Origin of the sequence: Neorhizobium lilium, assembly GCF_004053875.1 — a bacterium.
GTDB lineage: Bacteria > Pseudomonadota > Alphaproteobacteria > Rhizobiales > Rhizobiaceae > Neorhizobium > Neorhizobium lilii.
Genome location: NZ_SBIP01000002.1, coordinates 1 through 56,248, shown reverse-complemented (window position 1 = coordinate 56,248; position 56,248 = coordinate 1). Strand labels below are relative to the sequence as shown.

Sequence of the window (56,248 nt, the reverse complement as noted above, 5' to 3'; positions counted from 1 at the left end):
AATTGCGCAGCGCGTGGACGATAGCAAGGGTTCTAGATGGCTGTACTCCTCGATTTCCCCATCACGTCTGTGATGATCACTAATCCGTCTCTGGCACTCGTGTACAACAGCCGGCCGGGTCAGGAAGCTACGAATGGAATGCGCCGCTCCGTCGGCGTGTCAGGCGCTCAGTTTAAGTTGTCGTTTACGGTGCCGGTTTTCGATCAACGTACCGAGCGCACCGTACGAGGCTTCCTCTGGAATATGGAGGCTGATACGGCGCTCGTGCGGATTAGGATGCCCGATGTTTATGGGATCGATGGCCCTTTCGCGGCAGACACCAAGTCTTTCCGTGATGCAAACCGAACAGGCATCCCGTTTGCAACCGGTGCGATGTATGCCACCGGCGTCGGCCACGCTATCCCAACTCTGGAGACACAATTCCTCGCCCCGGCTGAGAACGCTTCCCGCGAAATCTACGTGACGTCTACGGACGAGATCCCCGGTGGATGCGCCATATCGATAGAAGAATTCTGTTACGGTGTCGCAGGGTCGTGGATCGAGGATGGGCAGCAGCGATTGCGGCTTTCGCCTGTTCTTCGGAAGCCCGCATCCGCAGGCGATACCATATCACTCGCTCCCGTCTTCGTGGGTTTCTGCGTGACGGACACTCCAGGTTATGAGGCTTTGACCGCTGGTCGATATGGTGAGCATACCCTTGAATTCATGGAAGACTTAACTCGCTTGGTTGAGAGTGCCGACTGATGTTCTCTCAGACGATCAAAGAGGCATCTCGAGGCAACCGGGTCCATTGCTCAGTGCTTGCAGAGATGCAGTTCATCTCCGGAACTGAATACGTCCACAACGAGGGCGGGATACTGCGGACCCGGGGCTTTGCCGGATCGATCGAAGCTATCGACTGGAAAGGAATGCAGGGCCTAGCGTCCATCTCCAACTTGGGTGCCTCAAAACTTGGAAGCTCAAGGCAAGTGACCTGCACGCTGAACATGGAAGATGTTCTGATCAAGGAATGGTTCTTCGAAAGTCAGCAGCGCGAAATCAGAGGGAGGCGTTTCCGCTTCTGGGGCCAATTTTACGACGCCGACCTAATGCCTCTTGACCCTCGCTTTCACATCTACACGGGCGTCGGTGACCGGCTACGGATGACGAAATCGGGACCTAGCTCGCGTCAAATAATCCTGCTGCTCGAAGATCTTTTCGTCCGTCGGCGTAGGTCGGCCAATTCAATGATCACGAATAGCGATCAGCAGCAGCGAGACCCTGGCTCGACCGGGTTCATCTACGTGCAAAAAATGGTCGATCAAACCTTGAACCTGTTCGATGCGCGAAACTGACCTGCTTGACGGATATCTCGCCGCAGAACGCGAAAAGCCGTTCGCGTGGGGTGTTGGAAATGGAGACTGCCTATTGTTTGTCGCCGGCTGGGGATTGGTCCTCAATGGGGTGGATTTCGCCGCCCATCTTAGAGGAACGTATTCAGATGAGGCGGGGGCGAGGGCGGCAATCGAAACTGAAGGTGGGGCAATATCCTACTTTGACAAAGTAGCAGGCCAACGGCGTCAGGGCGGCAGCTTCTTTAGGGGCGATATCGGTCTGGTCAGCTTTAACGGCTGGCACTTAGGCATGATCTGCACGGGCTCTCTCTGGGTGGCGAAGACGGGCGAGGGTGGACTTCGCTACCTCCGGCGCCCGGCGGATATCGCATGGGCGCCTAATCCGGCGCGTCTAGGAGCATTCTATTGAGGCCGGAAATCACCGAAAACAGGCTTGGCAGCCGAAGGTACAAAATGCCGCAACTAGTGGCAGGCGCCTTCATTGCCCTGCTCCAGACAGCAGGGCTAGGTTATGCGGCCATCGGGGCTCTCGGCATTGCTGGCGTTAACGCATTGGCTCTCGGCGTGGGATATGCCGTTACAGCGGCCGGGGCATATTTCTTGTCTGCGGCGGGGCAAAAAAAGCCGTCGGCCCCTCAGCCGTCTGACGTTCAGACAAACATCCGGCAAGAGATTACGGCACGTCGGCGGATCTATCACCGTTACTTGACGGGGTCTGTGATTGTGTTCGGGTTTCGGCGCGGCGAAAAAAGCTACCTTCTCCACTACATCTGTGAAGGGCCTATCCACGGCTACGTCTCGTTCCGTCTCGATAAGAAGCCGATTACCGTGGACGCAAATGGTTTCGTTACCGAAGCGCAGTACCAAGTCGGTGGCCGGCCAAGAGTCCAGATCCTGACCACGCTCGGCACTATGGCTGACGAGCCTTTTGCCGAAATCCTGGACGCCTTCCCAGAACTAGATACGCCTCTGACGCCATTCAGGCAGCGCGGATGCGCTATGGTACTCCAAATTGTGGAGCAGGTGCCGCAGGAAGATCTCCAGGACATATATCCGAACAACATGCCTGGGATCCAATGCGTCATCGACGGATGGGAAAATGTTTACGACCCGCGGTCCGGTAGTTTTGCGTATTCGGGTAACGCTGGCTGCTGTCTGATTACGGAGATCATGGACGTCTACGGCCTCACACCAGGAAGCGTCGATGATGTCAACTTCGACAGCTTCGCCGCGTTTGCGGATCACTGTGACGAAGACATCCCTTTAAAAGCCGGGGGCACGGAAAATCGGTATCGTTGCGCTGGCCCGGTCAGCTTAGATGGGGAGAACGAAGATCGCATCAAGTCGATAGCGACGATATGCAACGCCGATGTCTATATGGACTCCCAGGGCAGAATTGCTGTTCGCCAGAAAATGCGATCGACCCCTTCCATTGCCCTACGGGCGAAGAACGGTGACCATCTCAGCCTTCAGCTTGAAGGCGGACGAACGCTCCAGAAGTTCTTCAATACGGCCAAAGTCAGCTACGTCGAGCCGGCGCTTAACTACAAAGCCAATGAGGTCCGCTGGCGCGATGAATCTCTTTATGAGGATGATGGCGCCGAGTTCTCGATACCGGTTGGGGCAACACTATGCCCTTCCGCAACGCAAGCCCAGCGTATTGGAAAGCTCGCCGTATTCGAGAGCAACCCAGACTTTGTCGGATCGGTTACATCAGGTCCCCAAGCCCTCGACTTGATGCAAGATTACGTCTTCACGCTGGACCTTAGTCCTGAAGACTCGTTTGAGAGAGTGGCTGCCGCGACAGACGTCATCGAATATGATGGCGAGGCTATGAGCGTCACGGCTCCTTTCATGATCTTTCGTAATGGGGCAGCAGACTGGATCGCCGCGGTTGACGAGCAAGATCAGGTCATCGTGCCCCTCGATCTCCCGTCCAATGTGGACGACGTCGTCCTCGCGGTCACAGCTGTAGTCGATATCCAGCAGAACTCGGCACCAGTTTTAAGGTTCGGATGGGGTCCAACGGGCGCAGCGACACTACCCGACAGCTATTCGCAGCAGCTACAGGTGTCGCCTGCGGATGCGGATGAGTGGTTGGACGCCAATGTCAATCAGTTACAGAAGACCGCCACTTTTGGCCCTGTTGCTGATGGCGGGGCGTATGACTGGCGGATCAGAAACATCGCCAGCGGCAAGACATTTGACTGGCAGAACTCTACCAGCCCCATAACGGTGATTGTTGATCCAATCGCACCAGTGGCGCTTGGGTCGTTCGTGTTGGTTTCGTCTGGCCCACGCCTCGGTCACGCCATATTCGCATTGTCCACGCCAAACGATAGCCATCAGTATGAGGTCAGGATTTACCGCAAAGTACGGGGTGCGACCCTCAATCCAAGCGCCGATCCCCAGATTGTCGCTCTTAAAGGGGTGAGTTCCCTGTCGTCGTATTCCCATACGGATGGTGATGCCACCCGCACAAATCTTGTCCCTAACGGAGACTTTGCCTCATCGGCGTCGTGGCTCACATTTGGTGCTGGCTGGTCTATTTCGGGCGGTAAGGCGACTCACTCTGCTGGAGCTGCGGCCAACATCTACCAGACAGGTGTTTCGCTTCCGGCTGGCGCCATCCGCTATGCCTTTACGCTGTCAGGGGTAACGGCCGGGTCCGCTCAGCTTTACAGCATGACGCCGCTCCAAAGTAGCGGGTTCAAGACTGCGAACGGACAATATCTGGGTACGCTGACCCTGACCGCGACGGGCACTGAAACTGGCATCCAAGCACAGAGCGCCTTCGCCGGCTCTGTCGATGACGTGATCCTTTACCAGCAAACGTCTGCCTGCGCGCCACAAGGGGCTTGGGACTATTACGCCGTCCCGTTCAATCGATCCGGCATAGCTGGGCCAGCATCAGGACCGATCGCAGTTACGATCATCTGATCAAACTGAACTCACGCAAATACGAGCTTTCAATGTGCACCTCGCGAAATCTTTCGGGGCGCGCTGTTGCATGGAGAAATTTAAAATGGGGCTTCTAAGGGATCTTGGCCGTCATGCGTGGCGCAAGTGGAAGGTGGATGGCGTATCTGCGTCCGGAGCGCACCCACCTACCGCTGAAGAAATCTTTGCCTTCGTAGATGCTGTGGACCTGGGAGTTTCAGGGGCTGCAGCTGGCCTAGTGCGCTCGGCTACTCTCGCTGGGCTTCCTGCGGGGACACGTGTAGGCCAACCGGGTGAAGTGACGGGCGATAACGTCGATAAGGGAGCCTATACCTGGAACGGTAGTGCATGGGTAAAGGTAGGCGAGCTTATCGATCCGGAGACGGTGGTAGCCCTTAACGACCGGGTTGATTCGGTTGAAGATGAGCGGACCGCAACAGCGATTTCCGCTGACGGCGATTTGCAGTTGGGTCTCCGGGACGAGGCCGGCAACACCTTCGCCGGCTGGCGCAAGTCCGATGGTCGCCCGGTGGCCGCAACCGCCGCCGGTCTTAAGCCATATCCCTCTCCACAGCTCTTAGACCCTCTCTCTGGACGCGGCTATAACACCTACGGTGCGCTGGGGCAGGCATTGCCGGGATCAACCGGCAACCCGGTCAACGCTGCGCTCAAGGATAGCACGGCTATCTTCGTGCTTGTCCTGATGGGGCAGTCCCTCATGGAGGGGATGAATAATGCCGCCGCCGGAACCGATCTGCCGTTCAGCACGACAAACGACCGCCCCAGCAACGTCCTGATGCTCAACACCGGTCGATACGTGACGGATGGTCAACGCGGCACATCGTTTGTCCCACTGGTCGAATCTGATAGCGGCTTTGGTCCTCGCGAAACCATGTCCTATTCCATGGCCCGCCATCTTCTGGAGTTCACGCTTTTCGCGACGGGCGTGCAGCCGACGATCTTGGTCATCAATGCCGCAAAGGGTGGCCGTTCGTTGCGCCAGCTTAAGCGCGGATCGAGCTATTGGGCGAACATGCTGCAGGGGCTGCGCGATGCCCAGGCGATTGCAGAAAAGCAGGGCAGGCGCCTGATCGCGGTCCCTGTCTGGTCGCAGGGCCAAGCCGAATACAATGAGGGCGGCAGCGTAGCCGAGACCGAGCATTGGCTGCGCACGATGCTGCGTGGCTTCCGCGAAGACGTCCACGCCATCACTCTGCAGCGTGAATTTCCACCAATGTTTCTGGATGTGTTTTCCAACTCGATCGCGCCCAACGATATCGGGTCTTCGGCTTGGCCTCAGGCTTACAAGTCGTTTCTTGAGGGGCAACCGACCTTCGCCCCCGCCGCTATCGCTGCAGGAAACCTCTGGAACGACCCGAATTTTTGTGTCGTCGGCACGGATTATCAGTTCAGTCGGTCCGGTCTCAACAACACCTTCACTGGCATCCACCTCGACAGCCATGGATACTTTCTCAAGGGTCAGATGTTCGCTCGAGCAATCTACGCCGAGCTATTTGGCCCTGGCTGGATGCCAACCAGGATCATCAAGGCGGAATGGTATTCGACCACTCAGCTGGACGTCTGGTTTTCGCGCAACATCATCGTAGATACGGCCGGGCAGGTCACGCCGCCGGACTCCTCCGTGGTCGTCGGCAATTACCTTGGCCTGAAGTATTGGGATAGCAGCGGGTCGCCCCCGACCATCACCGGGCATGCGATGATCAACGACAAGCAACGGCTCGATGCAGCCTACATCTGGAATGTAGTTGGCAACACGGCTGCTCGTGATCAGCTTACCGCCATGGCTGTAACCGGTATGCGGCTGACCCTCTCCGGCGCCTCAACAGGCGTTCGAAAATCTCTAAACCTCGCCACCTACAAGGATGGGTTTTATCTCGAAAGCGCGCACACGACGCAATGCCCCGATGGCCCGGCCCACGGAGCTAGGTCTTGCATTCGAGCCGTTGAGCCTTCCGTGTCGCTTCCGACAGACCAATGGGGCGTCGGCGGCCATTTCGAATACGATTGGGCAATTCCTCAGATGATCAATCTGACCGGAGTACAGGCATGACGTTTTACATCAACACTCCAGGCGTCATCGCCTCCGCCGCCGGTTTGCCCAACGTCACTCTGAGTGACGCAGAACTGGCGATGGCAGCCATCCCAAGCCTCACGTCTTGGTACGAGGCGGAGTTGCAATACCTGCGCGGCGCGGACTTGGCCTCTCCGCTTTCGGCATGGGAGTGGATGCCAAAGGTCGGCTCCTATCCCCTCCGGCCCTTGCAAACGCAGAAGCCCGCCCTGGTGTCTGGGTCGCATGGGTTCGGTGCGCTGCAGTTCGGGTATGGCGTTGGCCTCGACAGCGCTTTCAACAACGGAAAGTTGGGCGCCGATCCGGCCGCTCTGCTAACCGGCGCGTCGGCGGGTACATGGATGGTCGTCACCCGCTCACCCGTCCAAGGCGGCGAGGCAGGCTCAGCGCCGGTGGGTGGCACATTGGTTTCGACCTATGGGCCCAATGGCTTTAACGCCCCGCATATCGGGGTCGATGCCGTCAACGTTGGCAATACTGGCAATCCTATTGCTTTCGGTGGGGGCTCATACACCGCCGCGGCCGTAGACGTCCGCAACGGCGCGTGGAACCTCCTGACCATGGTCCTCAATGCCACGGCCGGGACACTGACCCTGCGCCGCAATGGCGCGCAAGTTGCGCAGGCAACGGGCATAACTGCGCCATCGTCCGGCATTCCCGGCATCCGCTCGCTCGTCGTCGGCGCAGGCTACGATCTCGCTGGCTCCGCTGCTTTCTTGGCAGCGGTCGGCCAAATCTCCGCAGTTGCAACCTCCTCGACTGCTCTTGGTAGTGGAGATCTCGCCATCGCGGAAGGCTACCTCAAGGCACGTTACGGGATCGCGTAATGCCTTAGCTGTTGGACAACCCACCAAAGGACACCACTATGACCATGATGCGCACCAGCGCCGCGGGCCGCAAGGCTATTGCCGCACACGAAGGAAACAAGCTGACGGCCTACCTCGACTCTGTCGGCGTTCTGACGATCGGGGTAGGGCACACTACGGCGGCCGGCCCACCTGAGGTCAAGAAGGGCATGAAAATCACCGACGCGCAATCGGATGAGATCCTGACGCGAGATTTGGCGGCAGTCGAAGCCGACATCAACCGGCTTGTGAAGGTGCCAGTCAACCAAAGCCAGTTCGACGCACTGGTTTCGCTGGTTTTCAACATCGGCGGGACGGCTTTTCGGAAATCCACGCTGCTGAAAAAGCTGAATGCGGGCGATACCGCCGGCGCTGCCGAACAGTTTCTCGTCTTGAACAAGGGCACGGTCAACGGCAAGAAGGTCGCCATCAAGGGCCTCACCACGCGCCGTCAGAACGAGCGCAAGCAGTTTCTTTCCGGCGATACTCAGGCCGCGCAGGCTCCGGCCGCCGGGGTGACTCCCGCGACAGTGGTTGACCCAGCGGGCAGAACCGACGCCATCACGGTCAGGATCGTCCAGGAGACCCTTCGCGACAAGGGCTATACCGAAGTCGGGGTTCCAGACGGCAAGATTGGAAAGCTCACGAAGACGGCAATCCTTGCCGCCAAGAACGAAAACGATATCACGCCTATCAACGACGTGATCGATGATGCGTTTCTGATCGCCTTGCCGGGCATCCCAGCCCGTAACCTGCCTCGCGACGATGCAAAGCCGGCGACCGTGCGGCAGAATGCCCCGGAGGTCCGAACCAACTGGCTCATGAAGATCCTCGGAGGCCTTGGCCTCGGCACGGTGGGCGTCGGTGGCGTCGGTGACAAAGTGCTTGGTGCCATCACGCCTTGGAAAGACACGTTCTCGGATATTCCGGGGTGGGTTTGGATCGGCGCAGCGCTTCTCGTGTTCGGAGCAGTAGCCTTTGCTGGCTGGTATGGCGAGCGAAAGGGGATAGCGGCCTATCAAGAAGGGGCACGGCGCTGATGTTAGCCTCTCCCCGCATAATCGGTCTCTTCCTCATCCTGGCGGTCATCATGGCCGCCAGCGTCTGGATCTATCGCCAAGGAGGCGAGGGCGTCCGCAACTCAACCGAAAGGCAGAACAATGAAGCCGCAACTCGCGCTGATGAAGGCGCTCTTGATTATGATGCCTGTCGCGATGCTGGCCGGGTGTGGGTCTTTGGGTCCGGCAAATGTGGCGGGCCTGAAGCGCGTGGTCGGTACTGACCTGCTTGGCGCTCGTGGTCTGACGGATGCCGATCAGCGGAAGATAGACAAAACCGTCGTGCGACTCTGCGCCGGGAAAGTCTATTCGACCAAGGATTGCGCTCGGCATGACGAGATCGGATCTAGATAAGGAATGACGATGCCCAATCGCCCGCCGCTCAGCTCGGCTATACTCGAAAACCCAGCCGTCATCATTCAACGTCTTTCGACTGTTGAGGTCAATCTCTCCTCCCTCAATACCCACCTTGACGGCATGGCCCAACGGATGGACGCGCAGGCCAAAGCTCAGTCTGACAAGATCGACCAGATGTTCACGAGCTTCGACAAGAGGTTTTCTGAACAAATCGCGTCCACAAATGCGCAGCTCGCGGAGCGGGGGAAAACCCCATGGGGCTTACTTATATCGGCCATGGGGATCATGATCGTAATTATTCAAGGGCTGAGTTCGTTGCAGTTTGGGCCGGTAAGAGCAGACATTGACCGACTGAATGTGGCAATAACGAATCTGGCATCGAACACGACCTCATCCGGGGCTTTTGCCGAATTCAAATCTACCTATGAGAATAACCGGATCACATCACGGCAGGACAACGACAATCGCTTTGCTGCGATCGAGACCAAGTTCCAGAATCAAGTCCCGCGCGGCGAACACGAGCGTGTTTGGGCTTCATACGATCAGAGGTTCACCGATGTTCAAAGGCAGGTGGACGAGGTAAAGGCCGCTCAAGGCAGCGTCTATGGTGCGAGAGACGTGATCCTAGACCTTCGCGAGCGGCTTGACCGTATCGAGCGGCAAAAGCTAGGGCAGCCTTAAAGCACGCCCACCAGCTTCAGCACGTTTGCGACGAGGCTAACCCCTACCATGACCATCGCCACAACCATCAACCCGGCGAAAACCAATCCACCTATATGCCAGTCTCGCCTCATGGGGATTCTCTCGGTTCAGCGGCTGGGGTGGCATCCTTATTCATACCCTTCCCCTGTACAAATGCCATGATCGAGGCACGGCCAACCGCCCTTACCGATCATGATTCCTTGGACGCCGATCATGCCGCCTTTCTGGTGGATGAATTCGATGCAGTAATAGCGCTCAGATGCCGGCAGATCGCCGTCCATCGTATAGACGCTGGGCTTGAAACCATCCACGGTGAAACCGATCTCTGTGACCCGCGTCAAACCGTAGCGATGAAGGCGCTCCAAAAGCCCCGGTGAGATAACTTGGTCAGTGTCGTGCAGGCTATCGGGCAGGCGTTGCCCGACCATGTTGAAGCGGGGTTCGCCCTTGATGAGAACCTCTGAGTGAATCATTCGGACACCTCCGGCGCTGTACCTGGAAAAATGGATGCAATGACCGCGTCGGTAGATGTCGCCGTAGGCGGGCGCTCAGTGATGCCGAATAGCTTCGCCCTGAGGCGCAGGATGCGAATGTACTTGCTGTCGCTATCCATTTCCAAATCGTAGGCATGGTACCACGCCACCGGCTTTCGATGCCTGCCAAGGATCACCACCTCTTTGACCACACCGCCCCGAAAGGCGCGGCAATGTCGGCACAACTGCCCGCCATTGGTGTAGTGCTCCCGGCCCCAAAGATGCCGGCACGATGATTCCTTCTGGAATTGAGCGAAGGCATCGGCTTCTGCCTCCTCGATCGTCTTCCCTTCGCCGCGAATAAACCCACCGCCAGCCGTGATCTTCTTGTCAGGGAACGCCTCGAAGAAAGCGGTGGTATAGCAGTCCTTTCCGAGAACGAGACCATTGCCTCCCCACTGTACCAGGGTATCGCCCGGCCATTCGTGGCGGGGTGCGTATTCCGAGTCTTTCCAAGCGTGTTGCGAAGCTATCTTCATAGGGCAGCCTCCGCCACAGCGGACAGGGTGGCCTTAGCCAGACGCTTATTCCGCTCGGGGTCTAGGGCGTTATCGACGTCATCGCTGTTAGCGATCTCTGCCAATGCCTCCCGTAAGCGTCGGTCGTCCTGCTGGAGCACAATCACCTGTTCGGACTTCTGGTCGGCATACTCGCGATAGGTGTCCATGTCGCGGTTCGCCTTCGCCAGTTCCGCCTCAACGGCCGCTAGCTTCGCAGAGAGATAGACCATTGAGAACGGATCGTCGCCCGTAGTCTCAGCGCAAAGCTCTTCCTCATCGGAAAGGCGCTTGATGCCAGCACGGAGCATCTCGATTTCATCGGCAGCCTCGGGTCCTGTCCTATCATAGACTTGAACTTTGCCAGTCCCATCACAGCCGCCGCATTCCTTGCCATTGTCTTTGATGCCATCGCCATCGCATACAGTGCAGTCGCGCGTAGAGCGAAGTCGCTTGATCAGATCAGACATTAGGGATCTCCTTGAGGATACTGTTGCCGATGATGTCGGCGGCCATCTCCATCCCTTGAGCGCGCCCGTAATGCAGGGCTGAGTCAGGTGTGGCGCAGTTGCAAGGAACGGCATAGGCCGCCTCGTAGTCTTCCCGCAGCTTCTGCGCCTCAGCCTTCAGCGCTTGACCAATTCTCGCCAGAGAGCTGTCTACCAAGTGATCCTGAGGAGCCGTGGTCGTTGCCCCGGCGAAGTTGCGAAGGATGTCGGCGAGTTCTTCCGACGTGATCAGCAGGTGATCGGGGTAGTCGTCTGGCGACGTGCGATCATCCCATTCATTGACGGACTGGACGACACGCTCGATCTCGGCTTCAATCTTACTGGTCATCGCGCAAAGCTCCCGTGATCACGTAGACGTCGCCATTCATCATGTGCAACTCGCAAGGATCTCCTCGCTTTATGCGGGTGAAGATGGCCTCCAGATCGCCGCGAGACTGAGTGAGCGCCGTCTCCATAACTGCGATCTTGGTTTTCAGTTCGGCAATCATCAGAGCCTCGCGCTCGTATCGTTCGCCACGGTCTGGGTGGTGAATGTTGATGTGGTCAGCCATCGTATTCTCCCTTGAAATCAATTCTGTATGTATTATGATACAAGCAGCGTTGATAATTACAATAGGCAACAGCTAGGAAATACAAGTGGCTTGGACAGAATCGGTTCATGAGCTATCACTCCCGGCCATGGGGAATGAGCCGTGGCAAAACCGCCTGAAGAGGGCTGGGTATTCGCAGAAGGATTTTGCGGAACTTATTGGCATGTCGCAGAACGCGATCACCGCTCAGCTTAGCGGCAAGGTCGAGGGAAACCCGTCACGCTACATCAAGTTTATCATCATGGCTCTGGAAAAGCTCAGCACGGAGCAGAAGGAAGCGCTGGAGGCTGCGATCAAGGACGAGTCATAAGCCCACGCCCTTCGTCAGCCATATTTCCGCCCCTCGCGACCCGCCAAGCTCATCGCCCTAGCCCGGACCTTGTCGCTCATACCCGGCCAGTCTCCCGCGAGCATCCTCTCATAGCAATTTTCCACCGCCTTCGCTGCGGCTCTCGCAGTAGGCTCCATGCCGGTAGCGCCATGCAACGCCGGCCCCTTCTCGTATTCGGAAAGGCCAGAGCCCCACGTCCAGTAGCCCATATGATGCAAGCCGATATAGCCCATCAGCCATTTGCCATCAAAGCCGCTGAACTTGTCGTCTTCATCCGGCCACTTGCGCCGCCAGTTGTATTTCAGGGTGATCTTTTCTTCGGGCATACGGAATCGTCCCTCGTGTTTTAACGAGACCGTGCCGCACCGGTCTTTGGTGATCCTGTCCGCCTACAGGTGAGGGATAGATTCCGCAGATCGGGGATGGGGTCAAGAGGCGCCGTGAACAGTGGCAGAACGCATAATTGCACAACAAATTTCGTGTTGTGCAGCCCTTCCATTTCAGGTTTCGCCAAGATATTGAAAACGTTCAATGCGGACGTGGCGAAACTGGTAGACGCAAGGGACTTAAAATCCCTCGACTTCGGTCATACGGGTTCGATCCCCGTCGTCCGCACCAAATATCGCGGCCGCCGATCCATGCGGGCGATTTCAACGGAAGACGGATGTGACAACCAACGGCGTGAACCAGGCTAAGGAAGCGATGCGGGAGATCTTCCCTGAGACGCCGCTGCAGCTCAACGAGCATCTCAGCCGACGCTATGGCGCCGATATCTGGCTGAAGCGGGAGGATCTTTCTCCAGTCCGCTCCTACAAGATACGCGGCGCCTTCAACTTCTTCCGCAAGGTGACAGCAGCCGGTGCGACGGAAAAGACTTTCGTCTGCGCTTCCGCTGGCAATCATGCGCAGGGATTCGCCTTTGTGTGCCGGCACTTCCAGGTGCAGGGCGTGGTTTTCATGCCGGTCACCACGCCGCAGCAGAAGATCGACAAGACCCGAATGTTTGGCGGGCCTTTCATTACCATCCGGCTGGTCGGCGATATTTTCGACCAATGCTATGCCGCGGCGCGCGCCTATGTGGAGGAGATCGGCGGCCTCATGGTGCCGCCCTTCGATCACCTCGACATCATCGAAGGCCAGGCAACGGTCGCGGCTGAGATCATGGAGCAACTGCCGGAGGGCACGGTGCCGGATCTGGTCATCCTGCCCGTCGGCGGCGGTGGCCTTGCTTCCGGGATGACCGGCTACCTCAAGGACACCATGTCACGGGAGAAGTTTCTCTTCGCCGAACCCTCCGGCGCACCGAGCCTGCGCCGTAGCCTGGAAGCGGGGGCTCCTGTTACGCTGTCCAAGGTCGATAATTTCGTGGATGGCGCGGCGGTTGCCCGCATCGGGGAGCTGAACTTCCAGGCGCTGGGCGGCTTTCCCCCTGAGCAGGTTCAACTCGTTCCGGAAAACGCAATCTGTGTGACCATTAGCGAAATGCTCAATCTCGAAGGCGTCGTCCTGGAGCCGGCGGGCGCGCTGTCGCTCACTGTGCTCGATATGCTCGATCCGGAAAGGCTTGAGGGCAAGACCGTCGTCTGCGTCGTTTCTGGCGGAAACTTCGACTTCGAACGCCTGCCGGATGTGAAAGAGCGCGCCATGCGATATGCGGGGTTGAAGAAATACTTCATCCTTCGGCTTCCGCAGCGCCCCGGAGCCCTGCGGGACTTCCTCAACCTGCTTGGACCCAACGACGATATCGCACGCTTCGAATACCTCAAGAAATCGGCGCGCAACTTCGGCTCGATCCTGATCGGCATCGAAACAGGAAACCCGGAAAATTTCGCGGAACTGCTGCAGCGATTCGACAATGCGGGCCTGGGCTATGAGGACATCACCGAAAACGAGATCCTCGCCAACCTCATCATCTGATGCTTTGGTTGGAGCAAACAAGCCTGCTTTGCCTGAAGATTTTGACGGCACGGCTGCTTCCGGCGAGTGAGGGAATGTGCTAGGCAGACCGCATGGCCTCATTCCTTTCCAACCTCTTCTCCATGTTCTCCGGCGGCGACAAGACAGCGGCGGCACCTGTAGCCAAAGCAGAGCCGCAACTCTATGGCGATTGCCGGATTTTTGCCGAGCCGATGCGCGAAGGCAGCCAGTTCCGTCTGGCGGGCCGAATCGAAAAGGATGTGAGCGGAGCGGTTCTGACGCGGACGTTTGTCCGCGCCGACGTCTTCACGACCCATGACGACGCCGTGGAATTCACGATCCGCAAGGCACAGCAGATCATAGACCAGAACGGGCTTTCGCTCTTTTCCGATGGGGAGAAGATCCGAGCCGCATAAAGGCGTAGGCGGCGGCCCGCCACCGCCTGTCATGCCCGCAAACAATATCCGGCTCTTGCGCGTAAGAGGTGCCAGTGCAAATGGCGGCTCGTCCTGGCGATCACCTCTCCCGCTTCCGAGGCAAAGAGCTGAGCGCGCAAAGAACGACGGCCGCAATGTGGTTTACGGCCGTCATGGTAGGTCAGGTCTGATTGTCGATCGTTAGGCGGCCAGCGCCAACTGACCCGTACGTTCCTGGGCTGCGGCGATGGCCTTCTCGGCTGCGTCCGGACCGAAGGCCGTGCCTTCGACGTGAATGATTTCCACATCCTTCATGCCCAGGAAGCCAAGAACCGTCTTGAGATAGGGCGTGGCATGGTTCAGCGGGGCGGCGGGACCATCCGAGTAGACGCCGCCCGAGGCCAGTACGATATAGACCTTCTTGCCGGTCACGAGGCCGACGGGGCCATCGGCCGTGTAGCTGAATGTTACGCCGGCGCGGGCGATATTATCGATCCACGACTTCAGCGTCGAATAGATATTGAAATTGATGAGGCCGCTCGCCAAGACCACCGTATCGGCGGCAAGAAGTTCTGCAACCAGCTGGTCGGAACGCTGGGCGGCGGCAGCTTCTTCGGCGGAGCGGGCGTCTGCCGGCTTGCGGATGGCCGCGGTCGTCACGGTGTCCAGATGCGCGATCGGGTCCTGCCCGAGATCACGGTGGGTCACGCTGCTGCCGGGATTTTTGGCCACCAGCTTGTCCACGAATTCGCTCGCGATTTTGGTCGAAAGGGATTCTGTGCCCCGCGGGCTCGAAGTAACGAGAAGAATGGAAGACATGACCTTGTTCCTTCACAAAAAGATGTCGATGGGCAACTTAAAATTCTGCCCTTGGGCCGGAAACTAGGCGTGGACGCCCATCGAAAAAACCTTGATAATATCGAAAATCTCCATCGATAGATTGGATAAGCATAATGGAAGCCAATCCAACCCTCGACCAGCTCCAGGTCTTTCTCGCCGTTGCCGACAGCGGCAGTTTTTCGGCAGCTGCGCGGGCGCTGAACCGTGCTCAGTCGGTCGTCAGCTATACGATCGCCAATCTGGAGGCGCAGCTGGAAATCGCTCTGTTCGAACGCAGCGGTGCCAGGCAGCCGAGGTTGACGGAAGCCGGAGAGGCAATGCTGACCGACGCCCGGCGGATCGTCGCCGATCTTCAGGTCATGCGGGCAAGAGCCAAAAGCATAACTCAGGGTCTTGAAGCGGAAGTGTCCCTTGCGATCAGCGTCATGGTGCCGGCCGACGCGGTCGTAACGGTGTTGCGGGAATTCCGTAAGAAATTTCCGACCGTTGCCCTCAATCTCAATGTCGGCGAGCTTGGCAAGGTGATGGATCTGGTGGCGAACGGAAAGGCAGGCATCGGTCTCGGCGGCCCTTTGCCCAGACAGGACGATTCGCTGATCAACGAGCGCATCGGGCACTCCTTCATTCTGCCGGTTGCAACGCCGGATCATCCGCTGGCTCTTCTGGGCCGGCCGCTCACCTTGGCGGATGTGCGCGAAGAGGTACAACTGGTCGTGAGCGATTCTTCGGGCATAACCAAGGGCCGCGACTTCAACGTGCTGTCCTACAAGACCTGGAGGGTGAGCGACATGGCCACCAAATACCAGCTCGTCAAGGGCGGGCTCGGCTGGGGTGGCTTGCCTGGGTCGATGGTGAAGGATGATATTCTCAATGGCGAGCTGGTAGCCCTCAAGCTCGACGCCTACGAGCAGGGCGAATATCCGCTTTATGCCTTGCGCAGGGTCTCCAATCCGCCCGGGCCCGCAGGTCAGTGGCTGATCGACACTTTTCGCCAGATGCTGTCGCGCTGTCCAAGCCATTCCGCCATCACGGTGTTGCTGGGGCTTGCCGAGAAGGACGACCTGCGGGAGGCCGCGGAATGATTGCGCAAGGCGGGAATTGACGCGCTTGGCGCCTCTGCTTATAACAAGCCTCGGTCTGCAGTTCACCGAGGCGTTGCCGTCACGCAAGGGAAGCTAAACCTGCTTAAAGAGATCATCAGCACTTATCCCGTGCCGAAGTCGACAAAGATGAGGCAGGGCCGCCGGCTTCGTCACAGCCGGACAGTCCCCTCGATGCAGTTGGCGACCTCTCCACCGATCCAGATATCCTCGCCCTGCTGATATACGTGGACACGCCCGGCGCGTCCAAGCGCGGTGCCTTGGGCTGCGATGTAGGTCGAGGGCGCCATGCCGCTGCCTATCAACCATTGCGCCAGCCCGGCATTCAGGCTGCCCGTGACCGGATCCTCGAAACCGGCTGCTGTGAAGGCGCGGACTTCAAATTGGGCCTCCGTACCGTCTTCAGCCGCATCGAACGGCCCGACAATGCCGACCCGAAGCCCCTTGAGCACCGCGAAGTCGGGATTGACGGCCAAGACGTCCCGTCGGGAAGCGAGTAGCACGCCCATCCAGCCCGGGCCGTTATCGATCCAGTTTGTGGCAAGGATCGCGCTTGCCGGGGTTGCAAGACCCCGGGCGATCCGTTCGACGATCTCGGCCTCCACCGGACCATCCCGTTTTAGCGGCGGGGCGGCGAAGGAAAGCCGTTTGCCGTCACGGCGGATGCGGATAAGTCCCGCTTCGCATTCCTGGACGATTTCGTCTGGTGCAGATGCCTGCGACTGTGTGAGCCAGACATGGCAACTTCCGAGCGTTGGGTGGCCGGCGAACGGCAGTTCCTGTTTCGGCGTGAAGATCCGCACCCGGTAGTGAGCCTTGGGGTCGTGGGGCGCGAGCAGAAAGGTGGTCTCGCTGAGATTGGTCCAGTTGGCGAAGGCCTGCATTTGCGCCTCGCCGAGGACGTCGGCACCGGCGACCACGGCGAGTGGATTGCCCCGCATCGGCTTGCTGGAAAAGACATCGACCTGCTGGAAGGGGAATGTGGGCATGTATGGTCCCTGTTGCTCGCTGGAAGCGAGGAAGAAACGGCAGCCCGGGGGCTGCCGCGGCTAACACGTTCGTCGGATGCTAAAGCACCAGCCGGAACTTTGCGAACCCGTTCTCGCCCTCGCCGGCGTCCTCGATCTTCGCACCCTTGATCTCGCCCGCAAAATGGCGCGCCTTGGGGCCGGTTTCGAAGATGGCGCTGGTGCCCGGCAGCGGCTTGAACGACCAGTTGCCGTCGGCGGACGGGTTGATGGTGCCCTGGCTGACGATGTAGCGCACGATCACGTCACGATTGGTATCCGGTGCCACGAAGATCACCTTGTCGCCGGCGATCTCGGGGAATTTGCCGCCGCCGCCGGCCCGGTAGTTGTTCGTCACCACCACGAATTTTCGGACGGGGTCGATCGGCTTGCCCTCAAACTGGAGATCCACGATGCGATGCGCATTCGGGTTGAGAAGCTTGCCGTCCTTGTCGAAGCGTACCGGCTGCGACAGGTCGATCTGGTAGGTGACGCCATCGATGACGTCGTAATTGTAGGACGGGAAGCTGTCGTTCAGCAGCGCGGCATCCTTGGTCCCCGGCGTGATCTGGTTGAACATGCCGGCCGACATTTCGAGCCAGTTCTTCACCTGCTCGCCGGTGATCAGAACGGCCTGCACGGTGTTCGGATAGAGGTAGAGGTCGGACACGTTCTTGATGGCGATGTCGCCCGCTGGAACATCGGTGAAATAATCGGCACCGCCGCGCCCGCCGGCCTTAAAGGGCGCTGCCGCCGACAAGACGGGATAATCCTTGTAAGGACCTTCCTTCAACATGTCCTTGATGTACCAGCTTTGCGCGTTGGAGACGATCTGCACGGAGGGATCGTCCGCGACTAGGGCGAAATAGGAGTAGAGCGGCGCAGAGGTCTTGCCAACCGGACGGCGAACATAGGCAAGCGTCGCCTCGTGCTCCTGAGCGGTTGCGGCGATCACTTCCGGCTTGTCCTTCACGTCCGCGACCACCTTCCGGTTTTCGTCGCGATGATAGATCGGCCGGGCCTCCGAGGTCGAGTCAACGATCTTCCAGCTCGTGCCGTCCCGTTCCAGCAACAGGTCGATAAGGCCCATATGCGAGCCCCAGAAGCCCGCCATCACCGCGGGCTTGCCCATCAGCTTGCCCTTCTTGGCGTCGGCGCCGACAATGCCATCGAAGTCCTTCGGGCCGGGGAAAACAAGGTGCTGGTGACCGGTGAAGACCGCGTCGATGCCCTCGACACCGGCGAGATAGAGGGAAGCGTTTTCCATGCGGTCGCTGAACCCGCTGCTATCGATGCCGGAATGGGACAGTGCTATGACGATATCCGCACCTTCCTCCTTCATCGCCGGCACCCAGGCCTTTGCGGCATCCACGATGTCGCGGGTCTGCGCCTTTCCTTCGAGGTTCTTGGAATCCCAGGTCATGATCTGCGGCGGCACGAAGCCGATGAATCCCACCTTGACCGGATTTGTGGCGCCGGAGCCATCGCGAATCTGCTTTTCCACGATCACATAGGGCTTGAAGAAAAGTTCATCCCTCTTGGGATCCGATGCCAGCATGCCCTTGGTAAGGTTAGCACAAACATAAGGAAAGTTCGAGCCGGCCAGTACCTTGAACATGAAATCGAGCCCATAGTTGAACTCGTGATTGCCAAGTGTGCCGACATCGTAGCCGAGCACGTTCATAGCCTTGATGACCGGGTGCTTGTCGCCTTCCTTCATGCCGCGCTCATAGGCAATGTAGTCGCCGAGCGGATTTCCCTGCAAGAAGTCGCCATTGTCTATCAGCATGGAATTGCCGGCTTCGGCGCGGATCGAGTCGATGATCGTGGCTGTGCGGGCAAGGCCCAGCGTGTCGTTCGGCTTGTCGGCATAGTAATCGTAAGGGAGAACGTGGACGTGGATGTCCGTCGTTTCCATGATGCGCAGATGCGCCTGGTTGGCGGCGGCGCGCGCCGCGAAGGGATGCAGCATTACGAGAGCAGAGGAGGCAGCGGCTCCGCCGATCAGAGAGCGGCGGGTGATAGTGCAAAGGGCGGTCGGCAAGGACATGAAAGTCTCCTCTGATGTCAGTCGCCGCAAGTCTTAGAGTAAATCTCAAGGCTTGCACCACTTAATAACCGGGGATGACGGGTTATCGTGGCAGCGGCGACCCGCGCCAACTGACACTCTCTAGCGGGAGAGCCGATAATATCTCTCTGCAATTGCTGTCGTTTCAGCAATCAGCGCATGGATTTAAACGAGTCCTCATCCCAAGCGGCAAACTCATTAGACTAGTTTGCAAATCGGTTTGATGGTCCAAATTGCTCGCGTTTTTTTGAGGAAGCGATAGGAGTTGAGTCCTTCAAATTCTCGCTTTGCCGACCAAACCAAAGCGCATGTTAGGCGTGACAACCTGTTTGCCATTTAAGTTGATATTGGCTACCTGTGGCGGCCAATCGTATTCCATAAAGGCGTTTTTGGTGAGCGGATTTTTTCAAGATACAACCAGTCACGGCATCCGCCTGAACTACTCCCAGACCCCTCTGAGCGATATAAATATTGGTGACCTTCGCTCCAAGATACACGAGTTGAACCTGCTTTCCGAGCAGTTGGGATGCGTGGTGTTTGAGGGGCAAAAAAGCAACAAAACTGACCTTGTGATATTTGCCGGAAACTTAGAAAGATTTTCGATGCTTTCCGCGGCTCGCGACGTTTCCTCAAGAGTATTTTATTTTCAGGACACAGCCAGCTGGTGGTATGGCGGATCAAGCTTGCTTCCTGATATACGGGGGATCTCAGCGTTCCTGCTGGAGCATGTTCGCAATCGTAACTGTCTCATATTTGGCCAATCGTCGGGCGGTTATGCCGCTTTGGTAAGCGGCGCCCTAATTCCGCACGCAGATGTGCTGGCATGCTCTCCACAAACCTTTTCCGATTCTATGTTAAAGCGCCGGCTACATGTTGCCCCTTCGATAGGGGTTCAATACGCACCAGATTATTTGCTAGATATCGAAGCATTGTATGCAGCTTCCAACCGAACCGGGATCGCAGCCGCAATTTTCGCTGCGTCGGAGTTTCAAAATCCCTATAGGAGCCATCTATGGATGGACCACCTACATCTTGCGAAAACTCTAAGAGTCCCATCGATCGAGTCTTTCCTCGCGGATGCGGCCAACCATTCTATTGTTTTTCAGCGGGCGGGAGTGTTCTCCGAGTGTTTGAAAAAACTGTTATCAATAGGCGGGAAGCGTGCGGAGTTGAAGCTGGCTGCAATTCGGAAGCTCGTGAATGGAATGCGCATGGAAGACGTCTCTTCTGACTAAATCCTGTCGCGTTTTTAACCTAATGCTGATGAATAAGGGCCGTCGCAACTGGTCTGCGAGATGCAATTTTATACGTGGCTTGGGACGCTTCCAGAAAAATGAACTTTAGCGTTTATTATGATAGCGGAACTGAGGTCCATGGGTATTTTGTGCCTGATGGATTTTCCACCGTACCGAAATTTCATGTTCGAACGGACGGAAGCGACAGCGTCACTGAAATCGAAACATGGATATATATTGAAGGTGCTCGTGCGCAAGGAGCGCATCAGACCGGCAATGTCGGCTTCATCCTAAGCGATGATAACGTACCAGGTTTGAGTACGGCGCTTCGATTGGAGCTGTCTGATCCAGAAACCGGCCTGATCTTTTACCGTCGTGCTCAACCGGGAGAATTCATAGCGAAGAAAATTTTGAGGGTTGAGACGTCTTACGTGCCGTCTACCGAGTTGGACATCAGCCTGAAACCGTATTTTCAGTTCTATGAGCACAGAATAGAGCACTACGGTTTCGAAACCATTCGGCAAATGCTCGAAATAATCCATCAACCGTCTGTATATGTGTCGGGAAGAATACTTCTGAAGAATTTTCGTACATATATAGACTATAATATAAATATGAAATTCATATCGTTGCGAGATCCATTCTATGAACTGGCAATGAGGATTTTTATATTCAGTCGAATTAGGAAGCAAAAATTCGCTTTCGTTTCGCCTCGGGATATGACCTTATTTAATTCTGTTATAGAATTATTTGATGGGATCGCGATTCAGGATGAGAATCATCTTAGGAAAGCGATCCGCTCGGCGCCGAAGGATACGTTGGATCTTCTTTCCTCGCCTTTTACCCAGCAACTCGTAGCCAGTAGCCCTTCGGATCCGGTTGGCCTTGACGATGTGTCGCAGGCGCTCGACTCGTTGTCGCAATTCACCGTTTTTGATGCTGGTCGCGATGCCGCGACATATACCCAAAGTATTGCAGAAGCAATCGGTCTGCCTGCTGAAATCATTAAAATGAAGCCACAGTCGGAAGCATTGCACAAAATTGCCGATATTCTTAGAAAGATAAGTAGGGTCGAGCACTTATTGGAAGCTGATTTGATTTTATATCATTTTATCCAAAAATCAGAAGATAAAGCCCGCAGCCATCTATAGCGCGGTAATATTCTGCGTTACAGGCACCCGGGCTGACTTAAAGCTGCCAATGCTTTTCTTGGTGTGCAATGGCTTGTCCCGGTTGAAGCGTTAACGACCTGCCGCCGAGGAAGCGCTTGATGCTGCTAGCCTACCACGCCGCCGTCTTCATGGGCACAGATGTCGATCACCCCCGCAATCTCGCCAAGTCCGTCACTGTAGAGTGAAGGCGGCCCTTTTCCTTGCATCGCAGCATTGCATCCGGCATTGTCGGCCCCGTTGAATACGGCAGCAGATGCGATTTAAGGAATGTCGATGACCGAGATACCGGAGAGAATATCGCTGGCCGGCCGTCTTCGGAACAATTTCCTCACGGGGCTGATCATCTGCGCTCCGCTCGCCATCACCATCTGGCTCACCTTCACCTTCATCGACTGGGCCGATAGCTGGGTCACGCCTTACATTCCCCAGCGTTACGATCCGCAATATTATTTCAACATCACGATACCAGGCACAGGGCTTCTGATGGCTCTGGTGTTCATCACCATCATAGGCTTTCTCGGGAAGAACCTGATCGGCCGTTCCATCGTCAGCTTCGGTGAATCCGTTCTTCAGCGAATGCCGCTCATCCGCACCATCTATCGAAGCGTCAAACAGATCCTGGAGACGGTATTGAAGGAGCAGTCCACCTCCTTCAAGAAATGCGGGCTGATCGAATTCCCGAGCCCCGGCATGTGGGCACTGGTTTTTATTTCCGGCGATGCACAGGGCGAAGTCGCTGCCAAGCTGAACAGCGACGGCGAAGAAATGGTGGCTGTCTTCATGCCGCCGACGCCCGTGCCGACCGCTGGCTTCCTGATGTTCGTGCCAAAGAGCAAGATCGTCATGCTGGCCATGACGCCGGAGGAGGGCGCCAAGCTGCTGATTTCCGGCGGACTGATTGCGCCGCAATACAAGCCCGTTGCGCCTATCCCCGTACTGCCCCCGGCCTGACGTGATCCTGTCATGTCGATGTCATCTGTGCTGCGTAAGGAACCCTTAAGGGAGGCAGCGCTCCATCCAACTGCTGGACGACGACTTCTGCCTTAGGGATCAACAAGGGCTCATCTCATGACTTACGCATTTCGGGCTGCTCTGCTGGCTGCCACCATCTTCGGATCGTCCTTCGGGTCGAATTTTGCTTTCGCAGCCGAGACCAGTGCGACCGCGGCGGGTGTCACCGTTGTCAATAAGGGGCTGGTCGCGGTCGGCCGCATCCCCGCCAACCTGCGGGACAAATTCGGCGAAACCTTCGGCTCCGGTTCGGGCATGGCAATCGATCCGACCAGCTGGAAGAAGGATGGTAATGCCTATACCGGTTCGCTCTGGCTGCTACCCGACCGCGGCTACAATGTAGAAGGCACGACCGACTATAACGCCCGCATCAACCGCATAGACGTTACGCTGAACGCAGTTGCCGCCGGCGAAGCACTGCCGGCCGATAAGCAGCAGACCGGCCTTCAGGCCAAGCTTGCCGACACGATGTACCTCACCGACGACGCAGGCAATAACCTCACCGGGCTCGACCCTGAGCAGGTACGCCCGGCTGCCGGCAAGCTGCCGGTTCTGCCGCTCGCTGCGACGGGTAAGGTCTCGCTTGATCCGGAAGCCGTGGTACGTCTCGCAGACGGCTCGTTGCTGATCAGCGACGAATACGGCCCGTATATCTACCACTTCTCGAAGGACGGGAAGCTGGTCTCGGCCACGCAGCCGCCGAAGACGCTGCTGCCGATGCGCAAGGGCGAGATCAATTTCTCCTCCAACAATCCGGGCACCGGCGGCAAGACGCCTGACCCGAAGGACCCGGAAACAGGCCGCCAGAACAACCAGGGCCTGGAAGGCATGTCGATGACGCCGGACGGCAAGTTCGTCATCGCGGTTCTTCAGTCTGCGCCCCGACAGGACGGCGGCGATTCCGGCTCGACGCGCATGAACACCCGCGCGCTTGTCTATGACGCCTCCGACATCGATAACTTGAAGCTCGTGCATGAGTATGTCGTGACGCTGCCGACCTTCGACAACAAGGGCAAAACCGCGGTGGCAGCCCAGAGCGAAATCCTTGCCATGTCCGACAAGGCTTTCCTCGTGCTCGCCCGCGACAGCAATAACGGTCAGGGAATGAAGGGCGATACCTCCGTCTACCGGAAGATCAACCTTGTCGATCTTTCGGCAGCCACCGATATCGCCGGTTCCGCCTTCGATGCAGACAAGCCGATCGCGCCAAAGGGCAAGCTGGACGAAACGGTGAAGGCGGCGACGTTGACGCCAGTCATCGACCTCAACGACAATGCCCAGCTTGGCCGCTTCGGCCTTCACAACGGAGCGCCGAACGACAAGAACAACCTGTCGGAAAAGTGGGAAGCCATGTCGGTGGCCAGCGCGCTCGACCCCGCTGCGCCGGATGACTTCTTCTTGTTCGTGGCAAACGACAACGACTTCCTGACGCAGGATGGCTTCCAGGTGGGCGCTGCCTACAAGGCCGCCGACGGGGCCGATGTGGACACAATGTTCCAAGTCTTCCGCGTCACGCTGAGCGGTCTGTCGAAGTAATTTAAGAACCGATCGGCGGGTCGTTGGGGCTCGCCGATCATCCCGCCCGCAGGAAGCGGATCGCCTCGTCGCGTCGGTGAAGATAGAGCAGCACCCGGACGGCCTCGCCGCGTTTGCCGTTAAGCTCCGGATCGCGCTCCAGAAGATAGGCGGCATCCTTTCGAGCAATCTCCAGCAGATCCGCATGCGCTTCAAGGCTTGCGATCTTGAACCCTGGCGTGCCGGACTGGCGCGTGCCGAGCAGTTCCCCTTCTCCGCGAAGCTTCAGGTCTTCTTCCGCGATCAGGAAGCCGTCCTCGCTGTCGCGCAGGATCGATAGTCGCGCCCGGCCGGTCTCGCTAAGCGGTGCCTTGTAGAGGAGGATGCAGGTGGATACCTCTTCGCCGCGCCCGACGCGGCCCCGAAGCTGATGCAGCTGCGCCAGCCCAAAATTCTCAGCATGCTCGATGACCATGATAGTTGCATCCGGCACATCGACGCCAACCTCCACGACGGTGGTCGCGACAAGCAGCCGGACCTCGCCGCTTTTGAAGGCCGCCATGACGGCATCCTTTTCGGGGCCGGTCATGCGGCCATGGACGAGGCCGACGTTGGCTGTTCCGAGTTCGCGGGACAGGACTGCATGGCGCTCCTCGGCCGACATCAGCTCCGATTGGTCCGACTCCTCGACAAGCGGGCAGATCCAATAGGCTTTCTTGCCCTCCGCCAAGGCCGAACGCAAACGGCTGACGATATCGCCGATGCGCTCGAGCGGGATCGTCGCCGTCTGGATCGGCTTGCGTCCCGCCGGCTTCTCGGTAAGCTTCGACACATCCATGTCGCCGAAGGCGGCAAGCACGAGGGTGCGCGGAATGGGCGTTGCCGTCATCACCAGCATATGCGGCGATACGCCCTTGGCGGTCAGCCGCAGCCTTTGATGAACGCCGAACCGATGCTGCTCGTCCACAACGGCCAGCATTAGGTCCTTGTAGTTCACCGCATCCTGAAACAGCGCATGGGTGCCGATAATGATCTGCGCCTCGCCGCTGGCGATGCGGTCGGTCACGATCTCCCGTTCGCGGCCTTTGACGCGGCCTGTCAGGACCTCAACTGTGATCCCCGCCGCCGCTGCCATGCGGGAAATCGTCGCATAGTGCTGCCGCGCAAGGATTTCGGTCGGCGCCATCAGCACCGCCTGTCCACCGGCTTCGACGGCCGCTGCCATGGCAAGCAGCGCGACCAGCGTCTTGCCGGCGCCTACATCACCCTGGAGGAGACGCAGCATCCGGTCTTCTGCGGCCATGTCCTTGAGAATGTCCTCGACTGCAAGGGCCTGGCTTCCCGTGGGAGAAAAGGGCAGGGCAGCGAGGATCTTCTCCGCCAGATCGCCTTTGACCCGGATCGGCCGGCCCGGCACCTTGCGCACCCGCTGGCGCACCAGCGCAAGTGAGACGTGGCCCGCGAGAAATTCATCATAGGCAAGCCGGCGGCGGGCAGCAGCCTGAGGATCGAGATCCACCTCGTCACGAGGATCGTGAAGCAGCTGGAAAGCTTCCCGGACATCCGGAAAGCTCTGGCGTTCGGCAAGCGTCGCGTCGATCCATTCCGGCATGACGGGCAGGCGGCCGACCGCCCCTTCGATGGCCTTGCGCAGCATCTTGGGGGTAAGCCCCGCCGTCAGCGGATAGACAGGCTCCACCAGCGGCAGGTTTTCCGCCTCCGAGGCTTTGACGATGAAATCCGGATGCACCATGGAGGCGCGGCCGTTGAACCAGTCAATCTTGCCGCTGACCATCACCACTTCGTCCAGCGGCAGCAACTTTTCCAGCCAGCCCGCCTTGGCGCGGAAAAATGTCAGCGCCAACTCGCCCGTCTCGTCATGCAGGAAGACTCGGTAGGGCTGGTTGCTGCGGCCCGGCGGTGGCGGCTGGTGGCGATCGACCCGGCTTTCGACCGTAACAATGGCTCCCTGCGGGGCCAGCGCAATCCCCGGCCTGTTGCGTCGGTCGATCAATGAAACCGGCGCATGGAAGAGAAGGTCGATAACGCGGCAGTCGTCGCTGTCTTCCCGCCCGGTGACGCGGGCAATCAGCTCCGCAAGTTTGGGGCCGACACCCGGCAGCGAGGCAACAGGCGAAAACAGGGGATCGAGGAGGGCGGGGCGCATGGCGGGAAAATGCCCCGGATTTTGCCTGCTTGGCAAGGTGACGGGAGGGCTTTTCCGTCCTATATGAACCGCAAACAGGGAAACCGACATGACTGGACTGGCGCGTACTAGTGCGGATCTCGATCCACGCCGCAGACGAATCCTTTACCGTTGCTGGCATCGTGGCATCCGCGAGATGGATCTGGTGTTCGGCACCTTCGCCGAGGCTGAAATTGCCGGCTTGACGACCGAAGAGCTGGACGAGTTCGAAACCATCATGGACGCGGACGATCACGACCTGCATGCTTGGATCACCGGTGCAATGGTCTTGCCCGATACCCTGAATACCCCTCTTTTTGCACGCATTGCCGCCTATGTTCCGGATTTCGATCCGGTCACCAAAGCCTCGCTCGAAGCACGGCACGGAAACGCCTGATGATCCCCGGAATTGACGTCAAGAAGATTGCAGCGTCCGCAGCGCCGCTGACCATAGGCAACGTGCCTCCAGGCATGGAACCCCTGATCCTGGCCGATCTCGCAAAGGCGGGCCAAGCTGTCGCCTATGTCATCTCCGATGGTCAGCGCATGGCCGATCTGGAGCAGATGCTGTCCTTCGTCGCACCAGGCATTCCAGTATTGACCCTGCCGGCGTGGGACTGTCTTCCCTACGACCGTGTGTCTCCGAGCGCCGATGTCTCCGCACGGAGACTTGCAGCCCTGTCCGGGCTCATTGCCCATGCCAAGAAACCGCATGCGGCCATCGTGCTCGTCACCGTTAACGCCATGCTGCAGCGGATTGCGCCGGCCGAGGTCATCGAAAGCCTTGCCTTTTCGGCCCGCCCCGGCAGCCAGATCCGTATGGACGATATCGCCGCCCGGCTGGAGCGCAACGGCTTCGACCGGGTCTCGACTGTTCGCGAGGTCGGGGAATTTGCCGTCCGCGGCGGCATACTCGACGTCTTCGTGCCCGGCACGGAAGAGCCGGTGCGTCTCGACTTCTTCGGGGACACGCTGGAAACCATCCGCTCTTTCGATCCGGCAAGCCAGCGCACGACAGGGCAGGCGCGTTCACTCGATCTCAACCCGATGAGCGAGGTGACGCTGACCCCGGATACGATCAGCCGTTTCCGCACCAATTATCTTGCACTCTTCGGCGCGGCCACCCGTGACGATTCTCTCTACCAAGCAGTGTCCGAGGGTCGCCGCTATGCCGGCATGGAGCATTGGCTGCCGCTCTTCTACGAAGGCCTGGAGACGGCCTTCGACTACCTGAAGGGTTTTCGCATCGTCACGGACCAATCCGCCCGCGAGGCGGCGAACGAACGGTCGAAGCTCGTGCTCGATTATTACGATGCCCGGCGTGACAGCGGTCACCAGGGCAAGGGCGCTGCTGCCCAGTCCGCCCCCTACAAGCCCGTACCTCCGGGTCAGCTTTACCTCGATGGCGCAGCCTTTGCGTCGGCGCTCGATGACGCCAATGCACTGCGCCTGACCCCCTTCAACGAAGCGGATGCCGACCGGCGTCGGGTGGTGACGGTCGATGCCCGGCCAGGCCCGCGCTGGGCAAAGGCCCAGGCCCAGGCGGAAGCGGACAACAAGGATCGCGGCGAACGCGCCAATGTGTTCGATCTGGTGGTCAAGCACATCGCAGACAAGCGCGCCGAGGGCATCAAGGTCCTCGTCACCGGCTGGTCGGTCGGCTCGCTCGACCGGCTTCTCCAGGTCCTTGACGAGCATGGCCTGAAACGCATCAAGCAGATCGACAAGTTTTCCGATCTGGCCAAGCTGGAGAAGGGCGAGGCGGCGGCTGCCGTGCTCAGCATAGAGGCGGGCTTCGAGACCGACGGCATCGTCGTGATCGGCGAGCAGGACATTCTCGGCGACCGTATGGTCCGGCGCGGCAAACGCCGCAAACGGGGCGCCGATTTCCTGACCGAAGTTGCCGGTCTCGACGAGGGCTCTCTCGTCGTCCATGCCGAACATGGCATTGGCCGTTTCGTCGGTCTGGTGACGATCGAGGCGGCTGGCGCGCCGCGCGCCTGCATGGAGTTGCACTACGCCGATCAGGCAAAGCTCTTCCTGCCGGTGGAAAATATCGACCTGCTGTCGCGCTATGGCTCGGACGCGGCGGAGGCCCAGCTGGATAAGCTCGGTGGCGGCGCCTGGCAGGCCCGCAAGGCCAAGCTCAAAAAGCGCCTGCTGGATATGGCGGGCCACCTGATCAAAATTGCCGCAACACGTATGGTTCGCCATGCGCCAATACTGACCACGCCTGAGGGGCTTTACGACGAGTTTGCTGCTCGCTTCCCTTATGACGAGACGGAAGACCAGGGAAATGCCATCGAAGCGGTGCGGGACGATCTGGCCGCCGGTCGCCCCATGGACCGGCTTGTCTGTGGCGACGTCGGATTCGGCAAGACGGAGGTTGCGCTGCGGGCCGCCTTTTTCGCCGCCATGAACGGCGCCCAGGTGGCTGTCGTCGTGCCGACCACGCTGCTTGCGCGCCAGCACTACAAAACCTTCCGCGAGCGTTTCCGGGGATTGCCGATCACGGTGGCGCAGGCCTCGCGACTGGTGACGGCGAAGGAGCTGGCAGAGACCAAAAAGGGCCTCGCCGACGGCAAGGTCGATATCGTGGTGGGCACCCATGCGCTGCTCGGCGCCGGCATCAAGTTCGCCAACCTCAGCTTGCTCATCATCGACGAGGAGCAGCATTTCGGCGTCAAGCACAAGGAACGGCTGAAGGATCTGAAGAGCGACGTCCATGTGCTGACGCTGTCGGCAACGCCGATCCCACGGACCTTGCAGCTCGCCATGACCGGTGTTCGCGAACTCTCGCTGATCACCACGCCGCCGGTTGATCGCATGGCGGTTCGCACCTTCATCTCGCCGTTCGACGCCCTAGTCATCCGGGAAACGCTGATGCGCGAGCATTATCGTGGCGGGCAGAGCTTCTATGTCTGTCCCCGCCTTGCCGATCTGCCCGAGATTCAGGCCTTTCTGCAATCCGACGTTCCGGAACTCAGAGTGGCGGTCGCCCATGGCCAGATGGCGGCAAGCGAACTCGAAGATATCATGAACGCCTTCTACGACGGCAAATACGACGTGCTTCTATCGACCACGATCGTCGAATCCGGCCTGGACGTACCGACTGCGAATACGTTGATCGTCCACCGTGCCGACATGTTCGGTCTGGCGCAGCTTTATCAGCTGCGGGGTCGCGTCGGGCGCTCCAAGGTCCGCGCCTTTGCCCTGTTCACTCTGCCGGTCAACAAGACGTTGACCCAGATGGCCGAGCGTCGGCTCAAGGTGCTGCAGTCGCTCGACACGTTAGGGGCAGGCTTCCAGCTGGCAAGCCACGATCTCGATATTCGCGGCGCCGGCAACCTGCTCGGCGAGGAGCAATCCGGCCATATCAAGGAAGTGGGCTTCGAGCTCTACCAGCAGATGCTGGAGGAGGCGGTGGCCGAGGTGAAGGGCGACGATTCCGTCAGCGACAGCGGATGGTCGCCGCAGATCTCCGTCGGCATCACCGTGATTATCCCGGAAACCTACGTGCCCGACTTGCACCTGCGCATGGGCCTCTATCGCCGTCTTGGCGAACTACAGGAACTTTCGGAGATCGACGGCTTCGGTGCGGAAATGATGGACCGCTTTGGCCCCATGCCGGTCGAGGTTCAGAACCTGCTCAAGGTCGTCTACATCAAGTCGCTATGCCGCAAGGCGAATGTCGAGAAGCTGGATGCCGGTCCGAAGGGTGTCGTCATGACCTTCCGCGACAAGCAGTTCCCCAATCCGGCCGGGCTCGTCGGCTATATCGCAAAACAGGGCACGATGGCGAAGATCCGCCCGGACCACAGCGTCTTCCTGACGCGCGATCTGCCCACGCCGGAAAAGCGTCTGACCACCGCGGCACAGCTGATGAAGCAGTTCGCCGAAATTGCCGAGTCCGGGGCCTAGTCGCGAAGCGGAGTGGTGGCCGGCTGTTCATCAGGCGTAACCAGCGCAGCCCCTTGGGCATCGGGCAGGGCAGGCGGGAGCGAGACATTGCGAACCCGTTCCCGGACAAGGGTGAGTAGACCAGAGCCGCAGATCAGGACGATGCCGGCCACCATCGGCATATCGACCTTGTCGCCGAACACGAGATAGCCGAACAGCACGGCCCATATCATCTGGCTGTACTGTGTCGGGCCGATCAGGGCCGCAGGCGCGTAACCGGCGGCATACATGAGAAGGATTGCGGCAATTGCGGCAAGCAGGCCGTAGCCAGCGAGGAAAACCCACTGCTCCAGCGTCGGCAGTCTAAAATCCGGGATCATCAGCACGCCGCAGATGACGAGCACCCCGATGACGCCCGCACTGTACATCGAGATATTCTTCTCCGTCGGGCCGACCGCCCGGTAGCAGATGATGGAGATGGCGCCGCTCAATCCTCCAAAGACGGCACCGAGGTGGCCGATCGATAATTCGCGGAAGCCTGGCCTCAGGACGATCAGCGTACCCACGAAACCGATCGCGACGGCACCCCAGCGCCGGATGCCGACCTGCTCCTTCAGGAACAGCACCGACATGATGGTGACGAAGCACGGCAGCAGGAAGATCAGCACGAAGGCTTCCGCCATCGACAGGTGGGTGAAGGCGGTGACCGCGCCAATGCTGCCCATGCTGGCGGCAAAGAAGCGCAATAGCCAAAGCGGCCGGTTGGAAGTGCGCACCGCATCCAGCCAATGATCGCCAGGCTTCATCAGGAAGGGAAAGCCTGCAAGGCCGAAGACAGCGCCCAGGAACGCCGACTGATAGGGGCTGAGCGCGCCGTCGATCAGCTTCACGCTGGCGTCGCTCCACGAATAGGCAGCAAAGGCCGCAAAGGCGAGGAGTACGCCCTTCAGGCTCTGGTCACGCGACATCACGATGCTCCCCGCCGTCAGTTCATGCCCTTGCGAGCGTCCGTCTTCATCCTCGCAATATCGCGAAGTGCATTGGCGAAGACCTCCGCAGGCTGGGCGCCGCTGACCGCGTACTGGCCGTCAAGAATGAAGAAAGGCACGCCGCTGACGCCCATCTTCTGGGCCGCATCGATCTCCGACAGCACCGAGTCCGTGTCGGCATCGCTCTTCAGCAAGTTTTCGATGACCTTGCGGTCGAGGCCCGATTGCTCGGCAATATCGAGGAGGACCGCGTGGTCGCCGACATTGCGGCCCTGTTCGAAATTGGCCTTGAACAGCCCGGTTGCAATCTTGTCCTGGATCTCGCGGCCTTCCACCAAGGCCCAATGCAGCAGACGATGCGCATCGAGCGTATTGGGACCGATCTTGATGGCGTCGAAATCAAACGCAATCCCGACTTCGGCCCCACGTGCCTTCAGCGTCTCGTGCGCGCGTTCGACAGCCTCCTTGCCACCCAGCTTCTGCGCCAGGTGTGCGTGGTCATCCACACCTTCCGGCGGATGATCGGGGTTGAGACGATAGGGACGCCAATTGATATCGACGCCGATCTCGTCCTGCACTTCCGCCACAGCAAGCTCGAGCTGCGCCTTGCCGAGATAGCACCAGGGGCAGACGACGTCGGAGACGATATCGATGGTCACGCGCTCCATGGCAGCGTCCTTTTCTTCGAAGTGGGAAGGTGGCTCTATTGTGCCCGTTGATCCCACCAGGTGTTGAGTTGGTATCCGTAAAGAGGCAGCTTTTGCGGATAGCCGATATATTTCCAGCGCGCCACCCACTGGTCGGGAATGTGATAAAGCGGCACGATATAGTGGCCCGAGAGCAGCAGGCGGTCATAGGCCCGCACGCTTGCCTGGAAGTCCTCCTCGCTGCGGACGCTCAGTATGTTCTCGATCAGCCTGTCTATTGCCGGGTCTGCAGTTCCGGCAAAGTTGAAGCTGCCCGGCGCATCCCGTGACGCGGAGCCCCAACGCCCGACCTGCTCGATCCCCGGCGATAGCGAGGACGGATAGGATTTGACGATCATGTCGTAGTCGAAGCTGCTGGACCTTGCCTGGTACTGGGAATCATCGACGGTACGGATCGCCATCTCGACACCGATCATGCGCAGCGTTCGCTGGTAAGTGATCGCCAGCTTCTCCTGGTCGGACGTCTGGGTCATGACCTCGAATGTGAGAGGCCGTCCCCGGGCATCGGACATCCTGCCATTCTTGATCGTATAGCCGCCCTTTTTGAGAAGCTCGACGGCCTCCCGCAGCACTTTCCGGTCCGCGCCGGACGCATCCGTGCGGGGCAGGTGATAGGTGCCGTTAAGAATGGCGGGCTCTATGCGGTCCTTGAAATCCCCGAGGATCCCGAGCTCCCGCTCCTCTGCCGGCCGGCCCAGCGCCGTCAGCGGGGAATTCTGCCAGTAGCTCTGCGTGCGGGTATAGGCGTTTTCAAACAGGTTTCTGTTGGCCCATTCGAAGTCGAAGGCGAGCGACAAGCCGGCCCGCACGTCGACATCCGCAAAGATGGCGCGGCGGGTATTGAACACGAAGCCCAGCATGCCGCTCGGCAGCTGCGGCCGGAAGGTTTCCCTCGCAACGTCCCCATTGCGCACGGCGGGAAAGTCGTAGGCACGCGCCCAATGGGTCGGGCTGCCTTCGACATAGACATCGACCACGCCCTTCTTGAAGGCTTCGAACAGCGTATTCTCCTGAAGGAAATACTCGACGGAAATGCGGTCGTAATTGTCTGAGCCAACCTTCGACGGGATGTCCTTCGCCCAGTAATCCGGATTGCGCTCGTAGACGATCCGCTCGCCCGGCGAAATGGATTTGACCCTGTAAGGCCCGGAGCCGATCGGCGGCTTCAAGGTCGATTGGTCGAAGGTTGCAGGATCGATCGCATGCTTGGGCAGGATCGGTGTCGAAGATGCAATGATCAGCGGGTATTCGCGGTCGGCTTTTCCGTTGAAGGTGAAGCGGACGCTGTGCTCGCCGAGCTTTTCCATCTTGCTGACTGCGTCCAGGCGCTTGGAGAAAGGCGTGCGGCCCTTGTCGCGCAGAATCTCGAACGAGAAAATCACGTCATCTGGCGTCACCGGCTCGCCGTCGGACCAGCGCGCCTTCGGGTTGAGGTTGAACTGGATGTAGGTACGATCGTCGTCCCACTCGACCGTCTCGGCAAGCAGCCCGTAAAGCGTAAAGGGCTCGTCCGAGGAACGCACCATCAGCGTCTCGTAAATCAGGTTGCCGAAGGCCGGATCCCAGACACCGCGGGCGGTCGTACGGATACTCTTGAGGTTGAAGGGGTTGAGACTGTCATAGGTGCCGACGACGCCGTAGCGGATGGAACCGCCCTTTTTGACCTCAGGATTCACGTAAGGGAAATATCTGTAGTCGGCGGGCAGATCGGGCGCGCCATTCATGGCGATCGCATGCAGCGGCTCGGCTCTGCCTGGCGATGCCGCAAGCAAGGCGATCATGAAAAAGATGAGGCGCCGCATGAGATCGTCCCTGTCCAAGTGTCGCTGATTCGCCGGGAAAATAGCCTATGGTCGCCATGGCACCAAAGGAACTCTCGTAAATTCGGCAATGGAAGCATAACGCGACAAAAAATACGAAAGAAAGGCTGGATATAGTCTTGAGCGCGATGTAACAGAAGTGCCGCAACGCGGGTCATTCAATTGCCTCATTTGAACGACAGGTGACAGAGCATTAGGACCCGCAGGGATGGACGGCACCTGGCCCCGCCCAGGGATTTCAGGAGACGGATTTCGCAATGAAGCTCAAGGCAACCAAAATGATGCGGACCACGATGTCCGCGCTGGCTCTCTCGCTCGGCGCAGGCGCGCTGCCGGTTGCAGCCCTCGCACAGGATGCCGCGCCGGCTCAAGGCGCTGCTCCGGGTACGCCGCCGCTCGGCTGGTTCAAGACCTGCACCAAGCAGGACGACAGCGATCTTTGCGTCGTGCAGAACGTGATCCTCGCTCAGAACGGGCAGTTGATCACCGCCGCCGGCCTCATCACCGTCGAGGGCAAGGTCAACCGCAAGATCCTGCAGGTTTCCGTTCCGACCGCGCGTCTCGTACCGCCAGGCGTGATGATGCAGATCGATGGCGGCAAAGGCCAGAAGCTCGATTATACTGTCTGCCTTCCCGACAAGTGCACTGCTGAAGTGCCTTTGACCGACGCCATGATCGCTAGCCTGAAGAAGGGCACGGACGTCATCTTCACGTCCATCAACTTCCGTCGCGCTCCAAACCCGATCAAGATATCGCTCGGCGGCTTCACCGGCGCGTTCGATGGCCCGGCCATCACGCAGTCGCAGCTTGCTGAAAGCCAGCGCAGCCTCCAGGAAGGCATGCAGAAGAAGGCTGAAGAAGCCCGTAAGAAGCTTGAAGACGCTCAGTCCGCTGCCAAGCAGGGCCAGTAAATCTATCTGATCCGGCTCAAGTCGGATCTCAGATGCTGAAAAGAAAACGCCGGCCTTTCGGGCCGGCGTTTTCTTTTCTCGATAGTCGATAGTGGTCAGTGCGCCAGCATGACCTTCGGCTTCAGCACTCCGCTCGGAGCCTGGTCGAAGATCTGGTAGACCTGCGGGTTGCGTAGCGGCTGGTCGCTTTCGTCATGCTCCAGGTTTTGTTCGGAGACATAGGCGACGTATTCGCTGTCATCATTTTCCGCAAGCAGGTGATAGAAGGGCTGGTCCTTGCTCGGGCGAATTTCAGGCGGAATGGCATTCCACCATTCTTCCGTATTCGAAAACTCGGGGTCTACATCGAAGACGACGCCACGGAAGGGAAATACCTTATGGCGAACCACTTCTCCGATGGTAAATTTGGCGTTCCGCTGTTTCATGGTGCGATATCCTTTCGCTCCCAATGTGGGAATAAAATTCTCCATCATCAAGGGATTAATGTAGAGACCTTGACATCGTTCCACCACATGCTTGCAAGGGGCTTAAGTCCCAAGCCGCAGGTGGCCGTGTCGAGCCTATCCCGCCATTACGTAAAGAAAAGGCGGGCATCAGGCCCGCCTTCGCTATTAATAAAGCAAGGCCCTCAGGCCGAGTAATACATGTCGAACTCGACCGGATGCGGCGTCATTTCGAACCGCATGACTTCCGCCATCTTCAGTTCGATATAGGCGTCGATCTGGTCGTCGTCGAAGACGCCGCCAGCCGTCAGGAATTTGCGGTCCTTGTCGAGGCTGTCGAGCGCTTCGCGCAGCGAGCTGCAGACGGTCGGGATCTTCTTGAGCTCCTTTGGCGGCAGATCGTAGAGATCCTTGTCCATTGCCTTGCCGGGATGGATCTTGTTCTTGATGCCGTCGAGGCCGGCCATCAGCATCGCGGCGAACCCCAGATATGGGTTCTGGGCTGGATCCGGGAAACGGACTTCCACGCGCTTTGCCTTCGGGTTGGACCCGAACGGAATGCGGCAGGAGGCCGACCGATTGCGGGCGGAATAGGCCAGTAGAACCGGCGCTTCATAACCCGGAACCAGCCGTTTGTAGGAATTGGTCGTCGGGTTGGTAAAGGCGTTGATCGCCTTGGCGTGCTTGATGATGCCGCCGATATAGTAGAGGCAGCTCTCAGACAGTCCTGCATATTCGTCGCCGGCAAAAGTGGGCTTGCCGTCCTTCCAGATCGACTGATGTACGTGCATGCCGGAGCCGTTGTCGCCGAAAACCGGTTTAGGCATGAAGGTTGCGGTCTTGCCATAGGCATTGGCAACCTGGTGCACGACATACTTGTAGATCTGCATCTTGTCGGCATTGCGCACCAGCGTGTCGAACTTAACGCCGAGTTCGTGCTGGCCGGCCGCCACTTCATGGTGATGCTTTTCAACGACGACGCCCATTTCGGTGAGCACAGTCAGCATTTCAGAGCGCATGTCCTGGAGACTGTCGACCGGAGGAACCGGGAAATAGCCGCCCTTGATGCGCGGACGGTGGCCGAGATTGCCGGTCTCGTAATCCGTATCGTCGTTGGACGGCAGTTCGGACGAATCGAGCTTGAAGCCGGTATTGTAGGGATCGGCTTTGTACTTCACGTCGTCGAACACGAAGAATTCAGGCTCGGGACCCACGAATATGGTATCACCGATGCCGGACGCCTTCAGATAAGCTTCCGCCTTCTTCGCAGTGCCACGCGGATCGCGATTATAGGCTTCGCCCGAGATCGGGTCGAGAATATCGCACACGATAACCATGGTCGACTGGGCAAAGAAGGGATCCATATGGACTGTCGCTACATCGGGCATGAGCACCATGTCCGACTCGTTGATCGCCTTCCAGCCACCGATGGACGAACCGTCGAACATCACGCCGTCAGCGAACATGTCCTCGTCCACCGCCGCGATGTCCATCGTGACATGCTGCAGCTTGCCGCGCGGGTCGGTAAAGCGCAGGTCCACGAACTTGACGTCGTTTTCCTTGATTTGTTTCATTATTTCGCTGGCGCTCGTCATATTGACCTTTCCTCGAGTGTAAGATGACGATGAACCCGCGCTGTTGGCGCGGGGGGCGATCAGATCGCGTCGATACCCGTTTCTCCCGTACGGATGCGGATGACTTCCTCCACATTCGACACGAATATCTTGCCATCTCCGATCCGTCCAGTCTGCGCCGCGTTACGGATCGCCTCAATGACTGCTTCGGCATTTTCGTCGGCTAGCACCACTTCCACCTTTACCTTAGGCAGAAAGTCGACGACGTACTCGGCGCCTCTGTAAAGTTCCGTATGGCCCTTCTGGCGCCCGAACCCCTTGGCCTCCGTCACAGTAATGCCCTGCAATCCGACTTCCTGAAGTGCTTCCTTCACTTCGTCGAGTTTGAAAGGCTTGATGATCGCTTCGATCTTTTTCATGAGAAAACCAACTCTCCGCTTCTCCCCAGGTGCAGGCATGCGCCCGCCCTGTCGTGTCGATGCAGATATCGTGCCAAATCCTTGGAACAGTTTCAAAGAGATAATGCGTTTCAGCACCGAATACCGTGGAAATCATGTATGACGCCCAGCCTGATCGCCGACAAAATTTGTGCGCCTGCTTTCTCAGCGGCAGATTCTTCGAAGATGTCGAAGACGATGGCGGCAATCGCCCTTGGATGTGTATTAAAAATAGGCATTTGCGGAAATAATGCCCATATGGCCGGTTGCGGAGTGGCCTTGCCTTTGACTGTAACTTTGAGTTCAATCCATCGATGACAACGAATTCAAGCATGATCCTTCTGACGCCGCGGGAGATGGCGGCAGCGGATGCCGCTTCCGCTGCCTCCGGTATTCCTTCCTTCGACCTGATGCTGAGGGCGGGGCAGGCGGTTGCGGCCGCAGCGCTTAAATACTTTCCGGAAGCTCTTCGCTTTTCGGTTCTATGCGGCCCGGGCAACAATGGCGGTGACGGCTATGTTGCGGCACAAGCGCTACTGCATGCAGGCGCCTCCGTGGCGATTTTTGCTCTCGGCGGGCAACCGCAGTCGACAGACGCGCTCGAGGCCTATCACCGCCTGGAGGTCGAAGTGAAGCCGCTGGACAGCTACCAGCCACGGGCTGGCGACGTGGTGGTGGATGCCCTGTTCGGCGCGGGCTTGACGCGGGATGTTCCCGAGATCGTCGCAAAAGTCATCCGCGCGGTTCGGGAGGCGGGTACGCCGGTGCTGGCCGTCGATCTTCCCTCCGGTCTCTGCGGCCGGCGTGGCATCTCTTTGGGCGAGGCATTTCAGGCGGTTCGAACGATCACCTTCATGACCCGAAAGCCAGGGCATTTGCTGCTTCCCGGAAGGTCTCTTTGCGGTGACATCGAGGTGGTGGACATCGGCATCCCTGATCGGATCGTCCGCTCGGTCGCTGGAAAGCTTTCGGAAAATAACCCTTCGCTATGGCTGGATCACTTGCCTCGTTCGGACGCGGCCGCGCATAAATATCGCCGCGGCCACCTGGCCGTCTTCTCGGGTCCTGCAGCCAAGACGGGTGCGGCCCGTCTTTCGGCCATGGCGGGACTGAGGCGAGGGGCAGGGTTGGTAACGCTCGCGTCGCCCGCGGACGCCATGGCAGTCAATGCTGGATCGGTTACAGCCGTCATGCTGCATGAGGTCGAGACGCTCGAAGACCTGCAGGCATGGTTGCAAACCGCAAAGCTCGCCTCCTTTGTTCTGGGGCCAGGCTTCGGCGTCGGCCAAATGGCGCGGGATTTCGCAACAGCCCTCAAGGACAGGCCACTCGTCCTTGATGCGGATGGCATCACCTCATTCCGGGAAGATCCAAGCGAATTGTTCGAGGCCTTCGCATCCGGCGACACGCATCTTGTGCTGACGCCGCATGAAGGGGAGTTCGGTCGGCTCTTCCCCGACCTCGCCGATGACGAAGCCCTAAGCAAACCGGAGAAAGCCGTAAAGGCGGCTGAGCGCGCTCATGCGGCCATCGTCTACAAAGGCGCCGATACCGTGATCGCTGCTCCGGATGGGTGCGCCTATATCAACACCAACGCACCGCCCTGGCTGGCAACGGCAGGCTCCGGCGACGTGCTGGCAGGCATGATCGGGGCGCTTCTGGCGCAAGGCATGACGGCCTTTGAGGCCGCCGCTGCCGGCGTATACCTGCATGGAGAGGCGGCCAAGGCAGCGGGCGAGGGGATGACGGCCGAAGACCTTGCCGCCCATGCGGGCGTCCTGATCGATCGCGCCGCCTACTGACGGCTGTCCAGCAGATCTCGCATGGCCATGGCGCCCTGCGGTGCATTGACCTTGCCTTCGTGAATGAAGAAGGCAAAGACGTCTCGCGGCTGCTTGGCCGGTTTGTGCTCAGCGTCGATGAGCGGAAGATCTCCCGGTATGCTGCCTTTGGCCCAGATCTCCAGCCTTTCAACCCAGGCCGCCATGTCGGCTTCGGCATAACATGTCTTGATGTTGTCAGATCCCTTTTGCAGGCGGCTATAGACGAAATCGGCGGTGACATCGGGGATCATCGGATAGTCGAAATGATCGGCGCAGACGGCCGCTACCTGATATTTCGACAGCAGGGCGATGAACTCCGGCACCTGGAAGCTGTCATGGCGCACTTCCACCACATGCCGCAGCGCCAGCCCATCCTGCTTGGCTGGAAGGAGTTTCAGGAAAGCTTCGAAATCATCAGGCTCGAACTTCTTGGTTGGCGCGAACTGCCAGAGGATAGGCCCGAGATGGTCGCCCAGCTCGGTCAGACCCTGACCTAGAAACCGTTCGACCGATTCGCCGGCCTCAGCCAAAATCTTGCGATTGGTGCTGTACCGGCTGGCCTTCAGCGAAAACACGAAGCCGTCCGGCACGTCTGCCGCCCATTTGGCAAAGGTCTCCGGCTTCTGCGAGCCGTAATAGGTGCCGTTCACCTCGATCACATCGAGCTTGCTCGCGGCATATTCGAGCTGCTTCTTCTTCGCCAGCTTGTCCGGATAGAAGGTGCCTTCCCACGGCTCGAAGGTCCAGCCGCCAATCCCGGTGCGGATCTTGCCCATGTTTCCCATGACGTTCCCCAAATGTCAGATCTGACTTATTCGGCCGCTTCCACCTTCTTGATCGATCGCCGATCCAGAAGTTCCTTCAGGAAATGGCCCGTATAGGATCGCTTTTCCTTGACGATCTGCTCAGGCGAGCCAACGGCCACGACCTCGCCGCCGCCCGTGCCGCCCTCGGGGCCGATGTCGATGATCCAGTCGGCCGTCTTGATGACTTCGAGATTATGCTCGATCACAACCACCGAATTGCCCTGGTTGACCAGTTCGTGCAGCATTTCCAAGAGTTTGGCGACGTCATGGAAGTGCAGGCCCGTCGTCGGCTCGTCGAGGATATAAAGCGTGCGGCCGGTCGAGCGTTTCGATAGCTCCTTGGCCAGCTTGACGCGTTGCGCCTCGCCTCCCGACAGCGTGTTGGCCTGCTGCCCCACCTTGATATAGCCGAGCCCGACATCGAAAAGGGATTGGAGCTTGTCGCGCACGGCGGGCACTGCCGAGAAAAACTCAACGCCTTCCTCGACAGTCATGTCTAGCACGTCGGCAATCGACTTGCTCTTGAACGTCACGTCGAGCGTTTCGCGATTGTAGCGCTTGCCGTGGCAGACGTCGCAGGTGACATAGACGTCGGGCAGAAAGTGCATCTCGATCTTGATGACGCCGTCGCCCTGGCAGGCTTCGCAGCGTCCTCCCTTCACGTTGAACGAGAAGCGTCCCGGCTGATAACCACGCGCCTTGGCCTCCGGCAGCCCGGCGAACCAGTCGCGGATAGGGGTGAAGGCGCCGGTATAGGTGGCTGGGTTCGAGCGCGGTGTGCGGCCGATCGGCGACTGGTCGATGTCGATCACCTTATCGATGAACTCGAACCCGTCGATACGCTCGTGCTCGGCCGGGATTTCGCGGGCACCCATGACCCTGCGGGCCGCCGCCTTGTAGAGCGTTTCGATCAGGAATGTCGACTTGCCGCCGCCCGAGACGCCGGTCACCGCGGTGAAGACTCCGAGCGGCACTGCCGCCGTCACATTTTTCAGGTTATTGCCGCGGGCGCCGACGACCTTGATCTCCTTGCCCTTTTTCGGCTTGCGACGTTCCGCCGGAACGGCAACGCCCAGTTCGCCGGAGAGGTATTTGCCGGTGAGTGATTTAGGGTTGGCCATGATCTGGCTCGGCGTACCTTCGGCAACCACAGTGCCGCCGTGGATGCCTGCAGCAGGCCCGATATCCACGACGTAATCAGCCGTGAGGATCGCGTCCTCGTCATGTTCCACCACGATCACCGTGTTGCCGATGTCGCGCAGGTGTTTCAGCGTGTCGAGGAGACGCGCATTATCCCGTTGGTGCAGGCCGATCGACGGTTCGTCGAGAACGTAGAGCACGCCAGTCAGACCGGAGCCGATCTGCGAGGCCAGCCGGATACGCTGGCTTTCTCCGCCGGACAAGGTGCCCGAGTTGCGCGACAGGCTCAGATAATCGAGGCCCACATCGTTGAGGAACTGCAGCCGCTCGCGGATCTCTTTCAGAATCCGCACCGCGATTTCATTCTGCTTGGCGTTCAGCTGTTCAGGCAGCCCCTCGAACCAGTCGCGCGCCACCCGAATGGACATGTGGGTGACTTCGCCGATGTGAAGCTTGTTGATCTTCACAGCCAGCGCTTCCGGCTTCAGGCGAAAACCCTTGCAGGCGGGGCAGGGTGCGGCCGACATGTAGCGTTCGATCTCCTCGCGCGCCCAAGCCGAATCCGTTTCTTTCCAGCGACGCTCGAGGTTCGGCACGATGCCTTCGAAGTTCTTGACAGTCTTGTAGGAGCGGGCTCCATCTGCGTAATGGAACTCGACCTTCTCCTCCGTGCCCTGAAGAATCGCCTTCTGGGCTTCCTGCGAAAGCTCGTTCCAACGGCTGGACAGCTTGAACCCGAAGAGTTTACCAAGGCCTTCCAGCGTCTGGTTGTAATAGGGGGAACTGGATTTTGCCCAGGGCGAGATCGCACCGTCACGTAGGGTGCGCGCGGGTTCCGGAACGATCAGGTTCTCGTCCACCTTCTGCTGGGAGCCGAGGCCGTCGCAGGTGGGGCAGGCGCCGAAGGGATTGTTAAAGGAGAAAAGCCGCGGCTCGATTTCCGGAATTGTGAATCCGGACACCGGGCAGGCGAATTTTTCCGAAAACAGCACCCGCTCATGGGTTTCGTTCAAGGATTTGTTGGCGGAACCGCCCGCCGATGTCTCGCTGGCAGGCAGCGGCTTGTCCGCGAACTCTGCGACTGCAAGACCGTCCGCAAGCTTCAACGACGTTTCCAGGCTGTCCGCCAGCCGCGCCCCGATATCCGGGCGTACCACGAGACGGTCGATAACCACGTCGATGTCGTGCTTGTATTTCTTGTCGAGCACCGGAGCATCGGCAATTTCGTAGAACTGGCCATCAACCTTGACGCGCTGGAAGCCCTTCTTCATCAGCTCGGCGAGTTCCTTCTTGTACTCGCCTTTGCGCCCGCGGATCATCGGCGCGAGGATGTAGAGGCGGGTGCCTTCCTCCAACGCCAGGACGCGATCCACCATCTGGCTGACCGTCTGGCTCTCGATCGGCAGCCCGGTAGCCGGCGAATAAGGCACGCCCACGCGTGCGAACAGGAGACGCATGTAGTCGTAGATTTCGGTGACCGTGCCAACCGTCGATCGCGGGTTGCGCGACGTTGTCTTCTGCTCGATCGAGATGGCCGGCGAAAGCCCGTCGATCTGGTCCACGTCCGGCTTCTGCATCATTTCGAGGAACTGGCGGGCATAGGCCGAAAGGCTCTCGACATAGCGCCGCTGCCCCTCCGCATAGATCGTGTCGAAGGCCAACGACGATTTGCCCGAGCCTGACAAACCGGTCATCACGATCAGGGAGTTGCGCGGCAGATCGAGGTCGATGCCCTTCAAGTTATGCTCGCGCGCACCACGGATCGATATGGTTTTCAGTTCGCTCATCTTTGTGCTCTTTGGGAGGATCGAATGCCCTTATGTAGGGATTGATCTGCGCCTGTCGAGCCGAAACCGCAGCCAATCGCTCTCGGCTTCGATTCGGTTGACACCACTATAGAAGATGATAAGAACAAATAAAGAACAAATTGCCTGTGGATTGAAGACCGCACTCCGACCATTCATCCATCCTATGGGTTAATGTGGTTTGATGGTGTAAGGGCTGCAGGACGCGGCGAGCAAAGGTGAGAGTGATGGCTGGTAGCGTGAACAAGGTTATTCTGGTGGGCAATGTCGGCGCCGATCCGGAAATCCGGCGGACACAGGACGGTCGTCCGATTGCCAATCTGCGGATCGCCACGTCTGAAAACTGGCGCGACAAGAACTCCGGGGAGCGCCGCGAAAAGACCGAGTGGCATACGGTCGTGGTCTTCAACGAGGGCCTGTGCAAGGTTGTGGAGCAATACGTCAAGAAGGGCGCCAAGCTCTACATCGAGGGCGCGCTTCAGACCCGCAAGTGGCAGGACCAGAGCGGTAACGACCGATACTCGACTGAAATCGTGCTGCAAGGCTTCAACTCGACCCTGACCATGCTGGATGGTCGCGGCGAGGGTGGCGGCGAGCGGGGTGGATTCGGCGGCGGCCGTGGCGGCAGTAACGAAGATGACTTCGGCGGCGGTGGCGATTATGAACGCCAGCCAGCATCGGGTGGAGCCGGCCGGGGCGGTCGTTCAGGCGGCGCATCAAGTGGTGCGTCGGGTGGTGCATCCGGCGGCAATTTCTCCCGCGATCTCGACGACGACATCCCGTTCTGATCGTCGCACCGACTGCGTGTGAGCAGGACCGTCATCCTTTGGGGGGCGGAGGAAATCAAACCGGTTGGCGCGCGTCCGTAGCGGCCTCCAATACGGCTTGATCGGCGAGCATAGCCGCCAAGACGTCCGACTGCGACAGGATACCCGCGAGCTTTGTATTGCTACGGGTCACGGGCAGATAGTGCAGGCCTTGCCCGGCAAACATGATGATCGCTTCTGAAAGCGACGCTTCCGGAGCGATGGTCTTCACAGGCGCCGTCATGATGTCCTTGACGGTCTCGTTCGGCGCTGTTGCGCCCGACTGCGCCAATCGCAGCCGTTGCCGCACCCCAATTGTGGGACGTCCGGCCGCCCACGCGGCTTTATCCAGGAAATCCGTCTGCGTCACGATGCCAACCACCTGCGCCTGATCATTGGTCACGGGGAGGGCCTTGATATGATGCGCACGCATCAGGTGGTATGCTTCGTTGAGTGATGTGCCAGGTGCGACCGCGATTACATCCCGCGACATCACGGCAGCACAGTCGAGGCGACCGGCGCGATGGCGATAAGACCGAAGTTCGGTTCGCCGTAGAATCTCCTCCAGATCTTCCCGTTTGACGTCGATGAACTCGTCATAGTCTTTGAGAACGTCGTCCAGGTCTTCGCTGGTGAAGCCAAGGCGCTGGGTTGCCGGCCGGTCGGCCGTTCCATGATCGGCGGGCGTCGGCTTGATCGCTCGGGGATAGGGCCGCCCCGTGAGGTTGTTGAAGATGATCGCTGCTGCCAGCAATACAACCGAATTGCCAAGCACCGGCCAGAGCGCAAATGAATAGCCTAGATCATGGACAGCGGGGCCACCCAAGACGGCGGTGAGTGCAATTGCTCCGCTCGGAGGGTGAAGGCAGCGCAGACTTAGCATAGCAAGGATAGCGACACTGATTGCGATGGCAGAGGCCAGGAACAGGTCGTTGATCCACAAGGCAGCGGTGACGCCGACCAAGGCGGAAACGAGATTGCCGCAGAGGATGGACCATGGCTGGGCAAGCGGGCTTGAGGGCACGGCAAATAGCAGCACGGCCGACGCGCCCATGGGCGCGATCAAGGCAGGGCCAACGGCTCCATGATGAGCAACCACTCCGCCGATAAGACCGGTAACGAGGATGCCAGCCAGCGCCCCTGAGCCCGATCGTATTCTTTCACGAAGACTGACGGAGCCCGAGTCCGGCCACAGCCGGCGTAACAGCAGAGACTGCATGAGATACCTTTCGAATCACGATCCTCTTCGGCGGGCACAAGCCGTCTAGAAGCCAAAGGCTGACCGTACGCCGTCTACTACGAACTGCACGGAAAGTGCGGCGAGGATGACCCCCAGCAGCCGGGTCAGGATGGCTCGGCCGGTAACGCCGAGGAAGCGGTCCAGACGCTCCGCTATCAACAGGGTGATGTAGAGCCCGAGCATGATCAGCGCGATCACGCCAATCAGCAGCAGGCGGTCAAGCGCATTGGTGAAGGTGCCTGACAAGAGCACGGTTGCAGAAATGGCCCCGGGGCCGGCGATCAGCGGCAGGGCGAGGGGAAAGACGGCGATGTTGCGGATATGGTCGATCGTGATGGCGGCCTTGGACGTCCGCTCCTTGCGTTCCTGACGCTTCTCGAACACCATTTCGAAGGAGATCCAGAACAGCAGCAAGCCGCCTGCGATCCGAAACGCGCCGATCGATATGCCGAGAAGCCCGAGCACGCCGGAGCCGAACAGCGCGAAGACGGCAAGGATGCCGAAGGCGATAAATGACCCGCGCGCCGCCACCTCCCGGCGCTGCACGGAAGTCATGCCCATGGTAAGCCCCAGGAAGACCGGCGCCAGACCTGGTGGGTCCAGGGTGACCAGCAGCGTGGTCAGAGCATTGACCAACATATCGGGTGTCGCCATATCATCTCCTGTCGGCGCGCAAAGCTTGCGGTCGCTTGCCAGGATTGTTAGGACAGGCTGCGGACGAAGAAAAGCACCCTGTCTGCTTCTGCATTAGGCTCAATCGTTACGACGCCCGAGGCGAGGCGGCAAAAGTTGTTCAAAACCGCCAAGGAAATTGGCACCCGGAACCAGTTTCCGCTATAAAAATCCGACTGATTCCGAACAAAGATCGTGATCCGATTTGACTGAGCAAAGCACACCCGGCGGCGGAAAGCTGCCTCCAGGCATCGAACCCATTTCCATTATGGAAGAGATGCAGCGGTCCTATCTCGATTACGCCATGAGCGTCATCGTCAGCCGCGCTCTTCCGGATGTCCGAGATGGGTTGAAACCCGTCCACCGTCGTATCCTCTTCGGGATGAACGAGCTCGGGCTCGACTGGAACAAGAAATACGTCAAGAGCGCCCGCGTTACCGGTGACGTGATGGGTAAATACCATCCTCACGGCGATTCGGCGATTTACGACGCTCTCGCCCGCATGGCGCAGGACTGGTCGCTACGCATGCCGCTGATCGACGGTCAGGGCAATTTCGGATCGATCGACGGTGATCCGCCGGCAGCTCAGCGTTATACCGAGTGCCGGTTGGAGAAGGTCGCGCATGCGCTGCTGGACGACCTCGACAAGGAAACCGTGGACTTCCGCGACAACTACGACGGCACCATGTCGGAGCCCGTCGTATTGCCGGCAAAGTTCCCGAACCTGCTGGTCAACGGTGCAGGCGGCATCGCCGTCGGCATGGCCACCAATATTCCACCGCACAATCTGGTGGAAGTCATCAACGGCTGCATCGCGCTGGTGGACAATCCTGCGATCGAGCTGGCGGAACTCATGGAGATCATTCCGGGACCGGATTTCCCGACCGGCGCTATGATCCTTGGACGTTCAGGTATCCGCTCTGCCTATGAGACAGGCCGCGGTTCGGTCCTGATGCGCGGCCGCGCACGTATCGAAGCGATGCGGGGCGACCGCGAGCAGATCATCATCACCGAGGTTCCCTATCAGGTGAACAAGGCGGCGATGGTCGAGAAGATCGGTGAACTCGTGCGTGAAAAGCGCATCGAGGGCATTTCCGACCTGCGCGACGAATCCGATCGCCAGGGCTACCGCGTGGTGATCGAGCTGAAGCGCGATGCCAATGCCGACGTCATCCTCAACCAGCTATACCGCTACACGCCGCTACAGACCTCCTTCGGCTGCAATATCGTAGCGCTGAACGGTGGCAAGCCGGAACAGCTGGCGCTGCTCGACATGCTCCGGGCATTCGTGTCCTTCCGCGAGGAAGTCGTCAGCCGCCGTACCAAATATCTGCTGCGCAAGGCGCGCGAACGCGCCCACGTGCTGGTTGGTCTCGCGATTGCCGTTGCCAATATCGACGAAGTCATCAATCTCATCCGTCGCGCTCCCGATCCGGCGACCGCTCGCGAACAACTGATGACCCGGCGCTGGCCAGCGCACGATGTGGAACCGCTGATCCGGCTGATCGACGATCCTCGCCACAAGCTCAACGACGACGGAACCTACAATCTCTCCGAGGAACAAGCCCGTGCCATCCTCGAACTGCGTCTGGCACGCCTGACGGCACTTGGCCGCGACGAAATCGGCGACGAACTGAACAAGATCGGCGCGGAGATCAGCGACTACCTCGACATCCTCTCGTCGCGCGTGCGTATCCAGCAGATCGTCAAGGACGAATTGACGTCGGTGCGCGACGAATTCGCTACGCCGCGCCGCACCGAGATCCTCGAAGGCGGTCTTGAAATGGACGATGAAGACCTCATCGCCCGCGAGGACATGGTCGTGACGGTCTCGCATCTCGGTTATATCAAGCGCGTGCCGCTCGGCACCTACCGGGCCCAGCGGCGCGGCGGCAAGGGCCGTTCCGGCATGGCTACCCGCGACGCGGATTTCGTCACGCGCCTGTTCGTTGCCAATACGCATACGCCGGTGCTGTTCTTCTCCTCGCGTGGCATCGTCTACAAGGAAAAGGTCTGGCGCCTGCCGATCGGCACTCCGCAGTCACGCGGCAAAGCGCTGATCAACATGCTTCCGCTGGAGGCGGGGGAGCGCATCACCACCATCATGCCGCTGCCCGAGGACGAAGCCACCTGGGATAATCTCGACGTCATGTTCTCCACGACCCGGGGAACGGTACGCCGAAACAAGCTCAGTGATTTCGTGCAAGTCAACCGCAACGGCAAGATCGCCATGAAGCTCGAGGAAGAGGGCGACGAAATCCTCTCCGTCGAAACCTGCACAGGTCCGAACCTCGATATCGGCGTGGCCGGCGACGACGTGTTGCTGACCACGGCGCTCGGACAGGCAATCCGTTTCCCGGTCGACGAAGTCCGCGTGTTTGCCGGGCGCAATTCGATCGGCGTTCGCGGAATAACGTTGGCCGACGGAGACCGTCTGATCTCGATGACAATTCTCGGTCACGTGGACGCCGAACCATGGCAGCGCGCGGCCTATCTGAAGCGTTCGGCTGCCGAACGGCGTGCGGCCGGCGTCGATGAAGAGGACATCGCGTTGGTGGGCGAAGAGGTCACCGAGGAGGGACAGCTTCCGGACGACCGCTATGACGACCTCAAGACCCGCGAGCAGTTCGTTCTGACCGTCTCCGAAAAAGGTTTCGGCAAGCTGTCCTCGTCTTACGATTTCCGCACCTCCGGTCGTGGCGGCAAAGGCATCAGGGCAACCGATACATCCAAGACGGCCGAAATCGGCGAACTGGTCGCGGCTTTCCCGGTGGATGCCAACGACCAGATCATGCTGGTATCCGACGGAGGCGTTCTGATCCGTGTACCGGTCAGCGGCATCCGCATCGCCAGCCGCGCGACCAAGGGCGTGACGATCTTCTCGACCGCAAAGGACGAAAAGGTCGTATCCGTCGAGCGGATCAGCGAGCCGGAAGATGATGAGGCGACCGAGGACCTACCGGAAGCGATCAGTGCCGAAGCTGGTGATCCAGGCGCAGCTTTGGGCGAATCCGATACCCCGAGCGATGGTGCGGCAGATTAGGCCGCATCTTAATTCACAAGCCACAATAGAAAAGGCCGGAGGACATATCCTCCGGCCTTTTGATTCCGAGCATTCGAGGCTGCCCGGCGCCTTTAGATATTAGAATGCGCTATGGCGACGGGCGAAATCTTCCATATCTTCGCGCTCACGACGGAGCTCGGAAATTGTAGAAGCAACGGATGCCACAAACATGGTGCTGATAAGGCCTGCAAGTACAGTCAACGTCAGGAACATGGTCATCCTTTCCAGCCCATGTACCCGCCTCAGTAGTAGGAGAGATCGCTGTAACGACCGCTTACCTGCGGGTACTTCATATTGTTGAAGTCGGATTTGCCTTGATACAGGGTCACTGTTGCCGTCAGCATAACGGCGATCATTGCCGTCCAAACCAAGTTGATCATGGTGATCTTGTCTGGTCGGATCGTTTTCCTTCTCGCGATCATCTCCGTCTGTCCTTCCTGTTTGCCTGAACGCACATACGTCGCGCAGGTTCCACCGCATTTTCTACAGAACTTAACCAATCGGCTCTGAAGCGTCCTTGAATGCCTCGTTCATCTGGCGTTCAGATTCCCGAAGCTTCATCATCGATCGGTCCGAAGACGAAAATCGCGGCATCTACCAGAAGTGCCCCGAAAACCGCACCAACCACCAGCAGAGCCAACATTTCCCGTCTTCTCCTTGAGCAGGAGCACACCTGCTCCGTTCACGATGAGCAATAAAGCATGCGGCAACTGAAACGCCCTTGAACGGCCCATTCATCTTTCGTTCAGGAGTCGGACGGCTTGCAGCCGGGGCCGGACCGTGACAAAAGGCGCGAAACCGATCCATACTGGCCAGCGCATGACGACAGCTTTCTATCCCGGCTCTTTCGATCCCATGACGCGCGGTCACCTGGATGTTCTGGTCCAGGCGTTGACTGTCGCATCGACCGTGATCGTCGGCATTGGAGTTCATCCCGGCAAGGCTCCCATGTTCACCTTCGAGGAGCGGGCCGAGATGATCCGTGCCTCGCTTGCGGAGATTGTGCCGGAGAAGGCTGCTGCGGTCTCCGTGGTCTCGTTCGACAGGCTGGTGGTGGATGCGGCGCGGTCCAACGGCGCGAAGCTTCTGATCAGGGGGCTGAGGGACGGCACGGATCTCGATTACGAGATGCAGATGGCGGGCATGAACAGGCAGATGGCACCGGATATCCAGACGGTCTTTCTTCCCGCGGGCACGGCATCGCGGCCCATTACAGCCACATTGGTCCGGCAGATCGCCTCTATGGGAGGCGATGTCAGTGCCTTCGTTCCAACCGCGGTTCTGCACGCGCTGGCCGCCAAGTTCAAACGCTGATCATTTCGCCAAATATGGGAGTTCCGAATGAGACTGTTTCGTCTGGCCTTTGCGGGCATGCTGGCGCTTGCTGCGCTGACCCTGCCGGCTGCTGCCGCCAATGATGATTATCTGACAATCCAGCTGAAGGACGGCCCCGTCGTCATCCAGCTCTCGCCGGACATCGCGCCAAAGCACGTGGCTCAGGTCAAGGCACTTGCAGCAAAGGGCGCTTACGACAATGTGGTATTCCACCGCGTCATCACCGGCTTCATGGCCCAGACGGGCGACGTGAAGTTTGGCAAGCAGGGCAGCCCCAGCTTCAACGCATCACGAGCCGGCACTGGCGGCTCCGATCTGCCGGACCTCCCGGCCGAGTTCTCGAAGGTGCCCTTCGAACGAGGCACTGTCGGCATGGCGCGCTCGCAGAGCCCGAATTCCGCAAATTCGCAGTTCTTCATCATGTTCGGCGAAGGCTCCTTCCTCAACGGCCAGTATACGGTTATCGGAAAGGTTGTGTCCGGCATGGAATATGTGGACAAGATCAAGCGCGGCGAAGGCGGCAATGGCGAGGTGACGAACCCCGACAAGATGATCAAGGTCACGGTCGGCAAGAAGTAATCAAGAACCCGGCCGGCATCGCCAGGCAGGAAAACAAGGAGAAGACCAATGGCCGAGATCAAGGATCCGGAAAACACACTCATCATGGAAACCACCAAGGGCAAGGTCGTGATCTCGCTGATGCCGGATCTCGCTCCGGGCCACGTCGCGCGCATCAAGGAACTGGCTCGCGAAAATGCCTATGATGGCGTCGTTTTCCATCGCGTCATTCCCGACTTCATGGCCCAGACGGGCGACGTCAAGTTCGGCAAGAAGGGCGGCGCCAGCTTCGATCCCGGTCGCGCCGGCATGGGCGGCTCCGAAAAGCCGGACCTGAAGGCCGAGTTCTCGGCTGTCCCGCACGTCCGCGGAACCTGCTCCATGGCGCGTTCGCAGAGCCCGAACTCGGCAAACTCGCAGTTCTTCATCTGCTTCACCGACGCTCCGTGGCTCAACAAGCAGTACACGGTCTGGGGCCAGGTCGTGGAAGGCATGGACATCATCGACCTGATCAAGAAGGGCGAGCCTGTTCAAGACCCCGACGCGATCCTGTCGGTACGCGTGGCCGCGGACGTCTGATCCGCTTTAAGACGAACGACCCGCTCCGTCTTGACGTCGGGGCGGGTTTTGCTTTTCAGGATGACCATGCGCGTCGAACTGTTCGATTTTGATCTCCCCGACAAAAATATCGCGCTGCGGCCAGCAAGCCCGCGCGACAGCGCGCGGCTGCTCGTGGTCAGGCCGGAGGGTGAGACTACGCTTGCCGATTACCGTGTCTCCGATCTGCCGAGTTTCCTACGTCCTGGCGACGCGCTCGTATTCAACGATACTAAGGTCATCCCGGCACAGCTCGAAGGTATTCGCCGGCGGGAAGGGGCGGGCGCGCAGCAAGTGTCGGCCACGCTCCACATGCGCACGGCGCCCAATGTCTGGAAGGCTTTCGCCAAGCCCGGCAAACGCATAAAGGCGGGTGATCGGATCGAGTTCGGTCACGACGGAAATACATGCCTGCTCGGCTCTCTGGCCGCGACCGTCGAGGAGAAGGCTGAGGGCGGTGAAGTGACCTTGCGGTTCGACCTGTCGGGTCCTGCCTTGGATGAGGCCATCATGGCGGTCGGCCACATCCCGCTACCGCCTTACATCGCCGCCAAACGTGCGGAAGACGACAAGGACAAGCAGGATTACCAGACGATCTATGCCCGCGAAGACGGCGCCGTAGCGGCTCCGACAGCCGGCCTGCATTTCACGCCTGATCTGTTCGCGGCACTGGATGCTGCCGGTGTCGAGCGGCATTTCGTGACGCTGCATGTCGGTGCGGGCACATTTCTGCCGGTCAAGGCCGACGATACGGCCGACCACAAGATGCACCAGGAAATCGGCTATGTGAGTGCTGACACCGCAGAGCGGCTGAACGCCGTGAAGGCGAGGGGCGGGCGCATCGTCTCCGTCGGCACGACATCGTTGCGGCTGCTGGAGAGTGCCGCGTCCGACGACGGCACGATTGAGCCCTGGCGCGGCGCGACCGGCATCTTCATAACACCCGGCCATAGGTTCAAGGCGGTCGATATTCTGATGACCAATTTCCATCTGCCGAAATCGACACTGTTCATGCTCGTCTCCGCCTTCTGCGGCCTGGAGACGATGCGGACAGCCTATGCTCATGCGATTTCCAGCGGATATCGCTTCTATTCCTATGGCGATTCAAGCCTGCTCTTCCGGAAAGACTGATGACGGAAACCTTTCAGTTCACTCTTAAGGCAGCAGACGGCAAGGCGAGGCTTGGCGAAGTCTCCATGCCTCGCGGCACGATCCGTACACCGGCTTTCATGCCGGTCGGCACGGTCGGCACGGTCAAGGCCATGTATCTCGACCAGGTACGGGAGACGGGAGCCGACATCATTCTCGGCAATACCTATCACCTGATGCTGCGCCCGGGTGCGGAGCGGGTCGCGAGACTAGGCGGGCTGCACAACCTTATCCGATGGCAGCATCCCATTCTGACAGATAGCGGCGGCTTCCAGGTCATGTCGCTGTCGGGCCTGCGAAAGCTTGACGAGAAGGGCGTGACCTTCAAGAGCCATGTGGATGGCAGCCTTCACCACATGTCGCCGGAGCGGTCGATTGAAATCCAGGGACTGCTCGGCTCGGACATCCAGATGCAGCTCGACGAATGCGTGGCGCTGCCTGCCGAGCCCAGGGAAATCGAACGGGCCATGGAACTGTCGCTGCGTTGGGCCGAGCGCTGCCGGGTTGCTTTCGGCGATCAGCCGGGCAAGGCCATGTTCGGCATCGTTCAGGGCGGCGACCAGCCGGATCTGCGGGTACGCTCGGCGGAGGGGCTGAAGCAACTCGATCTCAAGGGCTATGCCGTGGGTGGCTTGGCCGTCGGCGAGCCGCAGGACGTCATGCTGAAAATGCTGGAGGAAACCCTTCCCGTCCTGCCAACGGAAAAGCCCCGCTACCTGATGGGTGTGGGAACACCCGACGACATCCTGAAGTCGGTGGCACAGGGCATCGACATGTTCGACTGCGTCATGCCGACCCGCGCCGGGCGTCACGGTCTCGCGTTCACCAGGCGCGGCAAAGTCAACATCCGCAACGCTCGCCATGCCGAAGACCTGCGTCCGCTGGACGAGGAATCAAGCTGCCCCGCCGCCCGCGATTATTCCCGCGCATACCTGCATCATCTGGTTCGCTCGGACGAAGCGCTGGGCGGGATGCTGCTCTCCTGGAACAACCTGTCCTATTATCAGGACCTGATGAAGGGGATCAGGCGGGCGATTGCAGACGGCCGCTTTGCGGAGTTTTATGCGCAGGCGCAGGAAGAGTGGGCCAAGGGCGATATCGAGCGCGTATGACCGCGGTGGAAGGGGCAGCCTAGATCCCCTGGCTTGCGGTGTTGCGTACCATCCTCACCCCATTCACCTTGTAGCTTCCGTCGTCCATCAGCCGCATCTCGTAGATGGCTGTCCAGTCAGCGCCTTTCTTGGAACTGACGAGCACTTCCTGGAGCACCACTTCGCCGCCGCCGATCAGCTTAGATCGGCCAAAGGCATAGGTGCTTGCACGATAGACCGGCTCGTATTCCTTCTGCACCATGGTCAGGAAGACGCCCTTGTCCGGGTAGAGGCTTTGTATTGCAGGTGAAGCGAAGGAGTAGGCCGCCTCGGCATCATCATGAGTGAGAGCCTTTATCTGGTTCGCAATCACAACCTGAGCTTCGGTCACCGCATCCTGCGCCTTGGCAGCGGGCGCGATGATGGAGACCAGGCAGAGAATATAAACGAGAGACCGCACCAGCATCGTCTCATCTCCGGATAAGGGTAGGGAAAGGCTAGCGCTTTTCTAGCCGCCGAAAAGGAGGATGAGAGAAAATAACCTTCATGCCTGGAATGCTGCTGCGTCAGGTTGCCGACCCCACCGGGGGAAAACTAGGGCAGGGTCGTCTTTTGCCGCTAATTGGCCATATGCGTGGATAATGGGTTGAGCGGGCGGGTCTTAGCTATTACCAGATTGAAACCGACTTGCCGAAAACAGGTGACGCTGTGATCGATCCCTATGAAGTGCTTGGTGTTGCCCGAGAAGCGGATGGCGCAGCCATCAAGTCCGCCTATCGCAAACGCGCCAAAAACGCCCATCCGGACACCGGTGGCGACGTGGATCTGTTCAGCCGCCTGACCACGTCCTACGAACTGCTGGCCGATCCGATCCGTCGCAAGGTCTATGACGAGACCGGCTACGATCCCGATCTGGCCGACACCAAGGACCTCCAAGGTCTCGTCATCCTGGAGACACTCGTGAACGAGATGATCCTGGACGAACGCGAGCCTGGGACCTTCGATCCTGTCGCCGCCATGCGCAGAAAGCTGACAGACAAGGTGGTGAGCGCACGCTTCCATATTCTCGAGATGGAGCGGCATCGCGCACGTATTCGAAACCATCTGGACCGCATGGCGCGCAAGCCGGGAACCGACGTGTTGGGCCGCATGCTGCGGGCGCGGGGCCAGACGATCTCTGACGCCATCACCAAGGCGGAGGCGGAAATCATCACCATTGAACAGGCTTATGGCATGCTTGACGGTTATGCCTATGAAGTGGAGCCAGCCGAGGTTAAGGACGCGGCAGAATAGACTGCCTTCTCCGCTTCCGACGAGCAACGACCCGCTCCAACACGCCGTCTGATCAGAAAGAACATCCATGCCGCTGCTCATCCGCGAAGCGCTTGCCCAAGACGCTCCGACGCTTCTCCACTTCATTCGCGAACTTGCCATTTACGAGCGCGCCGAACACGAGGTTGCGGCGACGGTGGAGGCTATAGAGGAATCGATCTTCGGCAGTGGCGCCGTCACGCGCGCCTTGATCTGCGAGCTGGATGGCGAACCGATCGGCATGGCGATCTGGTTCTTCAATTATTCGACCTGGCAGGCGAAGAACGGCCTCTATCTGGAAGACCTCTACGTGACACCGAAGGCGCGCGGGGCGGGGGCGGGGAAGGCCATGCTGAAGCGGCTGGCCCAGATTGCCATCGAGAACGGCTGCGGGCGGTTCGAGTGGAGCGTGCTGGACTGGAACAAGCCGGCGATCCGCGTCTACGATGGGATCGGGGCCGAACCCATGAAGGAATGGATCCGCTACCGGCTCTCCGGCGATAGCCTTACGGCTTTCGCCAACGGTTCTTGAACCAACGCTGCAACGGCTGGTCCAAAGCGACGGTGAGGTGCCAGCACACCACGGTCAGGATGCCCACAAAAGCAAGACCCGCATAAGGCACGGCGCGGCTGTCGGTTATCTGCGGCAGGAGAAACTCCGTCCAGGCCACCAGCGGCACATGCAATACGTAGACGGCATAGGACGCGGTTCCCAGAAAACTCGAAATTGCCCCGGCAATCGGACCGGGTATACAGCGGCTGGCGACAACGAGCAGCGCAGGCCAGCAGCAGAAGACCACGAACACGTCGAAATAGGCTCGTAATGACTTCGGCGTCGGAAACGCCAGAATGGACGCAACGAACACGAGGCAGCCGACGGCCACTATAGGCCTCAGGCTCGGCGATGACGATCGAAAGCGATAGATCAGTACGCCGACGAAGAAGGAGAAGAAGACGCGTGCCATGCCCGCATACATCTCGTTCCAGCGGAAGCCGGCATGCAGACGTCCATATTCCACCGCAGCGATGATGAGGACGAGCGCGCTTAAGACGATGACTGGTACGATATTTTTCGTGCTGGCCCGCGCGCCCCAGAGCCCAAAGACCAGGTTCGCAACGAGCTCGTTGAAAAGCGACCAGGCCGGATGAACGAGAAACAGCGCACCGTTCAAGGTGAGGCTGAACGGAGCCGGCACGAACAGCAGGCCGGTCACCACAGCAATCGAGAGTTCCTGCAGGTCGATCGGCCGGTGCAGGTCGTCGAGCGGTGTCGGAAGCCCAGCCATCCAGAGCATGACGAAATAGCCAGCCATCAGAAACAGCGCCAACCCGTAAAGCGGGTAGAGCCGGAACAGACGAGCCTTCATGAACGCGAACGTCGAAGTCCGGCCATCCGCAAGCGCCGCACCATAGGCATGGGCCAGCACGAAGCCGCTCAATCCGAAGAAGAGATCGACGCCGAGATAGCTCGAAGGCAGTTCATCACCGAGCAAGGCAGTCGCATGACGCTGGATGATGAAGAGGGCTGCGATACCACGCAGACCGTCCAGCAGGACAAAACGCTGATGCTGTGGTGGGGCTGTCGGCATCGGGCTCCCGGACATGGTTCGAAACAAGCAAGGCAGGGTGGCTGAAAACTGAACGCTACAGTAGCGATAACCACCATGCCAGCCCACAGTTGGAGAACCATGTCAAAGCTGATTAGTGCTGCGACGGCGCTGGCCATTTAGAAATGCGACACTCAGCATCTCCTCTGGTGCTGACGGCAGCCCCCCGATCCGATCGGCTGGGCCGGGTTGCAAGGGCGGAGCGGGGG

Annotated in this window: 54 protein-coding genes, 1 tRNA gene and 1 pseudogene; 33 read left to right on the top strand and 23 right to left on the bottom strand. The window is 59.2% G+C overall.

Annotated features, from left to right (window positions below; genetic code table 11):
- The first annotated feature begins 36 nt into the window (after positions 1–36).
- The 9 genes from EPK99_RS06385 to EPK99_RS25470 all read left to right on the top strand — a co-directional run bounded on the left by EPK99_RS06385 (position 37) and on the right by EPK99_RS25470 (position 9,307).
- Positions 37–744, top strand: a complete 708-nt coding sequence (locus tag EPK99_RS06385; RefSeq protein ID WP_128442235.1) for a hypothetical protein — start codon at positions 37–39, stop codon at positions 742–744.
- A complete protein-coding gene (locus tag EPK99_RS06380; RefSeq protein WP_128442234.1) occupies positions 744–1,334 on the top strand; it encodes a hypothetical protein in 591 nt (196 codons plus the stop codon). Before EPK99_RS06385 ends, EPK99_RS06380 begins: the two co-directional genes overlap by 1 nt.
- Positions 1,321–1,743: a DUF6950 family protein gene (locus tag EPK99_RS26070; RefSeq protein ID WP_425374178.1), complete on the top strand. Its 423-nt coding sequence runs from the start codon at positions 1,321–1,323 to the stop codon at positions 1,741–1,743. Before EPK99_RS06380 ends, EPK99_RS26070 begins: the two co-directional genes overlap by 14 nt.
- Complete coding sequence (locus EPK99_RS06375; RefSeq protein WP_128442233.1) at positions 1,740–4,274, top strand: phage tail protein; 2,535 nt, start codon at positions 1,740–1,742, stop codon at positions 4,272–4,274. Before EPK99_RS26070 ends, EPK99_RS06375 begins: the two co-directional genes overlap by 4 nt.
- Positions 4,275–4,308: 34 nt before the next feature.
- On the top strand, positions 4,309–6,345 hold the full coding sequence (locus tag EPK99_RS06370) for a sialate O-acetylesterase (RefSeq protein ID WP_128442232.1): 2,037 nt from the start codon (positions 4,309–4,311) through the stop codon (positions 6,343–6,345).
- On the top strand, positions 6,342–7,193 hold the full coding sequence (locus EPK99_RS06365) for a hypothetical protein (RefSeq protein WP_128442231.1): 852 nt from the start codon (positions 6,342–6,344) through the stop codon (positions 7,191–7,193). The genes EPK99_RS06370 and EPK99_RS06365 overlap by 4 nt, the downstream gene beginning before the upstream one ends.
- A 38-nt stretch (positions 7,194–7,231) precedes the next feature.
- The gene (locus EPK99_RS06360) at positions 7,232–8,251 is read left to right on the top strand and encodes a lysozyme (RefSeq protein WP_245455753.1); all 1,020 of its coding nucleotides are present in this window, start codon (positions 7,232–7,234) and stop codon (positions 8,249–8,251) included.
- 120 nt (positions 8,252–8,371) lie between these two features.
- Positions 8,372–8,623, top strand: a complete 252-nt coding sequence (locus EPK99_RS06350; protein WP_128442230.1) for a hypothetical protein — start codon at positions 8,372–8,374, stop codon at positions 8,621–8,623.
- 9 nt (positions 8,624–8,632) lie between these two features.
- Positions 8,633–9,307: a hypothetical protein gene (locus EPK99_RS25470; RefSeq protein WP_205909075.1), complete on the top strand. Its 675-nt coding sequence runs from the start codon at positions 8,633–8,635 to the stop codon at positions 9,305–9,307.
- A 149-nt stretch (positions 9,308–9,456) separates the two neighbouring features.
- On the opposite strand, the gene EPK99_RS06340 is transcribed toward EPK99_RS25470, so the two are convergent.
- Genes EPK99_RS06340 through EPK99_RS06320 form a run of 5 tightly spaced genes read right to left on the bottom strand, consistent with a single transcriptional unit; the run spans position 9,457 to position 11,418 of the window.
- Positions 9,457–9,801, bottom strand: coding sequence for a hypothetical protein (locus EPK99_RS06340; RefSeq protein ID WP_128442229.1), 345 nt, complete (start codon positions 9,799–9,801; stop codon positions 9,457–9,459).
- Complete coding sequence (locus EPK99_RS06335) at positions 9,798–10,340, bottom strand: hypothetical protein (protein WP_128442228.1); 543 nt, start codon at positions 10,338–10,340, stop codon at positions 9,798–9,800. Before EPK99_RS06335 ends, EPK99_RS06340 begins: the two co-directional genes overlap by 4 nt.
- Positions 10,337–10,828, bottom strand: coding sequence for a hypothetical protein (locus tag EPK99_RS06330; RefSeq protein ID WP_128442227.1), 492 nt, complete (start codon positions 10,826–10,828; stop codon positions 10,337–10,339). The genes EPK99_RS06335 and EPK99_RS06330 overlap by 4 nt, the downstream gene beginning before the upstream one ends.
- Positions 10,821–11,195: a hypothetical protein gene (locus EPK99_RS06325; RefSeq protein ID WP_128442226.1), complete on the bottom strand. Its 375-nt coding sequence runs from the start codon at positions 11,193–11,195 to the stop codon at positions 10,821–10,823. Before EPK99_RS06325 ends, EPK99_RS06330 begins: the two co-directional genes overlap by 8 nt.
- A complete protein-coding gene (locus tag EPK99_RS06320) occupies positions 11,185–11,418 on the bottom strand; it encodes a hypothetical protein (RefSeq protein ID WP_128442225.1) in 234 nt (77 codons plus the stop codon). Before EPK99_RS06320 ends, EPK99_RS06325 begins: the two co-directional genes overlap by 11 nt.
- Before the next feature lie 127 nt (positions 11,419–11,545).
- Between EPK99_RS06320 and EPK99_RS06315 the strand changes: the two genes are divergently transcribed.
- Positions 11,546–11,767 carry a helix-turn-helix domain-containing protein gene (locus EPK99_RS06315; RefSeq protein WP_245582398.1) on the top strand — a complete coding sequence of 74 codons (222 nt, stop codon included), beginning with the start codon at positions 11,546–11,548 and terminating at the stop codon, positions 11,765–11,767.
- A gap of 14 nt (positions 11,768–11,781) precedes the next feature.
- On the opposite strand, the gene EPK99_RS06310 is transcribed toward EPK99_RS06315, so the two are convergent.
- Complete coding sequence (locus EPK99_RS06310; protein WP_128442223.1) at positions 11,782–12,114, bottom strand: hypothetical protein; 333 nt, start codon at positions 12,112–12,114, stop codon at positions 11,782–11,784.
- Positions 12,115–12,321: 207 nt separating this feature from the next.
- On the opposite strand from EPK99_RS06310, the gene EPK99_RS06305 reads away from it, so the two are divergent.
- The 3 genes from EPK99_RS06305 to EPK99_RS06295 all read left to right on the top strand — a co-directional run bounded on the left by EPK99_RS06305 (position 12,322) and on the right by EPK99_RS06295 (position 14,121).
- Positions 12,322–12,406, top strand: a tRNA-Leu gene (locus tag EPK99_RS06305).
- Positions 12,407–12,490: 84 nt separating this feature from the next.
- Complete coding sequence (ilvA, locus tag EPK99_RS06300; RefSeq protein WP_245582397.1) at positions 12,491–13,705, top strand: threonine ammonia-lyase; 1,215 nt, start codon at positions 12,491–12,493, stop codon at positions 13,703–13,705.
- Positions 13,706–13,797: 92 nt separating this feature from the next.
- A complete protein-coding gene (locus EPK99_RS06295) occupies positions 13,798–14,121 on the top strand; it encodes an HlyU family transcriptional regulator (RefSeq protein WP_128442221.1) in 324 nt (107 codons plus the stop codon).
- Between the two features lie 201 nt (positions 14,122–14,322).
- Here EPK99_RS06295 and EPK99_RS06290 read toward each other — a convergent pair whose 3' ends face one another.
- Positions 14,323–14,940 carry an FMN-dependent NADH-azoreductase gene (locus EPK99_RS06290; protein WP_128442220.1) on the bottom strand — a complete coding sequence of 206 codons (618 nt, stop codon included), beginning with the start codon at positions 14,938–14,940 and terminating at the stop codon, positions 14,323–14,325.
- Between the two features lie 134 nt (positions 14,941–15,074).
- Between EPK99_RS06290 and EPK99_RS06285 the strand changes: the two genes are divergently transcribed.
- Positions 15,075–16,043, top strand: coding sequence for a LysR family transcriptional regulator (locus EPK99_RS06285; protein ID WP_128442219.1), 969 nt, complete (start codon positions 15,075–15,077; stop codon positions 16,041–16,043).
- Positions 16,044–16,213: 170 nt separating this feature from the next.
- Here EPK99_RS06285 and EPK99_RS06280 read toward each other — a convergent pair whose 3' ends face one another.
- Both EPK99_RS06280 and EPK99_RS06275 read right to left on the bottom strand, forming a co-directional pair.
- Positions 16,214–17,050, bottom strand: coding sequence for a PhzF family phenazine biosynthesis protein (locus EPK99_RS06280; protein WP_128442218.1), 837 nt, complete (start codon positions 17,048–17,050; stop codon positions 16,214–16,216).
- Between the two features lie 79 nt (positions 17,051–17,129).
- Positions 17,130–19,118, bottom strand: coding sequence for a bifunctional 2',3'-cyclic-nucleotide 2'-phosphodiesterase/3'-nucleotidase (locus EPK99_RS06275; RefSeq protein ID WP_128442217.1), 1,989 nt, complete (start codon positions 19,116–19,118; stop codon positions 17,130–17,132).
- 410 nt (positions 19,119–19,528) lie between these two features.
- Here EPK99_RS06275 and EPK99_RS06270 point away from each other — a divergent pair, with 410 nt between their 5' ends.
- The 5 genes and pseudogenes from EPK99_RS06270 to EPK99_RS06250 all read left to right on the top strand — a co-directional run bounded on the left by EPK99_RS06270 (position 19,529) and on the right by EPK99_RS06250 (position 24,090).
- Positions 19,529–20,371, top strand: coding sequence for a hypothetical protein (locus tag EPK99_RS06270; protein ID WP_128442216.1), 843 nt, complete (start codon positions 19,529–19,531; stop codon positions 20,369–20,371).
- Positions 20,372–20,469: 98 nt separating this feature from the next.
- The gene (locus EPK99_RS06265; protein WP_128442215.1) at positions 20,470–21,522 is read left to right on the top strand and encodes a hypothetical protein; all 1,053 of its coding nucleotides are present in this window, start codon (positions 20,470–20,472) and stop codon (positions 21,520–21,522) included.
- 116 nt (positions 21,523–21,638) lie between these two features.
- Positions 21,639–21,728, top strand: a pseudogene (locus EPK99_RS26065) (SIS domain-containing protein); the annotation flags it as partial.
- 88 nt (positions 21,729–21,816) lie between these two features.
- A complete protein-coding gene (locus tag EPK99_RS06255; RefSeq protein WP_128442214.1) occupies positions 21,817–22,494 on the top strand; it encodes a DUF502 domain-containing protein in 678 nt (225 codons plus the stop codon).
- Between the two features lie 117 nt (positions 22,495–22,611).
- Positions 22,612–24,090 carry an esterase-like activity of phytase family protein gene (locus tag EPK99_RS06250; RefSeq protein WP_128442213.1) on the top strand — a complete coding sequence of 493 codons (1,479 nt, stop codon included), beginning with the start codon at positions 22,612–22,614 and terminating at the stop codon, positions 24,088–24,090.
- Between the two features lie 37 nt (positions 24,091–24,127).
- Here EPK99_RS06250 and recG read toward each other — a convergent pair whose 3' ends face one another.
- Positions 24,128–26,236, bottom strand: coding sequence for an ATP-dependent DNA helicase RecG (recG, locus tag EPK99_RS06245; protein ID WP_128442212.1), 2,109 nt, complete (start codon positions 26,234–26,236; stop codon positions 24,128–24,130).
- 88 nt (positions 26,237–26,324) lie between these two features.
- On the opposite strand from recG, the gene EPK99_RS06240 reads away from it, so the two are divergent.
- Positions 26,325–26,651, top strand: coding sequence for an FAD assembly factor SdhE (locus tag EPK99_RS06240; RefSeq protein WP_128442211.1), 327 nt, complete (start codon positions 26,325–26,327; stop codon positions 26,649–26,651).
- Positions 26,651–30,175 carry a transcription-repair coupling factor gene (gene mfd / locus EPK99_RS06235; RefSeq protein ID WP_128442210.1) on the top strand — a complete coding sequence of 1,175 codons (3,525 nt, stop codon included), beginning with the start codon at positions 26,651–26,653 and terminating at the stop codon, positions 30,173–30,175. Before EPK99_RS06240 ends, mfd begins: the two co-directional genes overlap by 1 nt.
- Here mfd and EPK99_RS06230 read toward each other — a convergent pair.
- From EPK99_RS06230 to EPK99_RS06220, 3 genes are read right to left on the bottom strand one after another with little or no spacing between them, the layout of a single operon-like run.
- Positions 30,172–31,122: a DMT family transporter gene (locus EPK99_RS06230; RefSeq protein WP_128442209.1), complete on the bottom strand. Its 951-nt coding sequence runs from the start codon at positions 31,120–31,122 to the stop codon at positions 30,172–30,174. The genes mfd and EPK99_RS06230 overlap by 4 nt on opposite strands.
- A gap of 17 nt (positions 31,123–31,139) precedes the next feature.
- A complete protein-coding gene (locus EPK99_RS06225) occupies positions 31,140–31,811 on the bottom strand; it encodes a DsbA family oxidoreductase (protein WP_128442208.1) in 672 nt (223 codons plus the stop codon).
- A gap of 35 nt (positions 31,812–31,846) precedes the next feature.
- A complete protein-coding gene (locus EPK99_RS06220) occupies positions 31,847–33,652 on the bottom strand; it encodes an extracellular solute-binding protein (protein WP_128442207.1) in 1,806 nt (601 codons plus the stop codon).
- Between the two features lie 275 nt (positions 33,653–33,927).
- On the opposite strand from EPK99_RS06220, the gene EPK99_RS06215 reads away from it, so the two are divergent.
- Positions 33,928–34,581, top strand: a complete 654-nt coding sequence (locus EPK99_RS06215; RefSeq protein ID WP_128442206.1) for an invasion associated locus B family protein — start codon at positions 33,928–33,930, stop codon at positions 34,579–34,581.
- Between the two features lie 95 nt (positions 34,582–34,676).
- Here EPK99_RS06215 and hspQ read toward each other — a convergent pair whose 3' ends face one another.
- The 3 genes from hspQ to EPK99_RS06200 all read right to left on the bottom strand — a co-directional run bounded on the left by hspQ (position 34,677) and on the right by EPK99_RS06200 (position 37,017).
- Complete coding sequence (gene hspQ, locus EPK99_RS06210; protein WP_128442205.1) at positions 34,677–35,006, bottom strand: heat shock protein HspQ; 330 nt, start codon at positions 35,004–35,006, stop codon at positions 34,677–34,679.
- Positions 35,007–35,209: 203 nt separating this feature from the next.
- A complete protein-coding gene (glnA, locus tag EPK99_RS06205) occupies positions 35,210–36,619 on the bottom strand; it encodes a type I glutamate--ammonia ligase (protein ID WP_128442204.1) in 1,410 nt (469 codons plus the stop codon).
- A 59-nt stretch (positions 36,620–36,678) separates the two neighbouring features.
- Positions 36,679–37,017 (bottom strand): P-II family nitrogen regulator, encoded by a 339-nt coding sequence (locus EPK99_RS06200; protein WP_011975544.1) that lies wholly within the window; start codon positions 37,015–37,017, stop codon positions 36,679–36,681.
- A 138-nt stretch (positions 37,018–37,155) separates the two neighbouring features.
- On the opposite strand from EPK99_RS06200, the gene EPK99_RS06195 reads away from it, so the two are divergent.
- Both EPK99_RS06195 and EPK99_RS06190 read left to right on the top strand, forming a co-directional pair.
- On the top strand, positions 37,156–37,353 hold the full coding sequence (locus EPK99_RS06195) for a hypothetical protein (protein WP_128442203.1): 198 nt from the start codon (positions 37,156–37,158) through the stop codon (positions 37,351–37,353).
- Positions 37,350–38,837, top strand: coding sequence for an NAD(P)H-hydrate dehydratase (locus tag EPK99_RS06190; RefSeq protein WP_128442202.1), 1,488 nt, complete (start codon positions 37,350–37,352; stop codon positions 38,835–38,837). Before EPK99_RS06195 ends, EPK99_RS06190 begins: the two co-directional genes overlap by 4 nt.
- Here the strand turns inward: EPK99_RS06190 and EPK99_RS06185 are convergent.
- Positions 38,831–39,643 (bottom strand): DUF72 domain-containing protein, encoded by an 813-nt coding sequence (locus EPK99_RS06185; protein WP_128442201.1) that lies wholly within the window; start codon positions 39,641–39,643, stop codon positions 38,831–38,833. The two genes, EPK99_RS06190 and EPK99_RS06185, sit on opposite strands and share 7 nt — an antisense overlap.
- 26 nt (positions 39,644–39,669) lie before the next feature.
- Complete coding sequence (gene uvrA, locus EPK99_RS06180) at positions 39,670–42,591, bottom strand: excinuclease ABC subunit UvrA (protein ID WP_128442200.1); 2,922 nt, start codon at positions 42,589–42,591, stop codon at positions 39,670–39,672.
- Positions 42,592–42,836: 245 nt separating this feature from the next.
- On the opposite strand from uvrA, the gene EPK99_RS06175 reads away from it, so the two are divergent.
- Positions 42,837–43,397, top strand: coding sequence for a single-stranded DNA-binding protein (locus EPK99_RS06175; RefSeq protein WP_128442199.1), 561 nt, complete (start codon positions 42,837–42,839; stop codon positions 43,395–43,397).
- Between the two features lie 55 nt (positions 43,398–43,452).
- Here EPK99_RS06175 and EPK99_RS06170 read toward each other — a convergent pair whose 3' ends face one another.
- On the bottom strand, positions 43,453–44,634 hold the full coding sequence (locus EPK99_RS06170) for an HPP family protein (RefSeq protein ID WP_128442198.1): 1,182 nt from the start codon (positions 44,632–44,634) through the stop codon (positions 43,453–43,455).
- A gap of 45 nt (positions 44,635–44,679) precedes the next feature.
- Positions 44,680–45,309, bottom strand: coding sequence for a MarC family protein (locus EPK99_RS06165; protein ID WP_128442197.1), 630 nt, complete (start codon positions 45,307–45,309; stop codon positions 44,680–44,682).
- A gap of 223 nt (positions 45,310–45,532) precedes the next feature.
- Here EPK99_RS06165 and gyrA point away from each other — a divergent pair, with 223 nt between their 5' ends.
- Positions 45,533–48,370, top strand: a complete 2,838-nt coding sequence (gyrA, locus tag EPK99_RS06160; RefSeq protein WP_128442196.1) for a DNA gyrase subunit A — start codon at positions 45,533–45,535, stop codon at positions 48,368–48,370.
- A 263-nt stretch (positions 48,371–48,633) separates the two neighbouring features.
- Here gyrA and EPK99_RS25245 read toward each other — a convergent pair whose 3' ends face one another.
- Positions 48,634–48,771, bottom strand: a complete 138-nt coding sequence (locus EPK99_RS25245) for a hypothetical protein (protein WP_164901718.1) — start codon at positions 48,769–48,771, stop codon at positions 48,634–48,636.
- Between the two features lie 439 nt (positions 48,772–49,210).
- Here EPK99_RS25245 and coaD point away from each other — a divergent pair, with 439 nt between their 5' ends.
- The 5 genes from coaD (at position 49,211) to tgt (ending at position 53,142) form a co-directional block, all read left to right on the top strand.
- Positions 49,211–49,705, top strand: coding sequence for a pantetheine-phosphate adenylyltransferase (gene coaD / locus EPK99_RS06155; protein ID WP_128442195.1), 495 nt, complete (start codon positions 49,211–49,213; stop codon positions 49,703–49,705).
- 27 nt (positions 49,706–49,732) lie between these two features.
- Positions 49,733–50,305 (top strand): peptidylprolyl isomerase, encoded by a 573-nt coding sequence (locus tag EPK99_RS06150; protein ID WP_128442194.1) that lies wholly within the window; start codon positions 49,733–49,735, stop codon positions 50,303–50,305.
- 48 nt (positions 50,306–50,353) lie between these two features.
- Positions 50,354–50,863: a peptidylprolyl isomerase gene (locus tag EPK99_RS06145; RefSeq protein ID WP_128442193.1), complete on the top strand. Its 510-nt coding sequence runs from the start codon at positions 50,354–50,356 to the stop codon at positions 50,861–50,863.
- 66 nt (positions 50,864–50,929) lie between these two features.
- Entirely contained in the window at positions 50,930–52,012 is a 1,083-nt protein-coding gene (queA, locus tag EPK99_RS06140; protein WP_128442192.1) for a tRNA preQ1(34) S-adenosylmethionine ribosyltransferase-isomerase QueA, read from the top strand.
- Positions 52,012–53,142 carry a tRNA guanosine(34) transglycosylase Tgt gene (gene tgt / locus EPK99_RS06135; RefSeq protein ID WP_128442191.1) on the top strand — a complete coding sequence of 377 codons (1,131 nt, stop codon included), beginning with the start codon at positions 52,012–52,014 and terminating at the stop codon, positions 53,140–53,142. The genes queA and tgt overlap by 1 nt, the downstream gene beginning before the upstream one ends.
- Positions 53,143–53,161: 19 nt before the next feature.
- Here tgt and EPK99_RS06130 read toward each other — a convergent pair whose 3' ends face one another.
- A complete protein-coding gene (locus tag EPK99_RS06130; protein ID WP_128442190.1) occupies positions 53,162–53,587 on the bottom strand; it encodes a DUF4864 domain-containing protein in 426 nt (141 codons plus the stop codon).
- Between the two features lie 242 nt (positions 53,588–53,829).
- On the opposite strand from EPK99_RS06130, the gene EPK99_RS06125 reads away from it, so the two are divergent.
- A complete protein-coding gene (locus EPK99_RS06125; RefSeq protein WP_128443332.1) occupies positions 53,830–54,414 on the top strand; it encodes a J domain-containing protein in 585 nt (194 codons plus the stop codon).
- A 67-nt stretch (positions 54,415–54,481) separates the two neighbouring features.
- Entirely contained in the window at positions 54,482–54,964 is a 483-nt protein-coding gene (locus EPK99_RS06120) for a GNAT family N-acetyltransferase (protein ID WP_128442189.1), read from the top strand.
- Here EPK99_RS06120 and EPK99_RS06115 read toward each other — a convergent pair.
- The gene (locus EPK99_RS06115) at positions 54,939–56,021 is read right to left on the bottom strand and encodes an acyltransferase family protein (RefSeq protein WP_128442188.1); all 1,083 of its coding nucleotides are present in this window, start codon (positions 56,019–56,021) and stop codon (positions 54,939–54,941) included. The two genes, EPK99_RS06120 and EPK99_RS06115, sit on opposite strands and share 26 nt — an antisense overlap.
- Positions 56,022–56,248: the final 227 nt, after the last annotated feature.

Coding starts and splice junctions, on each gene's coding strand:
- EPK99_RS06385 (WP_128442235.1), top strand. CDS start 37: ATGGCTGTACTCCTCGATTTCCCCATCACGTCTGTGATGATCACTAAT.
- EPK99_RS06380 (WP_128442234.1), top strand. CDS start 744: ATGTTCTCTCAGACGATCAAAGAGGCATCTCGAGGCAACCGGGTCCAT.
- EPK99_RS26070 (WP_425374178.1), top strand. CDS start 1,321: ATGCGCGAAACTGACCTGCTTGACGGATATCTCGCCGCAGAACGCGAA.
- EPK99_RS06365 (WP_128442231.1), top strand. CDS start 6,342: ATGACGTTTTACATCAACACTCCAGGCGTCATCGCCTCCGCCGCCGGT.
- EPK99_RS06360 (WP_245455753.1), top strand. CDS start 7,232: ATGACCATGATGCGCACCAGCGCCGCGGGCCGCAAGGCTATTGCCGCA.
- EPK99_RS06350 (WP_128442230.1), top strand. CDS start 8,372: ATGAAGCCGCAACTCGCGCTGATGAAGGCGCTCTTGATTATGATGCCT.
- EPK99_RS25470 (WP_205909075.1), top strand. CDS start 8,633: ATGCCCAATCGCCCGCCGCTCAGCTCGGCTATACTCGAAAACCCAGCC.
- EPK99_RS06340 (WP_128442229.1), bottom strand. CDS start 9,801: ATGATTCACTCAGAGGTTCTCATCAAGGGCGAACCCCGCTTCAACATG.
- EPK99_RS06335 (WP_128442228.1), bottom strand. CDS start 10,340: ATGAAGATAGCTTCGCAACACGCTTGGAAAGACTCGGAATACGCACCC.
- EPK99_RS06330 (WP_128442227.1), bottom strand. CDS start 10,828: ATGTCTGATCTGATCAAGCGACTTCGCTCTACGCGCGACTGCACTGTA.
- EPK99_RS06325 (WP_128442226.1), bottom strand. CDS start 11,195: ATGACCAGTAAGATTGAAGCCGAGATCGAGCGTGTCGTCCAGTCCGTC.
- EPK99_RS06320 (WP_128442225.1), bottom strand. CDS start 11,418: ATGGCTGACCACATCAACATTCACCACCCAGACCGTGGCGAACGATAC.
- EPK99_RS06315 (WP_245582398.1), top strand. CDS start 11,546: ATGGGGAATGAGCCGTGGCAAAACCGCCTGAAGAGGGCTGGGTATTCG.
- EPK99_RS06310 (WP_128442223.1), bottom strand. CDS start 12,114: ATGCCCGAAGAAAAGATCACCCTGAAATACAACTGGCGGCGCAAGTGG.
- ilvA (WP_245582397.1), top strand. CDS start 12,491: ATGCGGGAGATCTTCCCTGAGACGCCGCTGCAGCTCAACGAGCATCTC.
- EPK99_RS06295 (WP_128442221.1), top strand. CDS start 13,798: ATGGCCTCATTCCTTTCCAACCTCTTCTCCATGTTCTCCGGCGGCGAC.
- EPK99_RS06290 (WP_128442220.1), bottom strand. CDS start 14,940: ATGTCTTCCATTCTTCTCGTTACTTCGAGCCCGCGGGGCACAGAATCC.
- EPK99_RS06285 (WP_128442219.1), top strand. CDS start 15,075: ATGGAAGCCAATCCAACCCTCGACCAGCTCCAGGTCTTTCTCGCCGTT.
- EPK99_RS06280 (WP_128442218.1), bottom strand. CDS start 17,050: ATGCCCACATTCCCCTTCCAGCAGGTCGATGTCTTTTCCAGCAAGCCG.
- EPK99_RS06275 (WP_128442217.1), bottom strand. CDS start 19,118: ATGTCCTTGCCGACCGCCCTTTGCACTATCACCCGCCGCTCTCTGATC.
- EPK99_RS06265 (WP_128442215.1), top strand. CDS start 20,470: ATGAACTTTAGCGTTTATTATGATAGCGGAACTGAGGTCCATGGGTAT.
- EPK99_RS06255 (WP_128442214.1), top strand. CDS start 21,817: ATGACCGAGATACCGGAGAGAATATCGCTGGCCGGCCGTCTTCGGAAC.
- EPK99_RS06250 (WP_128442213.1), top strand. CDS start 22,612: ATGACTTACGCATTTCGGGCTGCTCTGCTGGCTGCCACCATCTTCGGA.
- recG (WP_128442212.1), bottom strand. CDS start 26,236: ATGCGCCCCGCCCTCCTCGATCCCCTGTTTTCGCCTGTTGCCTCGCTG.
- EPK99_RS06240 (WP_128442211.1), top strand. CDS start 26,325: ATGACTGGACTGGCGCGTACTAGTGCGGATCTCGATCCACGCCGCAGA.
- mfd (WP_128442210.1), top strand. CDS start 26,651: ATGATCCCCGGAATTGACGTCAAGAAGATTGCAGCGTCCGCAGCGCCG.
- EPK99_RS06230 (WP_128442209.1), bottom strand. CDS start 31,122: ATGTCGCGTGACCAGAGCCTGAAGGGCGTACTCCTCGCCTTTGCGGCC.
- EPK99_RS06225 (WP_128442208.1), bottom strand. CDS start 31,811: ATGGAGCGCGTGACCATCGATATCGTCTCCGACGTCGTCTGCCCCTGG.
- EPK99_RS06220 (WP_128442207.1), bottom strand. CDS start 33,652: ATGCGGCGCCTCATCTTTTTCATGATCGCCTTGCTTGCGGCATCGCCA.
- EPK99_RS06215 (WP_128442206.1), top strand. CDS start 33,928: ATGAAGCTCAAGGCAACCAAAATGATGCGGACCACGATGTCCGCGCTG.
- hspQ (WP_128442205.1), bottom strand. CDS start 35,006: ATGAAACAGCGGAACGCCAAATTTACCATCGGAGAAGTGGTTCGCCAT.
- glnA (WP_128442204.1), bottom strand. CDS start 36,619: ATGACGAGCGCCAGCGAAATAATGAAACAAATCAAGGAAAACGACGTC.
- EPK99_RS06200 (WP_011975544.1), bottom strand. CDS start 37,017: ATGAAAAAGATCGAAGCGATCATCAAGCCTTTCAAACTCGACGAAGTG.
- EPK99_RS06195 (WP_128442203.1), top strand. CDS start 37,156: ATGACGCCCAGCCTGATCGCCGACAAAATTTGTGCGCCTGCTTTCTCA.
- EPK99_RS06190 (WP_128442202.1), top strand. CDS start 37,350: ATGACAACGAATTCAAGCATGATCCTTCTGACGCCGCGGGAGATGGCG.
- EPK99_RS06185 (WP_128442201.1), bottom strand. CDS start 39,643: ATGGGAAACATGGGCAAGATCCGCACCGGGATTGGCGGCTGGACCTTC.
- uvrA (WP_128442200.1), bottom strand. CDS start 42,591: ATGAGCGAACTGAAAACCATATCGATCCGTGGTGCGCGCGAGCATAAC.
- EPK99_RS06175 (WP_128442199.1), top strand. CDS start 42,837: ATGGCTGGTAGCGTGAACAAGGTTATTCTGGTGGGCAATGTCGGCGCC.
- EPK99_RS06170 (WP_128442198.1), bottom strand. CDS start 44,634: ATGCAGTCTCTGCTGTTACGCCGGCTGTGGCCGGACTCGGGCTCCGTC.
- EPK99_RS06165 (WP_128442197.1), bottom strand. CDS start 45,309: ATGGCGACACCCGATATGTTGGTCAATGCTCTGACCACGCTGCTGGTC.
- EPK99_RS25245 (WP_164901718.1), bottom strand. CDS start 48,771: ATGATCAACTTGGTTTGGACGGCAATGATCGCCGTTATGCTGACGGCA.
- coaD (WP_128442195.1), top strand. CDS start 49,211: ATGACGACAGCTTTCTATCCCGGCTCTTTCGATCCCATGACGCGCGGT.
- EPK99_RS06150 (WP_128442194.1), top strand. CDS start 49,733: ATGAGACTGTTTCGTCTGGCCTTTGCGGGCATGCTGGCGCTTGCTGCG.
- EPK99_RS06145 (WP_128442193.1), top strand. CDS start 50,354: ATGGCCGAGATCAAGGATCCGGAAAACACACTCATCATGGAAACCACC.
- queA (WP_128442192.1), top strand. CDS start 50,930: ATGCGCGTCGAACTGTTCGATTTTGATCTCCCCGACAAAAATATCGCG.
- tgt (WP_128442191.1), top strand. CDS start 52,012: ATGACGGAAACCTTTCAGTTCACTCTTAAGGCAGCAGACGGCAAGGCG.
- EPK99_RS06130 (WP_128442190.1), bottom strand. CDS start 53,587: ATGCTGGTGCGGTCTCTCGTTTATATTCTCTGCCTGGTCTCCATCATC.
- EPK99_RS06120 (WP_128442189.1), top strand. CDS start 54,482: ATGCCGCTGCTCATCCGCGAAGCGCTTGCCCAAGACGCTCCGACGCTT.
- EPK99_RS06115 (WP_128442188.1), bottom strand. CDS start 56,021: ATGCCGACAGCCCCACCACAGCATCAGCGTTTTGTCCTGCTGGACGGT.